General features: G+C 58.3%; 58 protein-coding genes (2 of these 58 running past the window's edge). 33 read left to right on the forward strand and 25 right to left on the reverse strand.

What is annotated here, in order from left to right; translation table 11 throughout:
- Positions 1–1,041, forward strand: the 3' portion of a protein-coding gene (locus tag AC13RM_RS02890) for a PAS domain S-box protein (protein ID WP_113229244.1). It extends 69 nt beyond the left edge of the window; 1,041 of the gene's 1,110 nt are visible here — the last part of the coding sequence; its start codon lies beyond the left edge, outside the window; it ends in the stop codon at positions 1,039–1,041.
- A gap of 127 nt (positions 1,042–1,168) precedes the next feature.
- On the opposite strand, the gene AC13RM_RS02895 is transcribed toward AC13RM_RS02890, so the two are convergent.
- From AC13RM_RS02895 to AC13RM_RS02920, 6 genes are all read right to left on the reverse strand, one after another.
- The gene (locus tag AC13RM_RS02895; protein ID WP_113231906.1) at positions 1,169–1,777 is read right to left on the reverse strand and encodes a general stress protein; all 609 of its coding nucleotides are present in this window, start codon (positions 1,775–1,777) and stop codon (positions 1,169–1,171) included.
- 25 nt (positions 1,778–1,802) lie between these two features.
- Positions 1,803–2,114, reverse strand: coding sequence for a PepSY domain-containing protein (locus AC13RM_RS02900; RefSeq protein ID WP_440479426.1), 312 nt, complete (start codon positions 2,112–2,114; stop codon positions 1,803–1,805).
- A 178-nt stretch (positions 2,115–2,292) separates the two neighbouring features.
- Positions 2,293–2,547, reverse strand: coding sequence for a DUF6894 family protein (locus AC13RM_RS02905; RefSeq protein ID WP_113231908.1), 255 nt, complete (start codon positions 2,545–2,547; stop codon positions 2,293–2,295).
- A gap of 62 nt (positions 2,548–2,609) precedes the next feature.
- Entirely contained in the window at positions 2,610–3,110 is a 501-nt protein-coding gene (locus tag AC13RM_RS02910) for a YciE/YciF ferroxidase family protein (protein WP_113388654.1), read from the reverse strand.
- Positions 3,111–3,176: 66 nt separating this feature from the next.
- Positions 3,177–3,359, reverse strand: coding sequence for a hypothetical protein (locus AC13RM_RS02915; RefSeq protein ID WP_113231910.1), 183 nt, complete (start codon positions 3,357–3,359; stop codon positions 3,177–3,179).
- A gap of 85 nt (positions 3,360–3,444) precedes the next feature.
- On the reverse strand, positions 3,445–4,743 hold the full coding sequence (locus AC13RM_RS02920) for an NRAMP family divalent metal transporter (RefSeq protein ID WP_285171159.1): 1,299 nt from the start codon (positions 4,741–4,743) through the stop codon (positions 3,445–3,447).
- Positions 4,744–4,973: 230 nt separating this feature from the next.
- Between AC13RM_RS02920 and AC13RM_RS02925 the strand changes: the two genes are divergently transcribed.
- Positions 4,974–5,189: a hypothetical protein gene (locus AC13RM_RS02925; protein ID WP_374817727.1), complete on the forward strand. Its 216-nt coding sequence runs from the start codon at positions 4,974–4,976 to the stop codon at positions 5,187–5,189.
- Between the two features lie 26 nt (positions 5,190–5,215).
- On the opposite strand, the gene AC13RM_RS02930 is transcribed toward AC13RM_RS02925, so the two are convergent.
- Positions 5,216–6,079 carry an alpha/beta fold hydrolase gene (locus AC13RM_RS02930; protein WP_488554544.1) on the reverse strand — a complete coding sequence of 288 codons (864 nt, stop codon included), beginning with the start codon at positions 6,077–6,079 and terminating at the stop codon, positions 5,216–5,218.
- A 37-nt stretch (positions 6,080–6,116) separates the two neighbouring features.
- Positions 6,117–7,220, reverse strand: coding sequence for a DNA topoisomerase IB (locus AC13RM_RS02935; RefSeq protein ID WP_285171158.1), 1,104 nt, complete (start codon positions 7,218–7,220; stop codon positions 6,117–6,119).
- Positions 7,221–7,491: 271 nt separating this feature from the next.
- Here AC13RM_RS02935 and AC13RM_RS02940 point away from each other — a divergent pair, with 271 nt between their 5' ends.
- The 4 genes from AC13RM_RS02940 to AC13RM_RS02955 all read left to right on the forward strand — a co-directional run bounded on the left by AC13RM_RS02940 (position 7,492) and on the right by AC13RM_RS02955 (position 10,468).
- Positions 7,492–8,397: a hypothetical protein gene (locus tag AC13RM_RS02940; protein WP_488554545.1), complete on the forward strand. Its 906-nt coding sequence runs from the start codon at positions 7,492–7,494 to the stop codon at positions 8,395–8,397.
- An 81-nt stretch (positions 8,398–8,478) separates the two neighbouring features.
- Entirely contained in the window at positions 8,479–8,967 is a 489-nt protein-coding gene (locus AC13RM_RS02945; RefSeq protein WP_488554546.1) for a hypothetical protein, read from the forward strand.
- Between the two features lie 226 nt (positions 8,968–9,193).
- Positions 9,194–9,568 (forward strand): hypothetical protein, encoded by a 375-nt coding sequence (locus AC13RM_RS02950; RefSeq protein ID WP_440479432.1) that lies wholly within the window; start codon positions 9,194–9,196, stop codon positions 9,566–9,568.
- Between the two features lie 381 nt (positions 9,569–9,949).
- Positions 9,950–10,468, forward strand: coding sequence for a sigma-70 family RNA polymerase sigma factor (locus AC13RM_RS02955; protein ID WP_113231918.1), 519 nt, complete (start codon positions 9,950–9,952; stop codon positions 10,466–10,468).
- A 408-nt stretch (positions 10,469–10,876) separates the two neighbouring features.
- Here AC13RM_RS02955 and AC13RM_RS02960 read toward each other — a convergent pair whose 3' ends face one another.
- Genes AC13RM_RS02960 through groES form a run of 3 tightly spaced genes read right to left on the reverse strand, consistent with a single transcriptional unit; the run spans position 10,877 to position 13,168 of the window.
- On the reverse strand, positions 10,877–11,116 hold the full coding sequence (locus AC13RM_RS02960) for a hypothetical protein (protein WP_374817739.1): 240 nt from the start codon (positions 11,114–11,116) through the stop codon (positions 10,877–10,879).
- A gap of 54 nt (positions 11,117–11,170) precedes the next feature.
- The gene (gene groL, locus AC13RM_RS02965; RefSeq protein WP_285171154.1) at positions 11,171–12,799 is read right to left on the reverse strand and encodes a chaperonin GroEL; all 1,629 of its coding nucleotides are present in this window, start codon (positions 12,797–12,799) and stop codon (positions 11,171–11,173) included.
- A 54-nt stretch (positions 12,800–12,853) separates the two neighbouring features.
- On the reverse strand, positions 12,854–13,168 hold the full coding sequence (gene groES, locus AC13RM_RS02970) for a co-chaperone GroES (RefSeq protein WP_285171153.1): 315 nt from the start codon (positions 13,166–13,168) through the stop codon (positions 12,854–12,856).
- 278 nt (positions 13,169–13,446) lie between these two features.
- Between groES and AC13RM_RS02975 the strand changes: the two genes are divergently transcribed.
- A complete protein-coding gene (locus tag AC13RM_RS02975; protein ID WP_113233058.1) occupies positions 13,447–13,719 on the forward strand; it encodes an usg protein in 273 nt (90 codons plus the stop codon).
- A 166-nt stretch (positions 13,720–13,885) separates the two neighbouring features.
- Here the strand turns inward: AC13RM_RS02975 and AC13RM_RS02980 are convergent, their stop codons facing one another.
- From AC13RM_RS02980 to AC13RM_RS02995, 4 genes are all read right to left on the reverse strand, one after another.
- Positions 13,886–14,677: an amino acid ABC transporter ATP-binding protein gene (locus AC13RM_RS02980; protein ID WP_112335937.1), complete on the reverse strand. Its 792-nt coding sequence runs from the start codon at positions 14,675–14,677 to the stop codon at positions 13,886–13,888.
- Positions 14,674–15,342 (reverse strand): amino acid ABC transporter permease, encoded by a 669-nt coding sequence (locus tag AC13RM_RS02985; protein WP_374817742.1) that lies wholly within the window; start codon positions 15,340–15,342, stop codon positions 14,674–14,676. The genes AC13RM_RS02980 and AC13RM_RS02985 overlap by 4 nt, the downstream gene beginning before the upstream one ends.
- The gene (locus tag AC13RM_RS02990) at positions 15,339–15,980 is read right to left on the reverse strand and encodes an amino acid ABC transporter permease (RefSeq protein WP_374817744.1); all 642 of its coding nucleotides are present in this window, start codon (positions 15,978–15,980) and stop codon (positions 15,339–15,341) included. Before AC13RM_RS02990 ends, AC13RM_RS02985 begins: the two co-directional genes overlap by 4 nt.
- 97 nt (positions 15,981–16,077) lie before the next feature.
- Positions 16,078–16,905, reverse strand: a complete 828-nt coding sequence (locus AC13RM_RS02995; protein WP_374817746.1) for a transporter substrate-binding domain-containing protein — start codon at positions 16,903–16,905, stop codon at positions 16,078–16,080.
- A gap of 230 nt (positions 16,906–17,135) precedes the next feature.
- Between AC13RM_RS02995 and hutC the strand changes: the two genes are divergently transcribed.
- The 4 genes from hutC to AC13RM_RS03015 all read left to right on the forward strand — a co-directional run bounded on the left by hutC (position 17,136) and on the right by AC13RM_RS03015 (position 20,817).
- Positions 17,136–17,879, forward strand: a complete 744-nt coding sequence (gene hutC / locus AC13RM_RS03000) for a histidine utilization transcriptional repressor HutC (protein ID WP_374817748.1) — start codon at positions 17,136–17,138, stop codon at positions 17,877–17,879.
- Positions 17,876–18,817 carry a LysR family transcriptional regulator gene (locus tag AC13RM_RS03005; protein ID WP_374817749.1) on the forward strand — a complete coding sequence of 314 codons (942 nt, stop codon included), beginning with the start codon at positions 17,876–17,878 and terminating at the stop codon, positions 18,815–18,817. Before hutC ends, AC13RM_RS03005 begins: the two co-directional genes overlap by 4 nt.
- Positions 18,818–18,940: 123 nt before the next feature.
- On the forward strand, positions 18,941–20,281 hold the full coding sequence (locus AC13RM_RS03010) for an LLM class flavin-dependent oxidoreductase (protein WP_488554547.1): 1,341 nt from the start codon (positions 18,941–18,943) through the stop codon (positions 20,279–20,281).
- A gap of 11 nt (positions 20,282–20,292) precedes the next feature.
- Positions 20,293–20,817, forward strand: coding sequence for a flavin reductase family protein (locus tag AC13RM_RS03015; RefSeq protein ID WP_374817754.1), 525 nt, complete (start codon positions 20,293–20,295; stop codon positions 20,815–20,817).
- Here AC13RM_RS03015 and AC13RM_RS03020 read toward each other — a convergent pair.
- Positions 20,809–21,972, reverse strand: a complete 1,164-nt coding sequence (locus AC13RM_RS03020) for an aminotransferase (protein ID WP_374817756.1) — start codon at positions 21,970–21,972, stop codon at positions 20,809–20,811. The genes AC13RM_RS03015 and AC13RM_RS03020 overlap by 9 nt on opposite strands.
- A 96-nt stretch (positions 21,973–22,068) precedes the next feature.
- Between AC13RM_RS03020 and speB the strand changes: the two genes are divergently transcribed.
- The 10 genes from speB (at position 22,069) to AC13RM_RS03070 (ending at position 31,856) form a co-directional block, all read left to right on the forward strand.
- Entirely contained in the window at positions 22,069–23,124 is a 1,056-nt protein-coding gene (speB, locus tag AC13RM_RS03025) for an agmatinase (protein ID WP_374817758.1), read from the forward strand.
- Positions 23,125–23,372: 248 nt separating this feature from the next.
- Complete coding sequence (locus AC13RM_RS03030; RefSeq protein WP_113233132.1) at positions 23,373–23,987, forward strand: cupin domain-containing protein; 615 nt, start codon at positions 23,373–23,375, stop codon at positions 23,985–23,987.
- 121 nt (positions 23,988–24,108) lie between these two features.
- Complete coding sequence (locus tag AC13RM_RS03035) at positions 24,109–25,050, forward strand: ABC transporter substrate-binding protein (RefSeq protein WP_374817761.1); 942 nt, start codon at positions 24,109–24,111, stop codon at positions 25,048–25,050.
- Positions 25,051–25,139: 89 nt separating this feature from the next.
- Positions 25,140–25,937, forward strand: a complete 798-nt coding sequence (locus AC13RM_RS03040; RefSeq protein WP_374817763.1) for an ATP-binding cassette domain-containing protein — start codon at positions 25,140–25,142, stop codon at positions 25,935–25,937.
- Positions 25,938–25,939: 2 nt separating this feature from the next.
- Positions 25,940–26,947 (forward strand): ABC transporter permease, encoded by a 1,008-nt coding sequence (locus AC13RM_RS03045; protein WP_374817960.1) that lies wholly within the window; start codon positions 25,940–25,942, stop codon positions 26,945–26,947.
- Between the two features lie 5 nt (positions 26,948–26,952).
- A complete protein-coding gene (locus AC13RM_RS03050) occupies positions 26,953–28,041 on the forward strand; it encodes a phosphotriesterase family protein (protein ID WP_285171179.1) in 1,089 nt (362 codons plus the stop codon).
- Between the two features lie 26 nt (positions 28,042–28,067).
- Positions 28,068–28,838 carry a glutamine amidotransferase gene (locus AC13RM_RS03055; RefSeq protein ID WP_374817765.1) on the forward strand — a complete coding sequence of 257 codons (771 nt, stop codon included), beginning with the start codon at positions 28,068–28,070 and terminating at the stop codon, positions 28,836–28,838.
- A 5-nt stretch (positions 28,839–28,843) separates the two neighbouring features.
- Positions 28,844–29,758, forward strand: a complete 915-nt coding sequence (locus AC13RM_RS03060; RefSeq protein WP_374817767.1) for a ribokinase — start codon at positions 28,844–28,846, stop codon at positions 29,756–29,758.
- Complete coding sequence (locus AC13RM_RS03065; protein ID WP_374817769.1) at positions 29,755–30,597, forward strand: BtpA/SgcQ family protein; 843 nt, start codon at positions 29,755–29,757, stop codon at positions 30,595–30,597. The genes AC13RM_RS03060 and AC13RM_RS03065 overlap by 4 nt, the downstream gene beginning before the upstream one ends.
- Positions 30,594–31,856, forward strand: coding sequence for a Zn-dependent hydrolase (locus AC13RM_RS03070; RefSeq protein ID WP_374817771.1), 1,263 nt, complete (start codon positions 30,594–30,596; stop codon positions 31,854–31,856). The genes AC13RM_RS03065 and AC13RM_RS03070 overlap by 4 nt, the downstream gene beginning before the upstream one ends.
- A 60-nt stretch (positions 31,857–31,916) precedes the next feature.
- On the opposite strand, the gene AC13RM_RS03075 is transcribed toward AC13RM_RS03070, so the two are convergent.
- Entirely contained in the window at positions 31,917–32,720 is an 804-nt protein-coding gene (locus tag AC13RM_RS03075) for an oxidoreductase (protein WP_285171138.1), read from the reverse strand.
- A gap of 153 nt (positions 32,721–32,873) precedes the next feature.
- On the opposite strand from AC13RM_RS03075, the gene AC13RM_RS03080 reads away from it, so the two are divergent.
- The gene (locus AC13RM_RS03080) at positions 32,874–33,410 is read left to right on the forward strand and encodes a TetR/AcrR family transcriptional regulator (RefSeq protein ID WP_488554659.1); all 537 of its coding nucleotides are present in this window, start codon (positions 32,874–32,876) and stop codon (positions 33,408–33,410) included.
- Between the two features lie 140 nt (positions 33,411–33,550).
- Entirely contained in the window at positions 33,551–34,552 is a 1,002-nt protein-coding gene (locus tag AC13RM_RS03085; RefSeq protein WP_285171136.1) for an NADP-dependent oxidoreductase, read from the forward strand.
- A 198-nt stretch (positions 34,553–34,750) separates the two neighbouring features.
- On the opposite strand, the gene AC13RM_RS03090 is transcribed toward AC13RM_RS03085, so the two are convergent.
- The 6 genes from AC13RM_RS03090 to AC13RM_RS03115 all read right to left on the reverse strand — a co-directional run bounded on the left by AC13RM_RS03090 (position 34,751) and on the right by AC13RM_RS03115 (position 42,663).
- Positions 34,751–36,718 (reverse strand): glycoside hydrolase family 3 protein, encoded by a 1,968-nt coding sequence (locus tag AC13RM_RS03090; RefSeq protein ID WP_285171135.1) that lies wholly within the window; start codon positions 36,716–36,718, stop codon positions 34,751–34,753.
- Between the two features lie 134 nt (positions 36,719–36,852).
- The gene (locus tag AC13RM_RS03095; RefSeq protein WP_374817774.1) at positions 36,853–37,701 is read right to left on the reverse strand and encodes a fumarylacetoacetate hydrolase family protein; all 849 of its coding nucleotides are present in this window, start codon (positions 37,699–37,701) and stop codon (positions 36,853–36,855) included.
- 43 nt (positions 37,702–37,744) lie between these two features.
- Entirely contained in the window at positions 37,745–39,055 is a 1,311-nt protein-coding gene (locus tag AC13RM_RS03100; RefSeq protein WP_374817776.1) for an MFS transporter, read from the reverse strand.
- A 48-nt stretch (positions 39,056–39,103) separates the two neighbouring features.
- The gene (locus AC13RM_RS03105) at positions 39,104–40,681 is read right to left on the reverse strand and encodes a bifunctional 3-(3-hydroxy-phenyl)propionate/3-hydroxycinnamic acid hydroxylase (RefSeq protein ID WP_374817778.1); all 1,578 of its coding nucleotides are present in this window, start codon (positions 40,679–40,681) and stop codon (positions 39,104–39,106) included.
- A 32-nt stretch (positions 40,682–40,713) separates the two neighbouring features.
- Complete coding sequence (locus AC13RM_RS03110; protein ID WP_374817780.1) at positions 40,714–41,607, reverse strand: VOC family protein; 894 nt, start codon at positions 41,605–41,607, stop codon at positions 40,714–40,716.
- A 3-nt stretch (positions 41,608–41,610) separates the two neighbouring features.
- Complete coding sequence (locus AC13RM_RS03115) at positions 41,611–42,663, reverse strand: amidohydrolase family protein (RefSeq protein WP_374817782.1); 1,053 nt, start codon at positions 42,661–42,663, stop codon at positions 41,611–41,613.
- Positions 42,664–42,787: 124 nt separating this feature from the next.
- Between AC13RM_RS03115 and AC13RM_RS03120 the strand changes: the two genes are divergently transcribed.
- Both AC13RM_RS03120 and AC13RM_RS03125 read left to right on the forward strand, forming a co-directional pair.
- On the forward strand, positions 42,788–43,504 hold the full coding sequence (locus AC13RM_RS03120) for a GntR family transcriptional regulator (RefSeq protein WP_374817784.1): 717 nt from the start codon (positions 42,788–42,790) through the stop codon (positions 43,502–43,504).
- A 428-nt stretch (positions 43,505–43,932) separates the two neighbouring features.
- Positions 43,933–45,210 (forward strand): MgtC/SapB family protein, encoded by a 1,278-nt coding sequence (locus AC13RM_RS03125; RefSeq protein ID WP_374817786.1) that lies wholly within the window; start codon positions 43,933–43,935, stop codon positions 45,208–45,210.
- A 348-nt stretch (positions 45,211–45,558) separates the two neighbouring features.
- Here AC13RM_RS03125 and AC13RM_RS03130 read toward each other — a convergent pair whose 3' ends face one another.
- Positions 45,559–46,698 carry an HlyD family secretion protein gene (locus AC13RM_RS03130; protein ID WP_488554548.1) on the reverse strand — a complete coding sequence of 380 codons (1,140 nt, stop codon included), beginning with the start codon at positions 46,696–46,698 and terminating at the stop codon, positions 45,559–45,561.
- Positions 46,695–47,000 carry a DUF3302 domain-containing protein gene (locus AC13RM_RS03135; RefSeq protein ID WP_374817790.1) on the reverse strand — a complete coding sequence of 102 codons (306 nt, stop codon included), beginning with the start codon at positions 46,998–47,000 and terminating at the stop codon, positions 46,695–46,697. Before AC13RM_RS03135 ends, AC13RM_RS03130 begins: the two co-directional genes overlap by 4 nt.
- Positions 47,001–47,345: 345 nt before the next feature.
- Here AC13RM_RS03135 and AC13RM_RS03140 point away from each other — a divergent pair, with 345 nt between their 5' ends.
- The 8 genes from AC13RM_RS03140 to AC13RM_RS03175 form a co-directional block, all read left to right on the forward strand.
- Positions 47,346–48,557 (forward strand): alpha/beta hydrolase, encoded by a 1,212-nt coding sequence (locus tag AC13RM_RS03140; RefSeq protein ID WP_488554660.1) that lies wholly within the window; start codon positions 47,346–47,348, stop codon positions 48,555–48,557.
- 189 nt (positions 48,558–48,746) lie between these two features.
- The gene (locus AC13RM_RS03145) at positions 48,747–50,390 is read left to right on the forward strand and encodes an arylsulfatase (protein WP_488554549.1); all 1,644 of its coding nucleotides are present in this window, start codon (positions 48,747–48,749) and stop codon (positions 50,388–50,390) included.
- Positions 50,391–50,458: 68 nt separating this feature from the next.
- Entirely contained in the window at positions 50,459–51,436 is a 978-nt protein-coding gene (locus AC13RM_RS03150) for an AAA family ATPase (protein ID WP_488554550.1), read from the forward strand.
- Positions 51,433–52,392, forward strand: a complete 960-nt coding sequence (locus AC13RM_RS03155; protein WP_488554551.1) for a DUF58 domain-containing protein — start codon at positions 51,433–51,435, stop codon at positions 52,390–52,392. The genes AC13RM_RS03150 and AC13RM_RS03155 overlap by 4 nt, the downstream gene beginning before the upstream one ends.
- Entirely contained in the window at positions 52,392–52,916 is a 525-nt protein-coding gene (locus AC13RM_RS03160; RefSeq protein ID WP_488554552.1) for a DUF4381 domain-containing protein, read from the forward strand. The genes AC13RM_RS03155 and AC13RM_RS03160 overlap by 1 nt, the downstream gene beginning before the upstream one ends.
- Positions 52,903–53,892 carry a vWA domain-containing protein gene (locus tag AC13RM_RS03165; protein WP_488554553.1) on the forward strand — a complete coding sequence of 330 codons (990 nt, stop codon included), beginning with the start codon at positions 52,903–52,905 and terminating at the stop codon, positions 53,890–53,892. Before AC13RM_RS03160 ends, AC13RM_RS03165 begins: the two co-directional genes overlap by 14 nt.
- A complete protein-coding gene (locus AC13RM_RS03170) occupies positions 53,889–55,436 on the forward strand; it encodes a vWA domain-containing protein (protein ID WP_488554554.1) in 1,548 nt (515 codons plus the stop codon). The genes AC13RM_RS03165 and AC13RM_RS03170 overlap by 4 nt, the downstream gene beginning before the upstream one ends.
- Before the next feature lie 44 nt (positions 55,437–55,480).
- On the forward strand, positions 55,481–56,217 hold the 5' portion of the coding sequence (locus AC13RM_RS03175; RefSeq protein ID WP_488554661.1) for a BatD family protein. The gene runs 517 nt beyond the window's last position; 737 of the gene's 1,254 nt are visible here — the first part of the coding sequence; its start codon is at positions 55,481–55,483; the stop codon falls past the right edge of the window.

The following is a 56,217-nucleotide window of genomic DNA, read 5'->3' on the forward strand; positions in this document are numbered from 1 at the left end:
CATGCAGCTCTCGATATTGAGGCTCCGCAGGGCGGTAGCGATACCCCCTCAGCTCAAGCTCTGCTTGCTGCCATCGTCGAAAGTTCGGATGACGCGATCGTCAGTAAATCCCTCGACGGCTTCATTACCAGTTGGAACAGGGGTGCCGAGCGGCTTTTCGGCTTCAGCGCAGAAGAGGCAGTCGGACAGCATATCACCATCATCATTCCGGCAGATCGCCGGCATGAGGAAAACACGATCATCGCCAGCATCCGCGAGGGAAAGCGAATAGAGCACTATGAGACCGTCCGTCGCCACAAGGATGGAAGTCTGCTCGACATTTCCTTAACGGTTTCGCCGGTTCGCGACAGTAACGGCGCTATTATCGGTGCCTCGAAAATTGCGCGCGGCATTTCCGAACGCAAGCATGCGGCGGAACGCCAGATGCTGTTGCTGCGGGAAATGAACCACCGCATCAAGAATATCTTCGCCATCATGAGCGCGGTAATCGGGGTAAGCGAACGCTCGGCAACGACGGTCAAGGAGCTGACGAGCGACATCCGAGCAAGGATAAATACCTTGGCAATCGCCTATGAACTGACGCTGCCGGATATCGACCTCACCGCCGTTCAGTTTCGCGAGACGTCGCTATTTACGCTCGTCAAAGCCCTTTTCGCCGCCCACCAAGGCGCCGGCATCGAACGGGTTTCCATTCACGGCCAGGACGTGGCGATACGCGGGACGGTGCTGACGTCGCTGGCACTTCTGCTCCACGAATTCTCGACGAACGCAGTGAAATACGGCGCGCTCTCCACGCCGGAAGGCCGTATTGAGATCGACGTGCGTTACGATCCGGATTTTGTGTTGACCTGGACCGAAATAGGCGGTCCATCGATCAGCCAACCCGAGGGATCGGGAGGCTTCGGCTCCCAGCTCGAGCGGGCGACGATTGGATCCCTTCAAGGTTCGATCCGCCGTGATTGGGATCCGGCGGGATTGAAGATTATGCTGCGAATTCCCGCCGATATTCTTCCCTGGGCGATACCGCCGCAAGAGGCTTGAGCCGGCCATTCTGTTGGTCAGCTTCCTAGAGCGGTTCAGCTTTTCACGGAATCTCCGAACCGCTCCATCTCTTTGTTTTCTCGCAATTCCGGACGGACAACCGCTACACACTTTTCCTGGAATTGCTCTAGATGCGGTGCGCGCGATTGCGCTCGCGCTCGGCCAGGATCTGTTCCGACGTGTAAGGAGCTGCGGCTTCGTCGAAGCGGGTCCATCCTTGCTCCACATAGCTCGCGCGCCGTTGTGCAATGTCGACCGGCCGAGACGCGGCAAGGATCGATTGAGCCTGCGGTACAAGACTGTCTTCGACATGAGCAGCGACCAGAGATCCGCCACGGCGAATACCCTCTGCATAGAAATGGGCATCCTCTTCGGGAATCCCTTCCTTGATCATCGCGCCAACAATTCCCCCGACAGCTCCGCCGGCCACAGCGCCCGCTACTGCACCCGCAGCGGTCGCAGCAAGCCAACCGGCGGCAACGACCGGCCCCACCCCGGGGATGGCGATCATGCCGAGCCCGGCAAGCAAGCCCCCGGCTCCACCCGCAACGGCACCAATACCAGCACCGGTACCGGCGCCTTCCGCGCCATAGCTGCCTTGTCCTTCCACATCGACGCCATCAGCCTTGTTGGTGATGATGCTGATCTCATCAGAAGCGACACCGGCATCCTCCAAGGCCTTTACGGCGGTGCGGGCATTATCGTAGCTGTCATAAAGTCCAGTAACCGTTTGCATTGGATGCTCCTCGCTTTGTTGTCGATTATTTTGCCATTGTCACGTTGCCCTGGAAATCCAGGGAGACGGCGACAGGCTTGCCATCCTTGTCGGCGCTTGCACGCCAGACGCCTTGGTCATCGAGCTTCAGATCGCGAATATTCTTGTATCCGGCGTTTTCGAGGCGGGATTTCGCCTGCTTCTCACTGAAGCTGTTCTTGCCGGCGATCGGAGCTCCAGGGTTGCGCTGAGTGTTGACGGCGGGCGTTGTCTGCGATGTGGTTGGTTTTTCACTTTGCGCAAACGATCCTGTCGCGAAAGCCATCGCGACAAAGGTGATGCTGATAAGCTTGTTCATGTTTAGACCTTTCGTTGCTGACGGGGCGAACCCTACAAAGGGCCGATTGTTCCCATAAATTCAGCAGGAGATGGATTTCTGGCAAAGAGCGACAGCGATTGCTTCCTCGCGATGCGTGCCCAGGTGCTGAAATGATCTGATCGCAACGATCGGGGACGGGCGACTCACCCGGATACAGTCAGGTTCCATCATCCTTGAGAGCAAGGTACGTGATCTCCATTGTCAGAGTGAGCCGCACCACCGAAATCCTGTCGCTCCTGGCGATTTCAACAGCAAGGTATTCACCATTCTTGTTCGGAATACCGTCCAAGGCCATCTCCGCCAATATTCGCTTCGCCTCATCAACCGCTGATATGAGATCCGGGAGATCTTGCCCCTCGTCATCATCGAGCACAGTCTCGCGATCTTTCGTTGCAAAATAAAAGGTTGTCATGTTCGACCTGTGGCGGTGCGCTGCCGGGGCAACGCACCGGAGAAGAAGTGCCGGCTGCAGTCCTATGCCGCCTTTTTGGCTTTTGCATTGGCCGCTGTTTCTGCCAGCTTCGTCAACTTCTGATCCGTCGCCTTTTCCTCCGCGAGCGTCTGCTGGAGAAGAGGTACCGCGTCCTTCAGGCCGAGCTGCTTGGCCCATTCAATGAGTGTGCCGTAGCGCGCGATCTCGTAATGCTCGACGGCCTGCGCCGAAGAGATCAGACCTGCATCGAGTGCCGGAGTTCCCTTGAACTCTTCGATGATTTCGTCAGCCTCTGCGATGATGCCCTGGATCGCTTCGCAGGTCTTGCCGCGCGCGGGCTTTCCAAGGAGCTCGAATACCTGTTCCAGTCGTTCGACGTGACCTTGGGTCTCATCGCGATGGTGGAGAAAGCCGTCCTTGCCTTCCTGCGCCTGCGCTGCGCGTGCCATCTTCGGCAAGGCTTTGAGGATTTGCTTTTCCGCGTAATAGATGTCTTTCAGCGTTTCCAGAAACAGATCGTTGAGTGTCTTTTCGGATGCCATGGGTGTCCTCCATCGAATAAGGATTAAAAGGAAGTCCGCCTATGCAGACCTCCTTCGCGAACTCTATCAGGAGTTCTTGTGGCTTTGCTGGCCGGCCTTCACATGCTGTTCGTGGCTGCCGCCACGGGTGCCCCCGGACTGCTCGTTATGAGACGAAGCCTGCTTCGTGTTGGTATTCTTGTTGGTGTTCTTGTGGCTCTGCTGGCCGGCTTTGACGTGCTGATCGTGGGACCCACCTTGGGAAGCCATGATGTTTCTCCTCTTGTTTGATTGCGAGACCTTCATGGATCTCGCAGTCTTAACAGGCTTGGGACATGTTGGTTCCCGGCAGTGATCAAAAAAACGCGGTTACCGCCATTCCTATAACGGCTGCGAACATCGCGAGGCACGAGGTCCAGCCGACAGCACTCAGGCCTCTGCCGATGACGAACTGTTGCATGACATCGCGATTGGAGGCGATCAGCATGAGGATCACCATGACGGGAACGGCTACCACGCCGTTGATCACAGCACTCCAGAACAAGGCTTTCATCGGGGCGATGGGGGTGAAGTTCAAGAGCATGCCGACAATGGTCGCCAGGCCCACGGTCGTATAGAACGCCTTGGCCTCGCTCGGCTCGCGAGATAGCCCGACCTTCCAGCGAGCCGCCTCGCCGACGGCATAGGCAGCCGAACCTGCGAGAACGGGCACCGCCAAAAGACCGGTTCCGATAATGCCTGTTGCAAAGATGATCTTGGCAAAAGGTCCGGCCAATGGCTCGATCGCTTTCGCCGCATCGACAGAACTCTCGATATTTGTTGAGCCCGCTTTGTTAAGCGTCGCGGCGGTCGTCGTGATGATCGCGAGCGCGACGATATTGGAAGCGGCCATGCCGATGACAGTATCCAATGTGATCCGTGTATTTGCCTTCTCCGCCTCCCGCGGATGGTCGACGAGAGGTTGTTCACGCGGCTTCTCCTTGAGGTCTTCGGCTTCTTGGGAAGCCTGCCAGAAGAAAAGATAGGGACTGATGGTGGTCCCGAAGATCGCGACGATCATCGACCAGTAATTTGGATCGGCTTTGAAGGTCGGCATCAGGAGACCGCGGCTAAAGGTCGACCAATCGACATGGACCACAAAGAGGGTCGCAATGTATGACAAGAGCGCGAGGCTCAACCATTTCAGGACGGCTACGTATCGTTTGTATTTGAGAAGGAGCTGCAGAAGGATGCAGATCACGCCGAAAGCCGCGACATAAACCAGTGAATTGCCATTCAGCAGCAAATGTGCCGCATCTCCCATTGCACCGAGATCGGCACCGAGATTGATAACGTTAGCAACCAGGAGCGGAACAGTGACACTGACGCCGACCCAGCGCGGATAACATTTCGCCATGCTGCCCGCCAAACCTCGGCCCGTGGTTCGGCCGATACGGGCACTGATCATCTGCACCGCCACCATCAGCGGATAGGTGAACACCAGCGTCCAACTCGCGAGGTAGCCGAACTGAGCTCCCGCCTGTGAGTAAGTCGCGATCCCGCTCGGATCATCGTCCGAGGCACCGGTGACCAGACCTGGTCCCAGAATTTCCAATAGACGTGGTTTTGAAGGTTCGACGACAGAGCTCTTGTCGTCCATCTGATAGCCGCTCATGACTGCCTCCCTGCAGAACCGGGACAGACGCATCTTGTCGGTCGCGGTGCGAACAAACCGCGCTTATCGGCGATTTGTTCCGCAACATGCAGCCCGGGCTAAAGCAATCAGTTCCAAAGGCTTGGGGCGATACGATCAATTCCTGCTATTCTTCGCAATATCTTGTCCGCGCGGGAACCTTCCGCATCCTGATCCATTTGATCTGCGACGCTATTGAGGAGACCGCGCATATGGAGAAACAAAGGCGCTTCGAGCGACGCCGACCAGTCAGAGGCGCAGCATATACGCTCGCCGATTTTCAGAAAAAGTATGCTTTGGACGACCGCATCGCCGAAGATCTCTTCATCCGCTTCGGTCCATCGTCAATAGAGCTCGATCTGCTGATGGCCGCAAAGCGACATACGCCCACGCTGAACGAGCTGACGGAAGACATGCCGCAACAATAGGCAAGAACCGGGCGGAAAACCTTACGTCAAGGCGCCTCGAGGAAGTGAAGCAGCGCGTGTGCCAGATCGAGGGGGTTCTCTTCTGCTACGTGATGCCCGCTCTCGATACCATGCCCCGAAACCTTGGTTGCCCACGATTGCCAGATCTTTCTCGGATCGCCAAAGAAATACTCGAGATCATCATGTGTCGACCACAGGCATAACAACGGACATGTAATTTTTTTCCCGGCTTTGCGATCCTGCCATTCGTCTTCGCGATCGACTGTCAAGCCAGCCCTATAATCTTCGACCATTCCATGGACGACGGCCGGATCATGGATCGCCGCCATGAGATCCTGATAGGCTTCCTGTCCCATGAACTCAGGTGTGATCGCCTTGTACCAGCTTCTTGGATCGGCATTGATCGCCTGTTCTGGTTTGCCTGGTTGGGCGAAGAAGAACCAGTGATACCAATCGCGCGCGAACCGCCAATCCATCCGTTCGAGATGTTCGATAATGGGAATACTGTCGATCACGACGAGTCTCGTGATGATCTCGGGATAATCCATGGCGAGCCTGAAAGCGACGTAGCTTCCACGATCATGGCCCGCGACGGCAAAGCTGCGATGACCCAATAGCTGCATCAAGCTGACGCAATCGAGCGCCTTTGCCCGCTTTGCCGAGTGTCGGCTATCTTCAGTGTCAGGTGGTTGAAAGGATTTCCCGAACCCGCGGAGATCGGGACAGACGATGGTGAAATGCGGAGACAGCAAATCCGCCACCTTGCCCCAGGTCATGTGCGTTCGCGGATGCCCGTGGAGTAGAAGCAGGGGCGGCCCATTGCCTCCGTACCGAACCCGTAGACTGCCCGGTCCAACATCAATGGTCTCAACTGCCATGCCGTCAAACAATTCTCGCCTCCCTTGCCCGGTCCACCGATCAGATCGTTCAAGAGGATGCAGACCCCTCTTTAAGGCTGACATCCCTCGCCCCGCGTCTTTGAAGCCACCGCAATACGCGGATCTCCTCCATGTCCATCCACTTTAAAAGCCGCTCACTACGTGTTTGAATCCTAAGAACATCACCGAGGCGCTCGTTCCTGAAATCCTCGAAGACCGCGGGATGAATATAGGATGTCTTGCAAACGGCGCGCGTGTTGACGAGCATCGCTGCAACGGCATCGACGACCTGATTAAGCTGGCGCGTGATCGCGCTTTCCGACGATCCGACCGTGAGAGGGGCCAAGGCCGAGACTGCCATACAGGTCGCTCCCCAGGTCCTGAATTGGCGCGAGCTGAAATCACTTCCCGCCGTTTCCCTGATATACGCATTGACATCTTGGGACGAAATCTGGCGACAGCCTCCCTCATCGCAGACATACTGAAAAAGTTGCTGACCTGGCAGTTCCTGCAAACGTCGAACGACGTTGGCGATCCGCCGGTCGCTATGGGCCAGATTCCATTCTTTGCCTGATTTACCCTTGAAGCGGAATTTGACCGTTCCCCCCTCCACCTGGACATGACGGCTCTTCAGCGTCGTCACCCCATAGGATCGGTTCTCCTCGGCATATGCGGTGTTGCCCACGCGAATATAGAGGTTATCGAGTATCCAGATCACTGTCGCCAAAGCCTTTTCCATCGTCAACCCGCGCGAGCGCAGATCGGCGTCGACGCGCTGGCGAATCTCAGGAAGGGTGTTGGCAAAATCGGCGAGGCGATCGAACTTGGTGCGGGCACGCTCGGACTGCCATTCCGGATGATAGCGATACTGTTTGCGGCCTCGGGCATCGAAACCGACGGCCTGAAGATGGGACAACGGATTGGTTGAGATCACGACATTCGTGTAGGCGGGCGGAATAGCCAAGGCATTCAGGCGAGCGATCTCATCTCGATCCCTAATCCTTATTCCGTTTGGAAGATAATAGAGAAATCCGTTCCTTCCGGGCTTCCTGCTGATACCGTCTTCGAGATTGCCGATGTAGATCAGTCCGGAATGAAGCTTAGCTTCGGCGGCAGCGGCAGCGGCTTCGACTTTGGCGACTATCTGATTCATGTGCCGATAACTCCCGTCCGGCGTCGCGGTTCCCAGGCCGCCTTATGTCGTGACGGGAAAGAACCGCGCATTATCAGCATCGACCCCAGAGAAAGTCCGCCTAACTGGCGAACGATCATCTGGAACAAACAATGTCGATCGCCGTTGCAATAGGCGTGAGTTTCACGTCTGGAGGATATTCAACATGGGTCGAGGTATTCTGCTCTGGCTTCTCGGCATTCCCCTGCCAATCGTCATTCTTCTCGTTCTCTTCACGCGATAGGAGGCGCAGATGTCCTCTATCGAAGAAGTGCCCGCGGGGACAGTCCCGGTCGAGTCGTCCAAGCCGGCCATTGTCTGGGCCCCGATCATCGGCGGCGCACTCGCCGCGACCGGCATTGCTCTTATCCTTCTTCTCCTCGGATCCGGGGTTGGCTTGACGATGGTGTCACCGTGGTCCGGCCAAAGCAGCTCGGCGACGACCGTCGGTATCACCGCCGCCATCTGGCTGATAGTGGTTCAATGGCTGTCGTCCGCGATCGGCGGTTACCTCACGGGGAGGCTGCGCACGAAATGGGTGGAGGTCCACTCGGATGAGGTCTTTTTCCGCGACACGGCGCATGGATTTCTGAGTTGGGCGCTCGCAACAGTGTTCGTGGCTGGATTTCTAGCGTCTTCGCTGACATCGCTGGCGGGCGCGTCAGTCGATGCCGCGGGCAGGGTCGCGCAAACCGCCGCGGATGTCAGTGCCTCCGCTGCATCAGCGACGAAGACGGATGCGACAGCTTACTTTACCGACGCCCTGCTTCGGCCCGCAAAGGTTTCAGACCGCGCCCAATCCGACGATCGGGCAGCAGCGGCAGAAATCTCACGCATCCTCCTGCAAGGTGCGGCCAGCGGAGAAATTCCCGATAGCGATAAGTCCTATATGGCCGCTATTGTTTCGGCACGCACCGGTCTTTCTGAGAGCGATGCACGCAACCGCGTCGATACGGTCCTTAAACAGATCGATGACGCGAAGTCAGCGGCGAAAGAAGCGGCTGATAAGGCGAGAAAGGCGGGCGCGACGACCGCGCTGGTCGGTTCTCTTTCGCTGCTGGTCGGCGCTTTCATCGCCTCCGCAGCTTCAGCCCTCGGGGGCCGGCAGCGTGACGAAGAAGAGGACCTGGTCGTTGCGACCCGCAGGCCGGGCCTCTGAAGCAAATGGTAAGTGCCCACTTACGTAGTGGACTAGGTTCATTATGGTCAGATAAGTCGATTGCCAAGAACGGAGCCAGAGATGCCCAAACGGAACGATTCTCCTGCAGTTCAATCCCTCTCGAACGAACGCGAGGAGCAGCAGAAGCAAGCAACGAAAAACGAACTCGAAAAGGGCCTCGAGGACACATTCCCGGCGTCCGATCCCGTTTCCGCGACCCATACAGCAGTCTTACCGAAGCATGCCCCCTCAGAAGCGGTCGAAAAAGGCAGGGCGCGGCATCATGTTGATGCATTTGAAGACAGGCTTCCTATCACTTCGGACGGGCAGGTCACGACAGGCGACGCGGTCAGCGACAAAGGTGCCGCCAAAACCGAGGTTCGTGCGCTTTATCGAGCAGCACGCCAAGCGAGCCGAACTGATCCGGCGACGACTGCGCCCGACCCTTCCGTCTCTTTGCCGGATGGCGCCGGCCTCCTAAGCGAAGTCAAGCATAGGATTCGCGAGCGACCGCTCGCGACGATAGTTGCGGCCGCGGTGATAGGGTTTGCGTGCGGCATGACACGTTAGCCGATTTTATCATCAACAACTCGACACCGGGACACCGGCGGATTGAGGATGACGCACAATAATTGAAGTGCCTCAGGTGAATTGGTCCGGCTGGAAGAAGTACCATTGATGTCGCCCAGGTGATTAAGGGTCTACTCGGCCCTATCACCGGCACTCCGGTATTCATTGATATTGGGCAAGGGCTGTTGCGGTAGCAGAGTCTGATTTGCCACAAGGAGAGTACCAGATGAATCAGAATGACAGCCTCGAAGATACAGCTAAACTCGAAACCCATTACGACGCGGAGATCGGTTCTCGCGAAAAGCTCCAGCTGCAATTGCTGGAGCTACGAACTGAAATTGCAATCGTGCGAATTCGACTGCTGACGATCAGATATCGAGCAAGGAATGTCGCCTCCAGTGGAATCCGATGGGTTGATGCCTCTGCACATGACCAACTTGGAGCGTATCCCTGGCTGAAGTTATCCGCAGCATCCTTGGCGGCCTTTGTGACCGGACGCGTCCTTCGGCGGCTACCTCTCAGCTTGATGATGATCGCTACAAGACCGCTTCTTGCGACAGCCGTTGGGGCTGCTTCGAGGCACATTCGCCAAGCGGGCTAGCATCTACATTACCGATCGTATCATTTCACTTCTGGATGATGAATCGACAATTATGAAGTGAGCCTATTGCGATAGCGATCAATCAGAGTCGAACATATCTAGCGAAAATAATTTCGCTGATCGACCGCCAAGAACAAGTCAATACCGAAGCAATTCCCGCCCCTCTTCTTGCAGCGATTAGAGAAAATGATCGCCGTATATTTGGGAAAGCGGCGCATTGACATCACACGCAGCTAAGCAAAGATGCAAAATTGTGATCGGGAAAGGCAAGCTACCTATACATATTCGAACATAGTTCTGTCCGCTTGCGTACGGAAGAATATGAAAGGGGAACAAGCTGCACGAGTAAGCATTGCAGATTTATCCAGGAGGATAAATCAAATGCTCATAACCGCGTGTTCTACATTGCAGGACGAAGTCGTCGCCCTGCTGCCAGCGTTGCGCAACTTTGCCCGGCGGTTCGTTTTTAGCGAAACCGATGTCGACGATCTCACGCAGGAGACGGTCGGCAAAATGCTTGCCCATCTCGACAGCTTCACTCCGGGAACCAGGCTCAGGAGCTGGGCATTCACCATTATGCGAAACACTTACATGACGGAATACAAGCGCCAAAAACGGGTCCAGCTCCGTTCGAATGATGATGGGCTTTTCGAAATTCCGGTCGCAGGCCGCCAGCAGCTCTGCATTTATACGGCTGACGTACGCTCTGCCTTAACTCGCCTTCCCCCATATCAACGAGACGCACTTCTTATGATTGTCGACGGTTTATCATATGACGATGCGGCGAGACTTTCCGGATGCGAGATCGGGACCATTAAAAGCCGCGTCTCACGGGCACGCGCGACATTGGTTAAAATGCTCGGCGAGAATTCGATAGGTGGTGCTGCTTCGATCCACTAAGATCCTTCGTGACCTGCGCGTGAATGGAGCTTGGTTCACTTCTGCAAATGCGCCGAGGTAACCGCAGCTGTGGATTGGTCGCTTATTGTGATATTGTCGGTTTCCTTTCTCATATCTGGCTCCTTCGATGTCTGATCGCTGAATTCTTGCCATGTTAGGGAGCTTCAGCTTGGTCCCACGCCTCGATGGGCACGCACCCTTCAGCACGAGAATTGCCTTCGAGCTCAGAGAGAGCCGCCGCACGCAAGGCTGACGGTTCCTGCATGGCTCCGCTATAATATCTTGCGACCGTCGCCATGATCTGAGCAACCGCAGTCGGATCACGTGAGACTCCTTTGCCACGCGCTATCGATTTGACGACGTCCATGCAGATCCGCAGATCTTCCCGCGAAAGAGAGAGATGGCTGTTCATTCTTCTGCTATCCCTGGAAAAGTGCCGCGTGCACCCTGCACCAATATCTTCAGCTGCTGCGGATTCCTGACACCCTGGCGATATAGTTCTATTACTATAGTAGCGATCCGCTCGCTTTCTTCCGATTGGCGCGGGATATCCGCCGCTGCCCGGATCTCATCAAAAACGCGCTGGCAAAGGTCCAAGTCGCGCGAATCGAGCGGCGCATCTGATCTCTTGATGATCGTCTGAACCATTCATGATCTCCATTGTGGAGCCCGCTCCATTGGAGGATGGAGCGGGCTTGCCCCTTAGAAGTCCATTCCTGCGCCGGCGGGCAATGCGGGAGCTGCCTCCTTCTTCGGCTTTTCAGCAATCATGGCTTCCGTCGTCACCAGCAAGCCAGCGACCGAAGCTGCATCCTGAAGTGCGGTGCGCACGACCTTGGCGGGATCGATGACGCCTTGGGCATAGAGATCGCCATATTCATTCGTCTGCGCATTCCAGCCATAGGAGAATTCGGTCTTCTCACGCAACTTGCCGACGATGATCGAACCTTCGGCGCCAGCATTCTCTGCTATTTGGCGAACCGGAGCCTCGATTGCCCGGCGAACAATATCGACGCCGACGCGCTGGTCGTCGTTTTCAGTCTTGAGACCGTCAAGCGCCTTGACGGCTCTCAGCAGAGCAACGCCGCCGCCCGGCAGGATACCTTCCTCGACTGCGGCACGAGTCGCATGCAGCGCATCATCGACGCGGTCCTTCTTTTCCTTCACTTCGACTTCCGTCGAGCCGCCAACGCGGATCACAGCAACGCCGCCAGCGAGCTTTGCAAGGCGTTCCTGCAGCTTCTCGCGGTCGTAGTCAGAGGTGGTTTCTTCGATCTGAGCCTTGATCTGGGCAACACGGCCTTCGATGTCCGATTTCGAGGCGACGCCATCGATGATGGTCGTATTCTCCTTCTCGATCGCGACCTTCTTGGCCCGGCCGAGCATGTCGAGGGTGACGTTCTCGAGCTTGATGCCGAGGTCTTCGGAGATGACGGTGCCGCCCGTCAGGATGGCGATGTCTTCCAGCATGGCCTTGCGGCGGTCACCGAAGCCCGGAGCCTTGACGGCAGCGATCTTGAGACCGCCACGCAGCTTGTTGACAACGAGGGTCGCAAGAGCTTCGCCTTCGACGTCTTCAGCAATGATGAGGAGCGGTTTGCCGGATTGGACGACGGCTTCCAGGATCGGAAGTAGCGGCTGCAGGTTCGAGAGCTTCTTTTCGTGGATGAGGATATAGGGATCCTCGAACTCGACCCGCATCTTCTCGGCGTTGGTGACGAAATACGGGCTGAGATAGCCGCGGTCGAACTGCATGCCTTCGACGACTTCGAGTTCGGTTTCAGCGGTCTTGGCTTCTTCAACCGTGATGACGCCTTCGTTGCCGACTTTCTGCATGGCTTCGGCAAGATAACGGCCGATTTCGGCATCGCCGTTAGCCGAAATGGTGCCAACCTGGGCGATCTCGGCATTGTTGGAGATCTTGCGGGCGTTGGTCTTCAGTTCGGCGACGACAGCGTCGACGCCCAGGTCGATGCCGCGCTTCAGATCCATCGGGTTCATGCCGGAGGCGACCGCCTTGGCGCCTTCCTTGACAATCGCTTGAGCGAGAACGGTCGCGGTCGTGGTGCCATCGCCGGCAAGATCGTTGGTCTTGGAGGCGACTTCGCGCAGCATTTGGGCGCCCATGTTCTCGAACTTGTCCTCCAGTTCGATTTCCTTGGCAACGGAAACGCCGTCCTTGGTGATGCGCGGAGCGCCGAAGGACTTGTCGATGACGACGTTACGCCCCTTCGGGCCGAGCGTGACCTTCACGGCATTGGCGAGCACATCGACCCCTCGCAGCATGCGTTCACGGGCATCGGTGTGAAACTTGACTTCTTTCGCAGCCATTTCTTTAACTCCTCAATAGGCAGCTATCAGACTGATGGTTCATGGCGTGGAGGCTCAGGCAGCCTGTTTCTGCTCGGCCTGGGCTTCGATGATGCACATGACATCGCTTTCCTTCATGATGAGCAGATCTTCGCCGTTGATCTTGATCTCGGTGCCGGACCATTTTCCGAACAGGATGCGATCGCCAGCCTTGACGTCGAGGGTCTGCACCTGGCCGGCGTCGTTGCGCGCGCCGGGACCGACGGCGATAACCTCGCCTTCCTGCGGCTTTTCCTTGGCGGTGTCGGGAATGATGATGCCGCCTTTGGTCTTTTCCTCGGAATCGACGCGGCGGACGAGAATGCGATCATGAAGCGGTCGGAACGACATGTTTTCCTCCGTTGAGCAAAAAAGATGACGTTGATCCCCTCACCGGGCCGGATGACCAGTCCGGGCGGGTGCAAAACCTCGTTCGAGCTTTTTGCGCGAAATGATCTGGTTTTCGGATTTTTCGATTTCAAGAGGGATAGAAGAAAAAATTAGCACTCATTTTGAGTGGCTGCTAACACACTGGAAAGGAACAAGAAAATGGCATTCTGCGTTGAAAATCCGTTGATGGCCGCAAAAATTTGCGCCACCATCCGACTGTCACGAAACGGAGATGAAGCATGCGATTTTCATCGGAACTGGAAGGTCAACTGAACGGCTATGGGCTGACCACAGCGCATATCCTCTATCACATTCCCGATTTCGAATCCGTCCTGCAGACCTACGTCTGGCAGGATTACGATCTGGCGCCCGATTTTCCCGAAATGCACCGGTTCCTCGATTTCTGGCAAAGCAATCTTGACGGGCCGCTGCATTCCGTCCGCTATAGCCATCGGCGTCTGATCGGTCCAAATGAATGGCGTCGCGTGGAAGGCGAGTTCAAGCTCCATTAAGACCTGAACCGAAATTTTCCTTCCCAGGTCGTCGACAAACAAGGCTTGATGAGCTCGGTCATTCGCCTTTGCCTGTTCGGAGTGAGGCCAACGGGGAAGGAAAATCAAACACGTCCACTGGCGCGATTGCCTCGCATTGGCTCCAGCAGACGTGTTTGACGCAATGTCAGAGCAACATCGACGCACCACGATCGAGATAGGTATCGAGGAATTGCTCTAGACGAGGATTTCTCGGTTTCTTGAAGACCTCTTGCGGCGGTCCGCTGAACAGCACCTTGCCGTGATCGAGAAAGATGATCTGCTGGCCGACGGTCGCGGCGAAACCTATTTCGTGCGAAACGACGACCATCGTCATGCCCTCGGCCGCCAGGTCGCGCATGACGTTCAAGACCTCGCCGGTCAGTTCCGGATCGAGCGAAGAGGTCGGCTCATCGAACAGCATGATCTTCGGCTTCAATGCCAAAGCGCGGGCGATCGCAACGCGTTGCTGCTGCCCGCCGGAAAGCTGCGAGGGATAATGCCCCGCCCTCGCCTCGAGCCCGACCTTGACGAGTTGCACCATGGCCGCATCCTCGGCCTGCTTTCGGCTCATCTTATGAACCGTCTTCAATGCCTCGCTGACATTGCCCAGCGCCGTCATATGCGGCCAAAGATTGAACTGCTGGAACACCATGCCGATCTGCGCGCGGATCGAACGATTGGTCGCCGCCGAGATACGTTCACGGCGCCCTTGAGAATCCTCGGCGAAACCAAGGACCTCGCCGTTGATGGAGATCGTCCCCCGTGTTGCCTCTTCAAGAAAAGCCATGCATCGCAAAAGCGTGCTTTTGCCCGAGCCGGATGGACCGATGAGGCAGGAGACTTGCCCCGGCTCGATAGCAAGATCGATGCCATGAAGGACCGTCGTCTCTCCGAACGTCTTGACGAGATTCCTGACTTCTATAGCGGGGACGCTCATGCGTTGAAAAACCTGAATCTGGAAAGTTTCGTTTCGGCAAGGTTGCCAAGCCAGCCGGTGACTTCGACGAGCACCCAGTAGAACAGCGCCAGCGCAGACAGCGCCTCGACGAAGGCATATTGCTGCGATCCGATCGCGCTGAGCGTCGCCGTCAATTCCGGCACGGTGATGATGGAGAGAACCGCCGTCTCCTTCATCAGGATGACGGTCATGTTCACGCAGGGCGGCAGCACCAGCATCGTCATCTCGGGCAAGAGGATGCGTCTGATGATCTGCCCGCGCGTCAAGCCGACGCATTCGCCAGCTTCGATATGTCCTTTCGGCACGGCCCGAAATCCGGAACGGAAGATTTCGCTGAAATAGGCCGCGCCATAAATCGAAATGCCGATCAGACCGGCAGGTACGGGATCAAGCTCGAGGCCGACGAAAGGGCCGCCATAATAGACGAGAAAGATCTGGATGAGAAACGGCGTGCCGCGCAATACGGCCACGACGGCCCCCAGTATCTTGTCGATCACCATGCCGCCATACTGTCGGGCGACCGCCATCAGGAAGCCTATGACGGCCGCAGCAATGGTGCCGAGAATCCAGATCATGATCGTCACGCCAGCGCCGCTGAGGATGGCGGGCCACTGCCCGATCAGGACGTTGATGTCGAAGGTCATCGCGGCACTCCGGGCAATCTGCTTTCGATCAGGCCGCCGGCAAGCGCCACCACCCAGTTGATCACGAGATAGATGAGGCCAGCCGAGGCGAAGATCTGCAGCGGCAGAAAGGTGCTGCCGGCAAGATCCTGGGCCATCCGGGTCAGTTCGACGATGCCGACAACGGAAACCAGCGACGATGCCTTCAGAATAAGGATCGCCTCATTGACGAGAGCTGGAAAGGTCAGGCGCAGCGCAATTGGAACCTTGATGCGGCGGAAGATCTGGCGCGGCGTCAGGCCAACCATTTCCGCCGACTCCACAAGGCCGACAGGCACGCTGGCAAAGCCGCCGCGCAGATTCTCTGCCTGGTAGGCAGCCGTGCAGAGCGACAAGCCGATGATGGCGGCAACGATGCTCGGCACGTTGAGGCCGACGGCCGGAAGCAGATTGTAGATCAGCAGCAACTGCACCAGCAGCGGCACGCCGCGAAAAAAGCTGATGAAAAACTGGGCAGGTCGCACGAAAAGGCTACGCCCCGTCAGCAACATTCCCGAAATCAGGATCGCAATTGCAAAACCGATAAAGATCGACACAAAGCTGATCGTCACCGTGTAGATGGATGCCTGCACAAGCAATCCAAAGAGCTCGATGGACATTGTTGAGTGTTCGCCCGCGTGGTGACCAGGAAGCTGAGATCTCGGCAGTCAGCCGTGCCCGACAACAAAGCGGGCACGGCCTATTTCCGGGGGCTGATCAGAATGCCGGGTCCTTGACGGCGTCAGGCGTATCGAAGCTTGCGCCGAACCATTTCTTCTGCAGCGTCGCCATGCGGCCGTCGGCCTTGATCTTCAGCATGGCTGCGTCGATAGCGTCCATCAGCGGTGCGTGATCGGCATCCTTCAAGCCGATGAAGCCAAAATAGGACTTCTTGCCGAAGGGCGGCAGCACGACTTCGAACGTGCCTTCACGCTGTTTGGCAACGAATGCAATATTCGGCAGCGAGTTGGCAACGCCGGCGACACGGCCAGCTGCGAGATCAGCATAGGATTCCGTAAAGGCCGGATATTCGCGGATATCGGCTTTCGTCGGAAGGGTGTCAGAAAACTCCTTCAGCTGATCGAGCTGCGCGGTTGCCTTGCCGACGCCGATCTTCTTGCCGGCGATGTCTTCCGGCTTGTTGATCGTCTTGTCACCGGCCTTTTTCAGGATCGCAATGGTCGCTTCGGCCAGGGGTGGCGTGAAGCGATAGCGCTCCATGCGTTTCTTGGTGATGGTCGCCGGGCCGGCAACGACGTCGAATTTTCCAGCTTCAAGCGCCGGGAAAACACCGTCCCATGGAAGCGTGACCCATTCGATCTTCACGCCCAGTTCCTTGCCGATCTCGTCGAAGAGGTCGACGTTCAAGCCGACATGCTTGCCTGCATCGATGAAATCGAACGGGGCGAAGGCCGTCTCCGTGCCGACCTTCAGGGTGCCGGCGGCCTTGACGGCGGCAAGCGTGTCAGCCGCATGGGCCGAGATCGTTGCGCCAAACAAAAGTGCGGCGCCGACCAACCCCTTCAGAAGCGAATTTTTCGTCATGTCTTTCTCTCCAGTTTTGTACCCTTCCTTGGAAGGTTCAGGTTCCCCAAAGCATTGTCCCGTCAGGCCGATTTCTATGACCTTTTTTGTCTATACAAATAGATACAGCCTCGCCTACACTGTCAAACACAAAACATAACGAACGCAAGAATTATGCCGTATGATGCCCGAACGATCTGGCAGACGCGGTTTTCACGGACACTGAATTCATTGCCGGAGCAAGGCGAGCGTTGGTCCCAATTCATCAGAAAATTCTGAAGGATATCGAAAGTAGGATCGTGAGCGGCATCTGGCCGCCGGGGCACCGAATACCCGTCGAACATGAGCTGCTGAAAGAGTATCAATGCTCGCGGATGACCGTGAACAAGGCGCTTTCGACCCTGGCTGAACGCGGCATGATCATACGTCGCCGCAAGCTCGGTTCCTTCGTCGCTTCGCGGCAGATCGACCGTACGGTCATGGATATCCAAGATATTTCCACGGAAGCGGAGTTGGCGGGACACGAACATAGCCACACGATGCTGATGCGAAAAGTCGAGAGGCTCGATTCTGCCACCGCGCTGCGGCTTGGCGAAGGCATGGGGGCGGAAATCCTGCGGCTTCACTGCCTGCATGCGGTCGACGGCAAGGCGAATGCGCTGGAGCGGCGCATCATCATGCTGGACCTGGTACCATCGGCAAGAACCGAGAGTTTCGCAACGGTCCCTCCCGGCAAATGGTTGCTGGACATGGTGCCCTGGTCAAAGGCCCGGCACGTCATTCGTGCCGTTTCGGCTGATGCCACGACGGCGCGCCTGCTTGAAACCGAGCGCGGTGAAGCCTGCCTGACGCTCATCCGTCAGACATGGCAGAGCAGCCGTACGGTCACCTATGTCGAGTTCATCCATCCCGGCGACCGGTTCCAGTTTGCCGGTGACTTCCATCCCAATGAAAGCAGGACCATCGATCAACTGCCGCAAGGAATCGCCTCTTGAACGAGAAACGGATCAGCAGGGCGGTTCCGCTCAAGGGCTTGCAGGCCTTCGAAGCCGTCGGCCGTTGCGGCGGCGTGAACGCCGCAGCGTTAGAGCTGAATGTTTCGCCCGGAGCGATCAGTCAGCAGATCCGCAAGATCGAGAGCTTTCTCGGTGTCACCTTGCTCGAGCGCAATGGTCGCACAGTGGAGCTCACCCAATGGGGACGGCTCTATCATCAGGAAATATCGAAAGGATTCGAGCAATTCGCTGTTGCTGAACAGGTCCTGGAACGGGCACGCAACGAGAATGCACTTGTGCTCAGTGCCCTGTCTTCCGTCGTCAACAAATGGATCGGGCGCCGGATCTTCGACTGGCAGGCCCTGCATCCAAACGCGCATGTCAGGATCGTCGGTCGCGACAAGGAACCGCGCATGGGCTTCGACGACATCGATTTCCGCATCAGCTACGGATCGGATGTATTGCAGCATGAACATTATACGGAGCTGTTCCGCGATTGGGTGGTTCCCGCCTGCTCGCCGGCCTTGATTAAGGGCAAGGCGCCTTCCGCAGCACACCTTCTTCAATATCCGCTCCTGCATGTCGAATGGGAGCGGCACTTCACGCCCTATCCAAGCTGGCTTGAATTCGCCGTGAAGACGGGCGCGACACTCAAGGAAACAGCCGCCGGCCTCTCCTTCACGCTCTCGAGCAGCGCAATCGATGCCGCCGTCAACAAGCGCGGCGTCGTTCTCGCGCAGATGTCGATGATTGCCGATGAGCTGGAGGCGCAAACGCTTGTCATTCCCGTCGACATGCGCATTGCCTTGCGCGAAAGCTACTTTCTCGCCTGGGACAGGGCCGCCCTGGAAAAACCGCATGGACGTCAATTCCGCGATTGGCTCGTCACCATTTCCCGCCAGCAGGGCCTGATATCGGCGCCCGGATCAACATTTTAGAAAAACTAAAACGGAACTCAGCTGCACGATATTGATGAAATTTTGCTCTTGGCGATAATTTACGCATTCGCCTCCAAAAGGAGGGCGTGGCCGACATAGTGGCCGACATAAAGGAAGAATACGATGGCGCGGACCGGCAAGATGAAGCTTGGAACTTTCGTCTATACGTTCGGCTTCCATCCGGCCTCCTGGCTGCATCCGGCAAGCGATGTCAACGGCGCCAACGACTTCGCTCATCTGCTCGATGTCGCCAAACGATCCGAGGCGGCCAAATTCGATTTCATGTTCATGGCGGATTCTCCGGCAGCCGCCGTCGGCGATCCGAATGCGCTTGCCCGCATTCCAACCAAGATGAACCGCTTCGAGCCCCTGTCGCTGCTCTCGGCCCTGGCGGTCACGACCAACGATCTCGGTCTCGTAGCAACGGTCTCGACAAGTTACTATGAACCCTACAATGTAGCCCGTCTGTTTGCCTCGATCGACCATCTGAGCAAGGGCCGCGCCTGCTGGAATGTCGTCACGTCAGACCATGACGAAACGGGCTACAATTTCAATCGCGAAGGGCTCGATCCGCACGCGCTGCGCTACGAGCGTGGCAACGAATTCGTCGACGTCGTCTTCGGCCTTTGGGACAGCTTTGAGGAAGGCGCACTCCTTCTCGATCGCGAATCCGGCGTCTACTATGACAAGGACAAGCACCACACGCTCAACCACAAGGGCAAGCACTTCCAGGTTCGCGGCCCCCTCAATATAGCCCGAACACCGCAGGGCCGTCCCGTCATCGCCCAGGCGGGCGGTTCCGAACCCGGAATGGACATGGCGGCACGCACGGCCGAGATCGTCTTCAGCCTCGCATCGAATATCGAGCGGAACCGGTCCTTCTACGACAATGTCAAAAGCCGGATGGCTACCTATGGCCGCGAGAGAGACGATCTGAAAATCATGCCGGGCATCGTCATCAATGTCGGTGAAACCGAGGCCGAGGCAAAGGCCAAGGTAGACTATCTGATCGACAAGATGCATCCCGATGTCGGGCGGTTGATGCTCTCCGAATTCCTGGAGGCGGACCTGCGTGGCGTGGCTCTCGATGAACCCTTCCCGATGGAGCGGCTGCCGGCCGCCCCGAAAGGGTCGCGTGCCCTGTTCGACGAACTGGTCGATTTCGTCAAGAGCGGCCACACGGTCGGCGAACTGATTCGGCACTATGCCGAGAAGCACACCGGAAATGGTATAACGGGCACGCCGTCCCAGATCGCCGACTACATGGAAGAGTGGTTCGAGACGCGTGCCGCCGACGGCTTTATCCTGATGTTTCCGACCTTGCCGTCCAGCCTCGACGACTTTGTGCGGCTCGTCCTGCCGGAGCTTCGCCGCCGCGGCCTGTTCCGCGAGGAATATGAAGGCAAGACATTGCGCGAAAACCTCGGCATTTCAATGCCGGCAAACCGCTTTGCCAAGAGCTGAGGGCCGGTCCGATGGGTGACGAGGCTCTGATCAGCGATGAGGAATTCAGACTATCGATGCGGCACCTGGCGGGCGCGGTCAGCGTGATAACGGTCGGAGATGGCCAAGACCGGACCGGCTTCACCGCAACGTCGGTTTCCTCATTTTCGGTGGAGCGGCCTTCCGTCATCGTCAGCGTCAACAGGACCTCTTCCTCCTGGCCGGCACTGCAGCGGTATGGCTGTTTCTGCGTCAACGTACTCGCGGCCGACCAGCAGCACGTCGCGCAATCCTTTTCAGGTATCGACGGACGCAAGGGCGCCGATCGCTACGCGGGTGCCGGGTGGTATCACCTCAGAACAGGTGCCGCCGCACTTGAAAATGCCCTGACTGTTCTCGACTGCAAGCTCGAGACCGCATTCCATCACCATTCCCATGCCATTCTGATCGGGCATATCTGCGCGATGGAAATCCGGCAGGACATTGGACCGCTACTCTATTGGCGAGGCGATTATCATGACCTTCCGGCGGCGGTTGATGAGCGTTATCTAGCGTAGACGATCCGGCAATAACCTGATCGAGGCAACATCGACATTGGCAAAGGCAAATCTAAGGTAGCGCTCCTGCCCCTCGCCGAAATATGCCCCGGGAATGCAGACCACGCCGCGTTCCCTCGCAAGTTCTTCGGCCACCTCAGACGACGATCGGCCCTCGAAAGGATGGCGAACAAAGGCGAAATAGGCGCCGATCGCCGCAATCTCCCAGCCCACCAACTCGGAAAACACTCGTCTCAAAGCATCGGCACGGCGAGCGATTTCCAGCCGGTTGCCGGCCCGCCAATCGGCAAGCGCTGGCAAAGCCGAGGCAACGGCGATCTGAGCCGAACGCGGAGCGCAGATCTGCATATTGTCCATGACCTTCGCGATCTCCGCGATGAGCCCGGGGCCCGCCATGACAGCACCGAGGCGATGACCAGGGATGCAGAAGGATTTCGAAAAGCTGTAGAGAAGAACGAGCGTATCCTCCCAACTCGGCTCCGACAGCAAGGCGTGCGGCCGGCCGTAACCTTCGGCGAGAAAATCGCGGTAGGTTTCGTCAACGACCAGCCAGGCGCCATATTTTCGGCAGAGCCTGAAAAGCGCGTGAAGCAGCTCAGGCGGATAGACTGCTCCGGTAGGATTGTTGGGTGTAACGACGGCGAGCATCTTCGCGCCGGCGGAAAGTGCGGCCTCTGCTGAACCGAGATCCGGGAGAAAACCGGCGGCTGAATCGCAGTCGACCAGCATCCGCTCGATTCCCAGCATCGATAGCGTCGTGTCATGATTGAAATAGAAGGGATTGGTGAGCGCGACCGTATCGCCGGCGCCAGCAAGCGCAATCGCCGTGCACATGAACGCCTGATTGCAGCCGGCCGTGATATGGATATTGCCGGCAGATATGTCCGCGCCGTAAACGTCTGCGACATGTGCGGCATAGGCCTGCCGCAGCAAAGGCTCGCCCTCGATCGGCCCGTATCCGGTCATCGCCTGCTGCCCAGCCGTCTCGGCAAGAAGCCGCAGCATCTCCGGATGTGCGGGATAGCCCGGCACGGCCTGCGACAAGTCGATGAGCGGCCCCTTTTGCCCTTTGTATTCGCGGCCCCAGGCAACGACGGAAGGGATGGGCGGAGGGGAGAGGCGGGCAACGAGCGAATTGGATTTTGCAGCGGTCATATCGATTTCTCTTTGATACCGATTGCTACAACGATACCAATTGTCTTCTCAACCTCTTTGTTGAGTGAGACGGACATCAAGTGGAGACGCATGCGCATGGTGTGGGACAAGATGCGGCTCGAACAGCTGCGCGCGGAATTTGCAGACAGCAAAGGCGGCGAGATATTCGACGAGAAGTTTCGCAAAGTCGCAGAGAAGATCATCTCCAAGAGCGGCACGAGACTGGCACCATATGCCGGTGTGCCGACTTTCCTCAGCGCGCCCTACATGCAGGTCGCAGCTGACGAGCCTGATTTCGGCAATCTCCAGGTCGCGATCACGGGGATACCGATGGATCTCGGCGTCACCAACCGTCCCGGCTCCCGCTTCGGACCGCGCGCACTTCGCGCCATCGAGAGAATAGGTCCTTATAACCATGTTCTGGGAACAGCGCCGGTCTTCGATCTTCGTGTCGCCGACATTGGCGACGTACCGTTTCAGAGCCGATATCGGCTTGAGCTCAGTCACGACGACATCGAAAAGCGGATCGGTCAGATCGTCGATGCCGGCGTCGTGCCGCTCTCGGTCGGGGGTGACCACTCCATTACCCATCCCATTTTGAAGGCGGTCGGCCGGAAGGAGTCGGTGGGCCTCATTCATATCGACGCGCACTGCGACACCAGCGGTGCCTTCGATCAGACGAAGTTTCATCATGGCGGACCGTTTCGCAACGCGGTGCTGGATGGCGTGCTCGATCCGACGAGGACGATCCAGCTCGGCATCCGCGGTTCGGCGGAATATCTATGGGAATTCTCCTATAAGTCGGGAATGACCGTGATCCACGCAGAAGACATCAGTGCAATGGGGATGGAAGCCGTCATTGCCAAGGCCAAATCCATCGTCGGTGACGGCCCGACCTATCTCTCCTTCGACATCGACAGCCTCGATCCGAGTTTTGCCCCCGGTACGGGCACGCCCGAGATCGGCGGATTGACGACGCGCGAAGTTCTTGAACTGATACGCGGGCTGAAAGGCATAAATCTGGTGGGTGGCGACGTCGTCGAGGTTGCTCCCCAATATGATGCGACCACCAACACCGCACATGCAGGAGCTCAAGTGCTCTTCGAGATACTGAGCCTCATGGTGTTCAGCCCGTCGATCGGCAAACGCTGAGCGTTGCGGGCCAATCAACACGAAGTCCGCGAATAATCTCTGGCAGCATCGCCGCAGGTTGACCGGAGACCGAACAATGGAATCCAGGACGACAATTAGCGTTCTCGATGAAACAAGCGCTGATGGAGAGGTCGTCCTGGCAAAGCGGCAACTCGACACGCATATCACTGGTATTCGTGATACCTAGACAGATGCGGACGCCTGGCGTTAAGCTTCGGCTTTGTAACGGCGATACCAGAACCATGAACATGATTGGATCCCCCGGGAAATCGGGAGAAGACAACGAGGAAAAGATACTGACCAATCCGGCGCGGCTTGGAGGCCGTCTGAGGCTCGCCAGGCAAACCCGGGGCTTGACTCTCAAGGCTCTCGCTCTGGCTGCGGATTGCTCCGAAAGCCTGCTGTCGAAAATTGAAAACGGCAAGGCTTCGCCCTCGTTACCGATGCTGCATAGACTTGTCGGTGTTCTGGGTACGAATATTGGCTGGATGTTCGAGGAGGCCGACGGTGAAGAGGGCATTGTCTTCCGTTCGGGAACAAGGCCTTTGATTGGACTCGACCCATTGCGCAGAGGGGAAGGCATCTCTCTCGAACGGATTATCCCCTATTCGCAAGGTCATCTGCTGCAATGCAACATCCACCACATCGAGGCCGGAGGTCAGAGTGCCGGGCCGATCCAGCATGTGGGCGAGGAGGTCGGATATGTTCTTGCCGGCGAAATCGAACTGATGGTTGGTGAACGCACTTTCCGGCTTTCCGTCGGCGACAGCTTCGTCTTCAACTCCGAACTGCCCCATTGGTATCGCAATGTCGGATCGGAGCGCGCAAGCATCTTCTGGGTGAATACGCCGGCGACTTTTTAGCGCCAACGGCTATCCTGGAGCGAACTTACGATCATCTTCAAAATCATCAATTCAAGTGACTTGACAAGAATTCAAGTTACTTGAATACTCCCCTTGCAATCCAAAAACATGGGGAACGATCATGCGTCTTAAAAAATATCTGTTCGGTTGCGCGGTCGGCGCAACAATCGCACTTGCTGGCAGTGCCGGCGCCGCGATGGCGAATACGCTGGCTCTCGTGACGATCAACCAGCAGGCTCTGTTTTTCAACCAGATCAATGACGGCGCTAAGGAGGCGGCAAAGAAGGCCGGCGCCGATCTTGTCATATTCAACGCCAACAACGTGCCGAGCGCACAGAACGATGCCATCGAGAACTACATCACCCAGAAGGTCGACGGCATCATTTTGGTCGCCATCGACGTAAACGGCGTGAAGCCGGCAATCACCGCCGCCAAGAAGGCCGGCATCCCGGTCATCGCCATCGATGCCCAGATTCCGAACGGCGACAACATCGCCTTCGTGGGTGTCGACAACACCAAGGCGGGCGAGGAGATCGGCAAATTCTATTCCGAGTACGTCAAGGACAAGCTGGGCGGCAGCGCCAAAGTCGGCGTGGTCGGCGCACTCAATTCCTTCATCCAGAACCAGCGTCTTGATGGATTCAAGGCGGCGGTGAAGGCTGGCGGCCAGAAGGTCGACTTCCTCGATACCGTGGATGGTCAGAACGTGCAGGATGTTGCGCTCAGCGCAGCGGAAAATCTCATTACCGCCAATCCCGACATGACGACGCTCTATGCGACCGGCGAGCCGGCACTCCTTGGAGCCGTTGCGGCTGTCACCAGCCAGGGCAAAACAGGTAACGTGAAGGTCTTCGGCTGGGATCTGACCAAGCAAGCGATCGAGGGTATCGATCAGGGTTGGGTGACGGCCGTTATCCAGCAGGATCCGGCCGGCGAAGGCAAGGCGGCCGTCGAAGCGCTCGTCAAGGTGAAAAAGGGCGAGAAGATCGATCCGATCATCAATGTGCCTGTCACCATCGTCACCAAGGAAAATGTCGACAAGTTCCGGGGCATGTTCAAGTAGCTCCCGCATCTCGTCACGTCGTGGCCGGTCGCATCGGCCATGACGTTGTGGCATCATGGCTGAGGCCATTTCCGCAAGGCAGCATTGATATGACAAACGCTGATACCTACCGCGTCAGGATGACCGGCATTTCCAAACGCTATGGCACGATGCAGTCGTTGGACAATGTATCGTTGACCTTGAAACCGGGCGAGGTTCTCGGCCTTGTCGGTGACAACGGTGCCGGCAAATCGACCTTGAGCAAAGTTCTTTCAGGCGCGGTGATCCCGGATTCGGGAACGATCGAGATCGACGGCAAAGCAGTTTCCTTTGCCTCGCCCGCTGACGCACGCGCCGCGCATGTCGAGATGGTCTATCAGGATCTGTCCCTTTGCGACACGGTCGATGTGGCAGGAAATCTCTTTCTCGGGCGCGAACCGAAATGGAAGCTCGCGGGCATTCCGATCCTCGACAAGAAGACGATGCATGAACGGGCGCGCCATATGCTGGAAGGGCTCGGCATCGTCATTCCGGACACGCATCTGAAAGTCGAGAATCTCTCAGGCGGCCAACGTCAGTCGATTGCGATCGGACGTGCGGCTTCGTTCAATCCGTCAGTCCTCATCATGGACGAGCCGACGGCGGCGCTTGCAGTTGCCGAAGTCGAAGCGGTGCTGGAGCTCATCCGCACGGTCAGCGCCCGCGGCGTCAGCGTTATTCTGATTACACATCGCCTGCAGGATCTCTTCCTCGTCTGCGATCGCATCCAGGTGATGTATGAGGGGCAGAACGTCGCCGAGCGCCTCATCGCCGAAACGAACATCGAAGAAGTCGTCAACCTGATCGTCGGTCGCAAGTTCTCCGCACGCTCGGCCGGCCAACATACCGAGCGAGGCGCTTCCGTATGACCATGACATCCTCTCACGCCCAAACCGCCCCCTCATCCCGTTTGCGCAAGGCACGCCTCTATGACAAGGCCATAGCCAATGGCGGCATTGTTTCGATCGCGCTGTTTTTCATCGCGGTCTGTATTTTCTTCTCCCTCTTTACAAACGTCTTTCTGACCGCGCCCAATCTCTTGAACGTCGTCAGACAATCGGCGCCTCTGTTGATCGTGGCAGCGGCCATGACCTTCGTCATCACGACAGGCGGTATCGATCTTTCGGTTGGATCCGTATTGGCCCTTGCCGCAACGCTTTCGGCTGCCTGCCTTCAGGCCGGTATCCCTTGGCCGCTGGTTGTCGTTCTGATGATGCTTCTTGGCGCGGCGACCGGATTAATCCAAGGATATTTCATCGCCTATGAGCGGATCCCCGCCTTCATCGTCACGCTGGCCGGGCTATCGGTCATCAGGGGCCTCGCACTTCTCATCACCGGCGGCTACTCGATCCCCGTCGATCCGCAAAGCCCGTTCACGGCGATTGGCCAGGCCTGGTTCTTTGGCATCCCTGCCCCCGCGATGATCGCGATCGTCGCCCTCGTCGCGGCCTATATCGCCTTCAACGAAACGCCGTTCGGGCGATACGTCACCGGCATCGGTGCCAATGCCGAGGCGGTGCGCCGTGCCGGCGTCAACACGCGGCGCGTCACCTTGTTCGTCTATGTGATATCGGGTGTTGCAGCGTCGGTTGCCGGCATCATTCTTGCCGCGCGCCTGGGATCCGGCTCCTCAAATGCCGGGCAAGGCTTCGAACTCGATGTCATTGCCGCAGTTGTCCTGGGCGGTACGAGCCTGTTCGGCGGGCGCGGTTCAGTGGTCGGAACGGTGCTCGGAGCACTGACGGTTGCGGTTATCGCGAACGGCCTGATCCTTTCGCACATGTCGCCCTTCTTCACGCCGATCGTAACCGGGGTCATCATCCTCGTGGCAATCTGGTTGAACTTCCGCCTTTTCAAAGGCGCAGCAAGGGGCCGCTGAGCATGATGGATCATCTCTTTGCCGAGGGGGCCAGAACGCGTCATGCCATTGGTGTTCACACCGGATGCGCAATGACCGTACTTGGTCCCATCCCGGTCACGGAAATGGGCGTGACGCTCATGCATGAGCACATCTTCCTTGATGGAGCGACCTCATGGAAGTGCCCTTGCCATCCAGACGAAAAGGCGATCGCTGAACGGCCGGTTGGAATAGAGATCATCGGCGAGCTGCGGATGAACCCCTATATGAACCGCGACAACGTCTCGCTGGATGATCGGGATTTGGCGCTCGCCGAACTTTCCCGCTTCCAGAAGCTTGGCGGCCATACCGTGGTCGAAACCACCAACTTCGGCATAGGGCGCGATGCCGAACAATTGGCCCGCATCGCCCGCATGTCCGGTCTGAAGATCATCATGGGGACCGGCTTCTATCTGGAGCATACGCATCCGGAGTGGCTGAAGGGCATGGATCTGGAGGAGGTCACCGCCTTCATCGTCAACGACGTCGGCGGCGGCGAGACCCAGCCTGACGTCATCGCCGGCATCATCGGCGAGGTCGGCGTCAGCAAGGACTTTACATCCGAGGAGCAAAAGTCCCTCAGGGCATCGGCGCGAGCCTCGAGGCTGACAGGCCTGCCTTTATCCATCCATTTGCCGGGATGGGAGCGCCTTGCCCATCGCGTCCTGGACGTGGTCGAAGAAGAAGGCGCGGACCTGCGTCACACTGTGCTCTGCCACATGAATCCCAGCCATAATGATCTTCAATATCAAAAGAGCCTCGCGGAACGCGGTGCCTTCCTGGAATATGACATGATCGGTATGGATTATTATTACGCCGATCAGGATGCTCAATCGCCATCGGACGAGGAGAACGCCAGGGCGATCAGGGCGATCATAGACCTGGGCTTTGCCGATCGGCTGCTTCTGTCTCAGGACGTCTTTCTCAAGATCATGCTGACCCGCTATGGCGGTTTCGGCTATGGCTATATTCTCAAGCATTTCCTGCCGCGACTGAAGCGTCACGGTGTCGATCAGCAGGCGATCGACCAAATGCTGATCACCAATCCCCAATCGGTATTTTCCGCCTCGGCCTGAAGGTCGAGTGCATTCAAGGAGCAGACATGAGCAAGAAAAAGGTTCTTCTGGCGGGTGAATCATGGGTTTCGACCGCCACCCATATCAAGGGTTTCGATCAGTTTCCGACGGTGACCTATCACACCGGTGCCGACGAATTGCTGAAGGCGTTGAAGGACAGTGCCTTTGACGTCACCTTCATGCCAGCCCATGAGGCGCAGCGCGATTTTCCGCTGACGGCCGAAGCGCTCGCGGAATATGACGCGATCGTTCTATCCGATATCGGCGCAAACACGCTGCTGTTGCATCCCGATACCTGGATTCATTCCAAAAGGACCCCGAACCGGCTGAAGCTGCTGCGCGATTACGTTACAAATGGCGGCGCGTTGCTGATGTTCGGCGGCTATTACAGCTTCCAGGGCATCAATGGCGGCGCGCGCTATCATAAAACGCCGGTGGAGGACGTGCTGCCGGTAACCTGCCTTGCCATCGATGATCGCGTTGAAGTTCCTGAGGGATTTTCGCCCGTCGTAACGGGCAATGATGCCCACCCCATTCTCAAGGGTCTCGGAAACGATTGGCCCTACCTTCTCGGTTTCAACGAGGTGAAGGTGAAGCAAGGAGCTGAAGTGCTTGCGACGGTTTCAGGCGAATATGGTTCGCAGCCACTTTTGGTAACCGGCACCTATGGCGCCGGCAGGACACTCGTCTGGACTTCGGATGTCGGCCCACACTGGCTGCCGCCCGAGTTTATCGCCTGGAGCGGCTACAAGACGCTCTTCGAGCAGATGCTGGCCTGGGCAACGCGCAAGGACTGACGCCCATGCGCCTCCATGTCGTCGGCAATGTCTGTGTCGATACGAGCTTCCGCCTGCCGCGCCTGCCGCGCCCGGGGGAAACGCTCAACGCGACCTCGATCGTCGAAGGCATAGGAGGCAAGGGTGCCAATCAAGCCGTTGCGGCGGCGCGAAGCGGGGCAGTCGTGTGCTTCTGGAGCGCACTTGGCGACGACGACATGGCCGGTGGCGTGACGGAGGTGCTGAAGAGCGACCTTGAGGTCGATCGACTGATCCGCCTGCCTCTCCCCACCGACCGTTCGACGATCCTGTTGGAAGAAGGCGGCGAAAACGCCATCGTCAGCGCCGTCGCCTGCGCGCGAGCCTTCGATCCGATCCGGCAATCGGCTTTGGCGCAGACCTGGAGCAAGGGCGATATCCTTCTGATGCAGGGCAACCTCTCCAGGGAGGTCACCGCCAGCTGTCTGGAACTTGCCGGAAGGTCGGAACTGAAGACGGTGCTCAATGCCAGTCCACTATCGGACATGACGGTCGAGGATCTTGCCGATGTGGATCTTGTCATCGTCAATCAAGGCGAAGCCTCGGCACTGACAGGCATGGAAAGCCTAGCCGCAGCAGCAAATGTGCTTTTCGGCAACGGAGTTAGAAGCGTCGTCGTGACGCTTGGAAGCCAAGGCAGCCTCATATGGGATCGGGCGGATCATGCGCCTGTTATCCTCGCGGCGCCCAAGAGTGCGGTGGTTGATACCAGCGGTGCCGGTGACTGCTTTGCGGGCGTCCTCGTCGGCCTGCTCGCACAAGGAAAATCCCTGATTGCAGCTGCAAAAGTGGCAACCGAGGCCGCCGGCATCTCGGTCGGTCGCCTTGGGACGCTCGCCTCCTACCCCTCACGGGTGGAAATTTCGGACATCATCAAGATATCAGAACTGGAAAACACATGAGTGGGACAATGAAGCCCATCGGGCAGGTAGCCGACAACGCGCTCATCGATCTTTTCGGGCGCGAAAAGGTGATCATAGGGGTCGTTCACCTGGCTCCGCTTCCCGGTGCGCCGCGCTATTCGGGCGACAAGATCGAGACCGTCTACCAGCGCGGACTTGACGATGCCCGCGCCTACCTTGCAGGCGGCTGCGATGCCGTGATCATCGAAAATCACGGCGACATTCCTTTTTCCAAGCCCGATGACATCGGCCCTGAGACCCCGGCCTATATGGCCGTCATCTCCGATCGCATCCGCCGCGAACTCGGCGGCCCGATCGGCATCAATGTTCTTGCGAATGCCGCCATTCCGGCGCTTGCGATCGCCAGTGCGGCAGGTGCGGGCTTCGTACGCGTCAATCAATGGGCAAATGCCTATGTCGCCAATGAAGGCTTCATCGAGGGCGAAGCGGCGCGCGCAATGCGCTATCGCGCTCGGCTCAATGCCCATGGCATCCGCATCTTCGCCGATGCCCATGTCAAACATGGAGCGCATGCCATCGTTGCGGACCGACCGATCGAAGAACAGGTCAAGGATCTCGTCTTCTTCGACGCGGATGCCGTTATCGCCACCGGCCAAAGGACGGGCCATGCAGCCGATCTCGACTACATCAGAATGATCAGGCAGGCAGCCGGCCTGCCGACGCTCGTCGGCAGCGGAGTGACGCCGGAGAATGGTAGCGACATTCTGTCGGTAGCCGATGGCGTGATCATTGCAAGCTCACTGAAGTATGACGGCGTCTGGTGGAACGCAGTCGATCCGCAACGGGTAAAAGACTTCGTGACAGGCATCCATCGATGAAGCCATACCCAAAAATCAATGCGCAGCGTCTGCTGCGGCGCATTTCCGACTTTGCAACGATCGGCGCGACGCCAGCGGGAGGGGTGAACCGGCAGGCGTTGAGCATCGAGGATAGGACAGCCCGGCGCCTGCTTGCTGACCTGGCCATTGCCCGCGGATTCAGCGTCCAGCAGGATGCGATAGCCAACCTTTTCATCCGACGTGAAGGATGCAATCCCTCGGCTGCGCCAGTCCTGATCGGTAGCCATCTTGACAGTCAGCCCACGGGAGGCAGGTTCGATGGCGCTCTCGGGACGCTGTCTGCCTTCGAGGTACTGGAAGCCCTGGAGGATGCAGACGTCGTCACGGAGCGATCCATCGAGGTCGTGTCGTGGACCAATGAGGAAGGTAGCCGCTTCTCCCCCGGCTGCATGGGATCGATGGCCTTTGTCGATGCGGGCGACATGGCCGGGTGGCAGGATACGCGTGGCAACGACGGAGCAAGGCTTGGCGATGAATTGGCGGCGACATTGAAGGCGCTGCCGGAAGCCAAGATGCAGCCGGTCGGCCATGCCGTATCTGCCTTCATTGAGTTGCATATCGAGCAGGGACCCGTGCTCGAGCACGCGGGCATTCCGATCGGCCTCGTCACCGGCGTACAGGGAACCAGGTGGCTTGAGGTTTCCTTCAGCGGCGAGGCAGCCCATGCTGGCACGACTCCGCTGGAATTCCGCAAAGATCCCATGGCGGCCGCTGTGGCGGCGATTGCGCAGCTGCAGCTCGTCGTCATGCCGGCCGACCCGATGGCGCGGCTGACCGTTGGTCGAATGAACGTCGAACCCAGTTCCGTCAACGTGATTCCAAGCAGGGTCACATTCACCATCGACATCCGCCATCCGCGGGAAGACGTGCTTTCCTCCATAGAAGCCCAGATCGATGCAGAATGCCGCGCGTCGGCCAAACGTCATATGGTCGATGTGCTCATCAAAAAACGCTTCGACTTGGCACCTGGAAAATTCGACACAACGATCATCGATGTGATCGACAATGCTTGCGAAAGGCTTGGCGTTTCCAACATGAAATTGGTTTCAGGCGCTTTTCACGATGCACTTTTCGTCAGCCGCGTTGCACCGACAGCGATGATCTTTGTTCCGTGCCGAGACGGCATCAGTCATAACGAGGCCGAATTCGTCACCTCGGAAAATATCGAGACAGGCGCAAAGGTGCTGCTCGAGACCGCCCTTTCTTTGGCACGACGAGCAATGGTCAACGCCCCTTAAAGGCCGCCGACGATAGCGAACCGTTAGGTCAAGATGAGCGGGGTGGGAAACCAGGGCAGATCAAGCGATGCGGAACTGTTTACGCAAGATCTTGTCGAACAGCCCAGCGCTTGCGAACCGCCGCAGCATGCTCACCATACGCGCCGCATTGCCCGCAGTATATCGCCGGCGCGGGGCGTCATCGTTGGCTGCCTTGAGGATGACTTTGACGATCACTTCCGGCAGGTCGGCCTTGGGCATCACATCCCGCAGCAGTGCCGAGACAGCCTCGCGCGCTTGATCGTATTCGGGTTTCCGCTGGTCGGGCTTCATACCGTTCTGATCGAAAACGGTCCGGACATATGCCGGTTCGATGATGGAAACGCGGATATTGAAGGCGCGAACCTCGTGATCGAGCGATTCCGAGTAGCCCTCGACCGCATGCTTGGCAGCGGAGTAATGTGCCGAATACGGCGCAGGGATAACGCCGAGGATGGAGCCTATATTGAGAATTCGGCCGCCGCCCTGGCGCCGCATCACGGGCAGAACGGCGTTCGTCATCCTCATGACGCCGAAAAAATTGACATCGAAAAGGGCCTGCGACTGCGCGATTGAGGATTCCTCTGCGCCGCCGAACATGCCTACACCGGCATTGTTGACGAGGAGGTCGATCTTGCCCGCCCGCGACACGACGTCGGCGACCAATGCCGAGACAGACGCCTCGTCGGTCACGTCGCACGCCAGCATCGTGACCCCCTTGGGACCGTCATTGGGGATTTTCCGGCTCGTTCCAAAGACCTTGAAACCGGCGCTGGCAAGTCCTTCGGCGGTGGCATAGCCGATACCGGAGGATGCCCCGGTCACGATCGCAGTTCTTATGGCCATACGTTTTCCTTCCGGTGGAAGTCTCGGACTACACGTCAGAGACCATTTGCATTACGACCATTTATTGATATTATGGTCGTAATGCAATAGGAATTCGGAACAAGCTTCATGCGATATGAAAAAGGCCGGAAAGACACCTCGCGCCGCAGAATCATGGATGTTGCTATCGAGCACTTCCGCACGGATGGAATTGCGGGCTCGGGTCTTGCGGCGATCATGAAAGATGCGGGCCTGACGAACGGGGCCTTCTATCCGCATTTTCCCTCGAAAACCGATCTTGTTCGGGAGACTATTTCGGACGCGCTAGCTAGGCAGTCCGAATGGCTGCGGGAGGTGCTGGACGAAGGAGGGATCGAACGCCTGATCGACATCTATCTTTCGCCCGAACACCGTGACAATCCTGGACAGGGCTGCGCCTCGGCGGCGCTGCTGCCGGAGCTCGCGCGGCAGCCGGAAGAGACCCGCGGCATGTATGCCAAACAGTCCCACACCCTTGTGCTGCAGCTTGCAGATGCACTTCCGACAGATATCGAAGCGAAGGAAGATGTGGCCTGCGCGATCTTTGCGACCCTGATCGGGACGCTCCAATTGGCGCGCGCAGTCGACAAAGAGACGTCGGATCGCATCCTGCAGAGTGCCAGGAATTCGATACGCGCCTTGGCAAACCTGCACACTCACCGGCTTTCATAGCCTGAATGAACAGCAGCGCGCTTGGTGCACGTTCGAGTGACGTTACACGCGGCGCCCTTGCCTCGGCGACACCTAAGTCTGTGCAGATCGCACGGAAAAGCAATCCTTGCCAGGCAAGGAAAATAGATCGGAGATCACCAGTGAAAGCCTATGTCGTCGATAAATACAAGAAGAAGGGCGCGCTACGCCTCGCCGAGTGGCAAGATCCGGGGGTTCAGAACGCCGACATCCTCGTGCGCGTCCATGCCACATCCGTCAATCCGCTCGATTCCAAGGTCAGGGATGGCGAGTTCAAGATTTTCCTGCCGTACCGTCCACCCTTCGTCCTTGGTCACGACGTCGCTGGGACCGTCGTCAAGGTCGGCCCGGCCGTAAGCCGCTTCAAGGTCGGCGACGAGATCTATGCCCGCCCGAGGGACCTCCGTGTCGGCACGTTTGCGGAGTTCATCGCCATCCATGAGGACGATGCCGCGCTCAAGCCCCGGACGCTAACGATGGAAGACGCATCGTCCATGCCACTCGTCGCGCTGACGGCGTGGCAGGCCCTGGTTGATGTCGCAAAGGTGAAACCGGGCCAGAAGGTCTTCATCCAGGCGGGCTCGGGCGGCGTCGGCACAATCGCGATCCAACTTGCCAAGCATCTGGGCGCGACGGTCGCTACGACGTCGAGTGCGAAGAATGCCGCTCTGGTTAAAAGTCTCGGTGCAGACGTTGTGATCGATTACAAGACTCAGGACTTCGAGAAGGTTCTCTCGGGCTACGACGTCGTCCTGAACAGCCAGGATCCGAAGACTCTTCTGAAATCCCTGAATGTCCTGAAGCCGGGCGGCCATCTCGTCTCGATTTCAGGCCCGCCAGACCCGGCGTTTGCTGCCACTCTCGGGATGAGCGCCCTTCTGAAGCTCGTCGTGCGGATGCTGAGTCGGAGCGTGCGCAAGAAGGCAAAGAGCCTCGGCGTTCACTATTCCTTCCTATTCATGCGCGCTGACGGTCGGCAATTGGAGCAGATCGCCACGTTGGTTGATAGCGGCGCGATTCGCCCCGTTGTGGACAAGGTATTTCCCTTCAGCCAGACGCCCGAGGCACTTGCCTATGTCGAAACGGGCCGTTCGAAAGGCAAGGTCGTGATCAAGGTGCAGTAGCAGCTTTTCTATTGGAGCAGTGAGACAGTAATCCTGCAGCGCGCACTTCGACCACACCGCTGCAGGTTTCATGTGATGGTCACGCCAACCACATAGCTGGCTCAACCTCGCTCGGGCAGAAAGGACGGCGTATGGAAGCTGCCCTCGCGTTTATGGCATCGGACCATTCAAGCGGCGCTGGCGAGTAATTTGAGCGCATCAGTATCGCAAATGGTAGCCGATCGGAAAGAGAGGTTTACGGGTGTCGTGCGGCACATCCGATTTCTGCGCGCGTACGTCGTCCATCGATGAAGGAAGTTCCAAAGGCAGCTTGCCTTCGGCTTTTTGCCTGCCTTGGATCGCATCAAATAACGCCGCGTCGCTTGCGCCGAAATTGGCGAGGATGGCGCCGGCCCGGTCGAGGAGACCGGTCAGGATCGCCGGCCGCGCCAGATAGACCGTGACGATGGTCGGGACCTCCTTGGCGGCACTCTTGAAGGCCTCGAAGTCGGCATTGCCGTCCTTGAAATCGAGATCGCCCTCCTGGTGACGAGAACCGAAGAAATAATTCATGTGCGGCTGCTGATAGGGTGCATTCAGTCGCACCAGCGCGAAATCAGCTTCACGGGCTGTGGCAACCACCGTAAAGCCGCGGGCAACCGCTACTTTCGGATCGACGCCGTAAAGGAACACTTTCTTGCCACTCTGGACCGGCAAAAGCTTAGCTTTATTGTCGAGCAGTACCATTGCCCTGGCCTGCGCGGCGTTCGCCTCTGCCGCAAATGCTGGATTGCCGACGATCGCGCGCGCCTTTTCGGGATCGACATAGGGGTTCTCGAACAGGCCCTGCTCGAACTTCTGGATCAATATCCGGGTTGCGGATTGATCGATGCGCTCTTTGCTGATCTTTCCCTCCTTCACCGCTTCAACCAGAAGGTCCGAGGACGTCACTCCGCCGAACTGATCGATACCGGCATTGACGGCTTTTGCGAACCGGTCGACGCGGCTCATATCCTCCACGCCCCAAGGCATGCCAAAGGTTTCCTCGTTGAGGGTGGGCTTCACACCTGGCTTTTCTCCATCCAGACACGCCCCCTTGCAGTCGTTGGTGATGAGCCAATCACTGAGGATGACACCGTTGAAGCCATATTTTCCGCGCAGGAGGTCGGTTAGAAGCTGCTTGCTGTATCCGGCCCCGACCGCTTCCAGCGGCTTGCCGTCAAGGATCACGCCGTCCAGGATCGAGTATGTCGGCATCACGCCCCCGACCTTTGCTTTGAAGGCTCCCTCAAAAGGAATGAGGTGCTCGGCAAAATTGTTGTCGGGAAAGGTCGCGTGGCGACCATAGGCGTTGTGGCTGTCGTAACCGTCCTTTGCCGCGCCATAACCGACCCAATGCTTGGCGACCGCGATCACGCTGTCTTTGTTGATGCCGTTCTCGCCGTTCTGGAACCCGGCGACATAGGCTTCCGCCATGGATTTGGAAAGTTGCGCATCCTCCCCGAACGTGCCGTTGATGCGTGGCCAGCGAGGATCGCTGGCAAGATCGACCTGGGGAGACAATGCCTCCTGAATGCCGACGGCGCGATATTCCTGGCGGGCAACGTCGCCAAACCGCCGCATGAGCGCGGCGTCGCCGATCGCCGCGAACCCGAGGGTTTCAGGCCACTTCGAGAAACCCCCAGCCGCAACGCTCGCACCCAGCACGAACTGAAAGTGATTGCGCGGATCGGTGCTGATCGTCGCCGGAATACCGAGCCGCCCAGCCTCCGCGATCTCTTGGAGCTTGTTGTTTTCTTCAGCTAGGGCAGCAGGATCGCCGGCCAGCCTTGTGATGAAAGTGACGACCTTGCGCTTCTCGATCATGTCCGTGGCACGGCCAAGATCATATTCGGTCCCAACCCCCATGCCGGAGCCGGGGCCTACGGATGGCGCCGTGCCATGCATCATGAGCCCGGCCTTTTCCTCCAGTGTCATCTGCTTGACAAGATCGGCGGCCCGCTCGGCAGCCGGCAGGCGCCAGTCCTCGTAGGCATCGAGTTTGCCGTTGCGATTGAGATCCTTGAAGGAAAGTCCGTCAACGGTCAGCGTCCTGGCGACGCGAGCCGAAAGCAATGGCTGCTCCTGCGACAAAGCTGTCGAAGCGACCAGCGATACGACCGCACATAGGGCAATGAACTGTTTCATGGCATCCCTTCCGAAAGAATTTCAGTCGATCCCGGCAAAGTGAAGGGCGCAGACTTGCGCCGCCTCGTGTGCTTGGCGGACCCTGTCGGCTCGCCGATCCCCATCAATTCGCAGATGCGAATTGTAAGCATAACCTAACCTAATTCATCGACGATCGGGTTGCTGAGAATACCGAGCCCATCGATTTCCACCTCCACGACATCGCCCGGCTTCATCCACAGCGGCGGCTGCCGCTTGGCGCCAACCCCGCCTGGTGTGCCGCTGACAATAACGTCGCCCGGCTCCAACCGCGTGAAGCTGGAGCAATATTCGATCTGCCGGGCGATATCGAAGATCATCTGGCCGAAGGTGGCGTCCTGCACGACTGCCCCATTGAGACGCGTCTGAATGCGAAGATCGGGCAGAGGACCGAGCTCCTCCGGCGTCATCATCCAAGGCCCGAAGGCGCCGGTGTCAGGAAAGTTCTTGCCCGGCGTGAACTGATGCGTATGACGCTGGAAATCACGCACGCTGCCGTCATTGTAGCAGGCATAGCCGGCAACGTATCCCATGGCCTCGTCGCGGGTGATGTAACGGCCTGATTTGCCGATGATGACCGCCAACTCGCCTTCGAAATCGAGTTCCACCGACACTTTCGGGCGCACGATCGGGGCGAGATGGCCGGTCTGGCTATTGGCATAGCGGGCAAAGATCGTCGGATTTTCCACCTCCGCACGCCCCGTCTCCTTGCGATGCATTTCGTAGTTCAGGCCGACACAGAGGATCTTGTCGGGATTGGGGATTACCGGCAACCATTCGATTTCACCGAGCGGCGTGGCGGCAGCGGAGGCGGCTGCTTCGGCAACGCCGGCAAGACCGGCTGCCACAGCCGATTTGAGATCGGCATAGCGCGCTGCGAGAGCCGCGCCGGCATCGAGGAAGCGATCGTCCTCGACAACGCCCCAGGTCGGACGGCCGGCGATCTTGACGGTGGACAGTCTCATGGTTCTTGCTCCTTTAGGGGGTCGGACTGGGTGGCGGGCGCTTTCACACCCGCTGCATTTGATCGGCGAAGCGCGTTATCCTGCCGAAGCGTTCAATGGTGCGATCCGGAAAGATCAGCGCGAAGGCGGAAATTGCGCCGATGATGAGGATTGCGGCTGTGAACAGCATGGCGTTTGCATAACCGGCCGCGACATGATCGGGTCCGGCTGCCTGCACGATCATGCCGGTGACGGCATTGGATGCGAGTGCGGACACCGCATTTGCCGAATAGATCACGACGATCAGCCGGCCGCGCTGGACGGCGGGCGCGACGCTACCGAGCGTGATCGGGCCGTAGATCGTCGTAAGACTCGGAGCGGCAAAGGCGATCGCGATCAGCGCCAGTTGCAACGGACCGCTGACATGAACCGAGGCAATCAACGCCAATCCACTGACGAGAAGCGCATAGCCCGAAGCGCTGCCGAGCGCGGCGCGTTTGCTGACGCCCTTCTGAAGCATGCGCTGCGCAATCCATGAACCGACCAGCAACAGCGGCGACTGGAAGATATAGACGGCCGAAATGATCGAGCCGGTTTCAGACTGCGAATAGCCGAGACCTTGCTGCAGGAAGGGTGGCAGCCACGTGGCCGACATGCCGACGATCCAGTAGGACATGGTCGACATGATGATGACGCCGATCACGGTCGGGTCGAGCCAAAGCTTGCGGGCTGGAATCGGGGTCTCTCCCACCACGGCACGGGCCTTTTCATTTTCTGCAACCGCATGCGGCCCCTCGCCGCCGATCAGTAGCCAGGCGATGATCCAGGCGATGCCGATCAGCCCGCAGAAAAGGAAGCCCGAGCGCCAGCCGTAGTGGACGATGACATAGGTGAGGATCGGCCCGCCGGCGAGCAGGCCGACACTGATGCCCTGCAACACGACGGCGCTCGGGACGCTGCGCTTTTGCGGGCTGAACCAGTTATGGCAGGCATGCAATGCTGTCGGCAGTCCGGGTCCCTCGCCGAGGCCGAGCAGGATGCGGCAGGCGACCAGAACGGTGACCGAACTGGTGAAATAGATCGGAATCTGCGCGATCGACCAGATTGCCGCGAGAATAACGAGGATCCATTTGACGGGGACGCGACCGATCACGAAAAGGCCGACGAGAACGCCAGAAATGGAGAACAGCAGAAAGAAGCTGCTGCCGATCAACCCGAACTGCTGTGGCGAAATACCGAGGTCTTTCATGATCGACACGGCAGAGAGGCCGAAGACCAGCTTGTCGAAGAAGTTCAGCGTCTGGAACAGAAAAAGCAGAATAAGGACGGCAAGAGGTTGCCATTTATTGGTTGTATCGGCGGTTGACTCGGACATGTGTTCCTCCCAGAACCTCAATGTAAACTGCAATTGCAGACGCGGAACTCAAGCAAGGCGAGTGCGCAGGTCCGCGATCTGCTGGCGAAGCGCCTCAACGTTGCGGGCAGCACCAAAAACATAATGATCAGGACGTACGAGCGCGGCGACCGCGCCGTGCCGCTCGAACCAGGCCGAGAGCACGCCATCCTTCTCTCGGAGTGCCGACAGATCGATTGCGTCTGCATCTCCGGGCACAACGGCTTTCACCACGATCCCGTCGATCTCTTCGGCAAGCGCTTCTCCCTCGGCCATCCCGATCCGGCGGCCGTCGAGCACAAGCCGCCATTCCGGTCCCGTAAAGGCATCCATCAAGCGCGGAACGGGGTCTTCGACGATTGTCGGCTGCGGGAACAACAATCCTCGCGCCGGCGTGCCTTCTTCGGCGATCAGCCCATCCTCGATGGGCGGGACGATTTCCTGCCGGGTGATGGTAAGAGGCCGACCGCCGCCCTCGGCAAGTATGCGGGCATCACGCGCCGCGGCGGCATGCGGATCGCGTTCGCAAATCGTCTGGCCGATCGCCTTGATCTTGCCGGTCAGCGTCTGCACATGCCGCTTGCGTTCCACCGTGTAGGTGTCCAGCAGCGCCTCGGGCGACCGCCCCTTCAGGATGCGGTCGAGCCGCCAGACGAGATTGGAAACGTCGCGCAGGCCCTGGCACATGCCCTGTCCGATAAAGGGCGGCTGCTGATGCGCGGCATCGCCGGCGATCAGCACCCTGCCCCGCCGCCATACGTCGGCAACGAGTGCATGAAAACGGTAGGCGGCGGCACGCCACAGCTCGCCGTCTTCGGGCATCAGCCAGGGCGACAGCAATCGCCAGACATTGTCGGGCTTTTCCATCTCGCGCGGATCTTCGCCCGGCAGAAGCATGATCTCCCACCGGCGATGGTTCTTCGGCCCCATGATGTAGCTGGTCGGACGCGCCGGATTGCAGAACTGGGCCGAAGTCTGCGGCAGCTTGCCCAGCGCGGTTTCGTGTACCTGCACATCGACTACGAGCCACGGCTCGTCGAAGACGAGATCCTCGAGCTTCATTCCCGACAGCTCACGCACGCGGCTTGAGGCACCGTCGCAGCCGATCACATATTTTGCTGCGATCCTCTGGCTCTTGCCGGACGAATCCCGAAGTGTCACGACCACTTCATTCGCCCGTGGATCGAGATCGACCATGTCCGTGCCAAGTTCTATCGTCACGCAATCGAAGCTCTCGGCATGCCGCCTCAGCACGGCCTCGACCGGAGGCTGGGTGAACACCATGCTCGGGGTATAGCCGAGAGGATAAGGCTCAGGCACCATGTCGATACGACGGATGAGCTGCCCCTCTGCGCCGAAGTGCTGGGAGGCCGTGAACGGTGCGATATGGGGAAGCACCTCGTCGGCAATGCCCATATTGTCGAAATGGCGCAGGATTTCGTGGTCGAGCGCGATAGCGCGCGGCTTGTCGTAGATACCGGTCAACCGATCGACAACGAGGGTGGAATGGCCTCGCGCCCCGAGCATGCCGGCGGCGACTGCCCCTGCCGGACCGAAGCCGACCACCAGCACGTCATAGCGGTTCAAAATATCACTTTCGTTCGTCACAGGCATGCCTCTGCAAATGTCTACTGGGCGCGTCAGGCGCGAGAAAATCCGATGGAAATCTGCGCCTTCTTGCAGGCGTCGCTTTTTGGAGGCGCAATGCCCCAATGATCGGTCCGGCCGGGCGGCCAGACCCATTCCTCCGGCCCTCTGAAGCGATAGCTGTCGTCCACCTGTAGGACTTCAGTGGTGTATTCGATCACCACGCCTTGCGGATCGACGAAATAGGCAAAGACATTGTCGCCCGGTCCATGCCGGCCGACACCCCAACCGATCGGATAGCCGTGATCGACGACGCGGCCGGAGCCTCTCATGAGGGATTCGAGATCGGGCATCAGGAAGGCGACATGGTTCAGCCCATTGACCGGCGCCTCGGCCAGCACGACTGCATGATGGTCGTCATTGCAGCGCAGGAAGGCCATGAGTTTCGATCGGTCCGTCAGACGGAAACCGAGGACATCGCGATAGAAGTCCGAAAGCGCCTCGATCTCGGCGCTGTTGATATTCACGTGAGCAAGACGCTGCGGCCGGTTGGCAACGACGATACCCTGCTTGCGGCGGTCGCCATACACAAATTCCAGCACCGAGCCTTGCGGCTCACGGATGACGAAACGTTCGCCGCCAGCCGGACCATCGGCGGGTCCGATGTCGCGCAAGACAGTACAGCCTGCAGCAATCGTCTTTGCGAAAAGCGACGCCAGCACTTCAGCCGTGCCGACGCGAAAACTGATCTTGCGCAATTCCGAGCGGCCGCTTTGCTTTAATTCCAGCACATGAAAATCATCGCCCGTTGCCGCCAGGAAAATCTTGTCCTCCGCTTCGGCGACGACATCCAGGCCCCAGATGCGGGTATAAAAATCGACAGACGTCGCAAGATCGGGCGTCCCCAGTTCCACGCTGCGCAAAGCGATGACAGGAAATTCAGTCATGGATCAAACCTCGTCCAAACCCAGGAAAGCCCGCGCGTTGGCAAATGTCAGGCGCTCGCGCAACTTTGCGTCCGCGAACGCTTCCTCGATGCGAGCGACGGGCTCTTTCTCCCGAAAATTGAAAGGATAGTCGGTTCCAAGCAGCACGCGCTCCTCCCCGAACACGGCGACCAGGCGGTGCAGCATGTCCGCATCGAAGACCAGCGAATCCACATAGAGATGTCGCGCCTGCACTGCGGGGCTCTCTTGCATAATCTCGTTGAGCGCCGGGAAGGCTGAATAACCCCGTTCCAGCCGCGGCAGCAGCGAGGCAAATGTGCCGCCGCCATGACTGAAGGCGATCCGCAGTTTTGGGAATTTCTGAAGTAGCCCGCCAGTGATCACGGATGCGGCTGCCAGACCGACATCGGTCGGATATCCGAGCACCTGCTGAAGCGGAGCCGGCCCGAGCAACCGCTCCATGCCCGTCGGGCGCACCGCATGCACGAAGACCGCCGCATCAAGCTTCTCCGCCTCCGCAAAAAAGGAATGAAAACGAGGATCGCCGATCGGCACGCCATTGATATTGCTGCCGATCTCGACGCCGCGAAAACCGAATTCGCCGACAATGCGGTGCAGTTCAAGGTTGGCAAGATCAACATCCTGAAGCGGAAGCCCGCCAAGGCCGACAAAGCGCCCCTCGTCTTCGGCAACGATCGCGGCAATCGCGTCGTTGACATATCGGATAAGATCGCAAGCTGCGTTCGTTTCGATCCAGTAACCGAAAAGTTCCGGCATAGGCGACAGAGCCTGAACCCGGATGCCGGTCCTATCCATCTCTTCCAGCCGACGTTCGGCGACCCAGCAGGCATCGCTGACCGTACGATAGGGTTTGTCATCGATGACGACGGTCGAATGGCAGGCATCAGCGGTCACCATCGATGGCCAGCCGCGAACCGCTATACCGTTAGCCTGAGCCGGAAAGCGGGCAGGCACTACATGACAATGGACATCGATGCCACGGCAGGTGCAGCCACTCATAAAGGTGCCGCGCACCCCTTTTTCCGCTCCGCTCATTGAATCCTCCCTCGTCAACGTCCGTCATAATATACAAACTTTTCCTCGTAAAGATAAAATTTATAAATTTTTCTCTGCCGATCCATCGTGTATATAAAAAGCGATTTGCAAGCCAGAGAACGCCATGAACGTCAACCTGCTGAAAAAAGGGGCGGAAAGCCCCGCCACATTGGCAACCAGCATCTATGAGCGCCTGAAGGCCGACATCCTCTCAACGCGCCTGGAGCCCGGCCGGAAGCTGCAGCTGCGCTTCCTGATTGAGCACTATGATGCGGGCCAGACGCCTTTGCGCGAGGCGCTGAACCGATTGACGACAGAAGATCTCGTCATTGGAAAGGAGCAGCGCGGCTTCTTCGTCAAACCGATCAGTCTGGACGAATTGCACGAGCTGACGAAAACACGTTGCTGGGTGGAGACGCTGGCGCTGCGTGAATCCATGGCGAATGCGACGCCCGACTGGGAAGAGGCACTTTTAGTCGCCCATCACCGATTGGAGCGTACCCCACGCTCGCTCAATGCGGAGCGGTTCGAGGATAATCCGGAATGGGAAAGGCTTCATCGCGCTTTCCATGCCCTGCTGATCGAAGGCTGTGGGTCAAAACCCTTGATAGGCTTTTGCGAGCAGCTTGCCGATAGGCTCTACCGCTATCGAGCGCTTTCCATCCGTAAAGCCTTTCGCGTGCGCAAGGTCGGTGACGAACATGCAGCGATTCTGAAAGCCGTGCTCGATCGGGATACCCCAGAAGCCGAACGCCTGCTGCAGCTTCATTATGAAAAAACGGCCGACATCATCCGAGCTGATCTCGGCGCGACAAATAACGACGCTGCCGCTACACGTTAGGTGCCTGACGCGGAAATGGAAGTATTGGATATTTAACGGTCTCACACTGGGAAGACGCCGCCGCTCGGCTGTTCAACGCTCTTGAAGGGAACCGATATGAACCTGGGAGCCTAGATCCAGCCGTCCCGAACGGGTTCGGGTCGCGGGGCGATTCGCTCTGCTGTAAAGCGTACAGCCATTTACGCAACAATGGCGCAAAACTGAAAGTTTTTGGCAACAACCCTAAGTAATGGTGAGTGCAAATGCTCGCTACAGGATTAAAATGTCCCTTCGCAGGCTCGCGGATTTTGGCTAAAGATTGACAAGATCATGCTCGCATCGCTTGCAATCACGGCCAGCTCAGTCGAGCGAAGCTGGTTGGCTGCAGCATCCATTGTTGTCACCATCAGCGCCACAAAGCATGCGGCACGGCTCCGAAAGGAATTGGGATGGAGAGCATAGAACCTTTCGAACGACTTGGTCTGGCGCTCGCTATTGGGGCAATCGTCGGTGTCGAACGCCACTGGCGAGAACGTGACGAAGGCGCGGGAAAGCGAACCGCCGGGATCCGCACCTTCATGATCGCGGGCATGCTCGGCGGCCTTTCAGGAGTCATCGAACAGGCGCTTTCCGAGCCGCCGGCACGAGGCGGCCTGGTCGTCGTTGCCATGTTCGCGATCTTTAGTGTGATCTTCGCCCTTTATCAGTTTCGGGAGTCGATCGCCGAGGGAAATTTCAGTGTTACCACTGTCGTCACGGCCATGACCACGTTTGCTCTGGGAGCCCTGGCAGTATTGGGTGACACGCGATTGGCAGCAGCCGGCGGCGTGGCGCTGGTGGCAATTCTGGCCAGCCGAGAGATATTGCATCGGTTTGTTCGCGCCCTGAGCTGGAATGAATTGCGATCGGCGGTGGTTTTTCTTGCCATGACTGTTATTGTTCTACCTATCCTGCCGACTGCCCCGCTCGGCCCGTCCGGCGGAATTTCCCCTTCTCGGACTTGGCAGTTGGTAGTCCTTCTCGCGGGGATCTCCTTCGTGGGTTACGTAGCCGTCAAAACGCTTGGGCAAGTTCGCGGCGAACTCGTCTCGGGCGCAGTCAACGGCTTGGTGTCGTCAACCGCGATTGCCGTCACGAATGCCCGCCTCAGCGCGGCAGGGCATTCGGCCGCGCTGCTGGCTGCCGGCGCCACAGCCGCAAATACCGCCTCCTATCTCAAGGTACTTCTTTATATAGCCATCCTTGCCCCCTCCATCGCCGGTCGCCTTGGAGCATCCCTGGTTGCCGGTGCCTTGGTGATGGCGGCATTTTCATTGCTGTTTGCGAGGAACAACACTGCTGAGCACGCTGAACCCGGCACACGAAATCCGTTTGAACTGCTTTCCGTTTTGAAAACTGCCCTCCTGCTTGTAGCCGTGGGTTTTCTGGCCAGGGCCGCGGCGGCCTGGTTCGGAGAATCCGGTTTGCTCGTCATCTCGACGCTCTCGGGTCTCGCAGATATTGACGCAATTACCGTTACGATCGCCGGCCTCCTTGACACAATAGGCACCGAGTTTGCTGCAATTGCTCTCGGCGCAGCCGTCATTGCCAATACAACCGCAAAGGCGGCATATGCGCTAACGTTGGGTAACCGCGCCTATAGTGGACGCTTCACCTTGGCCAGCGTCTGTGCGCTCCTAGCAGGCATCGTCGTGTTCGAAATGACACCGATGATCGGGGGCTACTGATGGAACACTTGCCGAAATAGCAGTCCGCTGGCCGGTTGTCCGCGCTGAATAAATCAAAGCCAAGTTCCAGCGCCTTCCACTCGCACCACGTACAATGATATCAAGCTGATTGCTCCTGAGTTCCTTTGCATCGAGCCCAATACCCGTATCCCTTTCCTTCTCGAAGATCATGAAATTCGGCGAACAGACGGTGAGTGTGTCGTTCGGTGCGAAATACTGGCTCGAGGGACCGAAAGATGGACCGCAATGGGGCCTGAAGGCAGGGCTTGTCTTCCTTTTTCCGCAAAAGACAAGCGGCAGCTAGACGGAATCCGCTCCAAAAGTCTTCTGCAAGCGTTCCAGCCCCTCCTAACGCTCGAAAACGAGGTAGTTCTCCCAAGCCCTGATCCTCAATAGGATCCTGCGGATGATTGCAAACTCGATCCAGTGGTCGCTATAGACTGCAACCTCTGCGGTAGCCCCGCCGGGCAGATTGAAGCGTGAGACATCCTCGACAATGTCGACAATCAGCATCACCCGACCCTCGCCGAAGGGAGGGCTTGGCGAAAGCAGCGTTCCGGAGGGCTCAAGCTGCCCTTCGGCCATATATTGCAAGACATTTTCGACCTTCCCTTTGAAGACGCGGCCGGGGATGCCGGCAAAGGAAATTTCCGCTTCATCGCCAACATTCACCCGCTGCAGCGCAACCTGATCAAAGGACGCGGCAAATATCCTGCGGTCCGTATGGATGAACGTCATAACCGGCTTTAAGGGCAATGAGACAGCCATCAGCCCAGGATGAAGGAAGACTTGCGTGGCGTAACCGTCCGTCGGTGCCCTGTAGACGCTCTGCTCCAGCTCGAATTCTGCTCTGGCAAGTTCGGCCTCGAGTTGGGCGACATTGGTGTCGACACCATCCACCTTGTTGTTGGCGACCAGTTCGGCCTGTTCGGCCTGGGCCTGTGCGGTGGCAAGCGACGCCTCCGCGGCAATGTAGGCGTTGCGCAAATCCTCGACCTGCTCGGTGGAAAACGGGGATCGTGTGGGATTTCGGTTGGCGGCCGCGTGGCGCTCATAATCGTCCTTGGCCCTATCGCGGCTGGCAGCCGCCGCGTCGGCTGCAGCCTTTGCCGCCTTTAAAGCCGCCTGCTGCTCGGCGACAGCCTGTTCTGCCGCTGCCAAAGCCGCTTTCTTGCGCTTGACGGCATATTCGAATGGACGGGGATCGAGACGAAAGAGCACGTCCCCTTTCTTAACCGGCGTATTGGCCGTAACCGGCACGTCGATGACCTGCCCGTTGACAGTGGGGCTGATCGGCGTTGCGTAAAAGTAGATACGCCCGTCGGCCGAGAAGGGATGATTGTAGCTCATGAGCACCACTATCCCACCGACGAGGAAAAAACCGGCAACAACCGCCGTCGTAACAGTCCACTTTGTCAAGGGAACGCGCAGAAACCGAAACAGCACGACGCAGATAGCAATATAGATGAGGCAGAGCAGCGTGGTCATTCGACGGGCGGCCTCCGTGCCATGAGCTGCTTTTCCAGGTCGGCGACGCGTGCCTGCAATTGCGTATGATCAGTGCCCCAGCCAAGATCAGGCCGATAGGCCATCGCCCAGATCCACAGGAAAGGCCAGATTGCATGCAGCGTGAAGAGGCTGACCCATCCAGCTGCCATGATCGCATCCTGATGAGGGTGATTTCTCGCCTTTGCGATCTCATAGGGAATATCGTGGATCGCGATCAAACCATAGACGAGCACCAAGATGACGAAGATGAGGATTGCAAGTGCGATATAATCCAGAATCATCTTTGCTCGCTCCGCCTTGGCTCCCCACTCTTCCTTTGCAACGCCACCGTTAATCGGGTAGCCGCGCCTTGCGCTCCAGCCCATAGCGGCATTGCAAGCACATCGCCGTCGAGAAAATAACGGTCACGAGGGAAGAAGCCTCCATTGCCGGATGGAAGTCGAGCAGAACTTCTCCAGGCGTGTAAGTACGCAACCGTAAATCGGAAGGGCTCCGCGTAAATTGACTGCCGTTTACAGTTGCGTACTTACACGCGCGCGCGTGATTGCTGATGGTGCCGGCAATTCAACAATGGAGCGCCCATGTATCGACACCTGGCCCCAAACAAGGTCATTCGCATGGTACGGATGTGTCGGCGCCTCACCATCGCCGCATCGCTTCTGCTTTCGGGCTGCGGCCATCCCGCTGGCGTGATGACGCCCGTTGCGCTTGGTCCTGCCACCTTGAAGACGTCGCAGGTCGACATGCTGGTGGCAACGACCCGACAACCCTCGGGCAACCCGGCAACACTATTCAATGGCGAACGCAGCCCAAAGCCCTATTTGACGGAGATCGCCGTCTCCATTCCAGCGAAGCGGGATCCCGGCACGGTCCAATGGCCAAAGCGCCTGCCACCCAATCCAAGCACGGACTTCGCCGTCACGCGTGTCAAACAGATCGACACGGTCTTGGAAGGCAGGGCATGGTTCAAGCAGCATGTCGAGGATGGTCACGCCCTGGTCTTTATCCATGGCTTCAACAACAAATACGAGGACTCGGTCTTCCGGTTGGCGCAGATCGTTCACGATTCTCGCATGAAGGCGACACCGATCCTGTTCACCTGGCCTTCGCGCGCGAGCCTGTTTGCCTACGAATATGACAAGGAGAGCACCAACTATTCCCGCACGGCACTTGAGCAGGCGCTACGGATCCTGGCGCAAGATCCGAGCGTCAAGGACATCACCATCCTTGCTCATTCGATGGGGACGTGGCTTGCCATGGAGTCCCTGCGTCAGATGGGTATTCGCGATGGTCACGTCGACCGCAAAATTCGCGATGTGATCTTGGCTTCCCCCGATATCGACATTCAGGTCTTTGCCAAACAATTCGTCGAAATGGGAAAGCCCCGGCCCAAATTTACGATCTTCGTCTCTCAGGACGACCGCGCCCTTGCCGCTTCCAGCTTGATTACCGGACGTGTCCAGCGACTGGGTGCCATTAACCCGGCGGAAGAACCTTATCGCTCACGACTGGAAAAGGCCGGGATCACGGCGATCGACCTGACGAAGGTGAAGAGCGGTGACAGCATGAATCATGGCAAATTCGCCGAAAGCCCGCAGATCGTTCAACTTATCGGCCAAAGACTGATGACGGGCCAGACACTGACGGATTCCAACGTTCCCCTCGGAGAGGGCGTTGCTGCCGTTATTGGCGGCACGGCAAGAACGGTCGGAACGGTTGCCGCTACGACGATTTCGGCGCCACTCACCGTTGTTGAGCAGCCGAGAAAGAGCCGTTCGCAAACCGACGTTGGCGCAACCTTGACCGAAGACCCGGACTCCAAGCCGCTGACGCAATAAGCTCGTCGTATTTTACGGCGACATTTACAACCGGCAACGCGCCGATTTACCGTTACGTACTTCCGTGCCCGTACATAAAGAAGAAGTCTCTCCTTGCGTCGACTGACGACGATCCAGATGTGGCGGCATCCGTCCGCCCGACGACAGGGAGACCGTAATGTTCAACGACCGGATTGCCAGGGGGTCACAATGACCTCCGTTTCCAAAAAGCTCTTTTCCGCGACGGTCGCCGTCGCGATGACCTTGACGTCGACGACGTTCCTGACGTCGGCCCATGCGCAGACGGCGCCCGCTGGCACCACGGCGTCGGCCAATTCGGCCGCCTCCGCCAGACCGAACATTCTTGTGATCTTCGGCGATGACATTGGCCAGACGAATATCAGCGCCTATTCCATGGGGCTAATGGGCTATCGCACGCCGAACATAGATCGCATCGCCCACGAGGGCATGCTTTTCACCGACTACTATGCCGAGAACTCATGCACGGCCGGTCGATCCACCTTCATAACCGGACAGGCATGCCTCAGAACGGGTCTGTGCAAGGTCGGGGCACCAGGTGCGCCGGTCGGCCTCCAGGCTTCCGACATCACCATCGCTCAGGCACTGAAGCCGCTTGGCTACGCAACCGGCCAGTTCGGCAAGAACCATCTTGGCGACAAGGATGAATATCTGCCGACCAATCATGGCTTCGATGAATTCTATGGCAACCTCTATCATCTCAATGCCGAGGAAGAACCGGAACAGCCGACATGGCCGAAGGATGACAAGGAGTTCCTGAAAGCCTATTCACCCCGCGGTGTCGTGAAGGCCTCGGCCGATGGCAAGATCGAAGATACCGGTCCTCTCACGAAGAAACGAATGGAAACAATCGACGACGAGACGACGGGCGCCGCGATCGATTTCATAAAGAAACAGGTTGAGCAGGGTAAACCCTTCTTTACCTGGATGAACACCACTCGCATGCACGCTTTCACCCATGTTCGCGCATCGATGCGTGGTCAAAGCGGCATGACTTACAATGAGTATGCCGACGGCATGGTCGAGCATGACGGTGACGTCGGAAAGCTTCTAAAGACACTTGATGATCTGAAGATCACCGACAACACAATTGTGGTCTATACGACCGACAACGGTCCTAACCAATGGTCCTGGCCGGATGCGGCAACGACACCTTTCCGAAGCGAAAAGGACACCAACTGGGAAGGTGCCTTCCGGGTGCCTGCCATGGTTCGCTGGCCGGGTCATATCAAACCAGACCAGGTTTCGAACCAGATGTTTTCCGGCCTGGATTGGTTCCCAACCCTTCTTGCCGCGGCAGGCGATGCCGACGTCAAGGACCGGCTGTTGAACGGCTGGAAGCCCGATGGCAGCAGTACGACCTTCAAGAACCATCTTGATGGCTACAATCAGCTCGACTATCTCACAGGCAAATCCGACAAGAGTGCCCGCAGCGAGTTCTTCTACTTCGATGACGACGGCAATCTCGTCGCGACGCGCTTCGACGAGTGGAAGGTTGTCTTCCATGAACAGCCCGCTCCCGGAGGGTTTGCAGTTTGGCAGACGCCTCTCACGACCTGGCGAGTTCCGAAGCTATTCAACCTCAGGATGGATCCCTACGAACGCGCCGACGTCGTCTCCGACCAGTACAATGATTGGCTCGTGCGCAGTGACTTCCTTCTCGTGAAAGCTCAGCTGAAGGCTGCCGCTTTCCTGGAAACCTTCATCAAGTATCCGCCGAGCCAGCGGGGAGCGAGCTTTAATCTGGAAGGCGTCCGCGCTCAGATCGACAAGGCCATCGATCAATCCTTCAAGGATCGCGGCATCGAAAAGTGAGAACCGATTGTGCGGGGCGCGCCAATGTGCGCCCCGCTTTTTTCCTTCCAACACGAAAAGTCAGTTTTATGGCGGCACGTGACGATATCCTTGCGCTCGGCAAGCGCATCGGCCAGTCCATCATCGGGCAGGAAGCCATGGTGGAACGCCTATTGCTCGGCCTGCTTGCCAATGGTCATCTTCTCGTCGAGGGCCTGCCGGGTCTTGCTAAGACCCGTGCAATCAAAAGCCTGGCAAAGAACCTCAATTCCGAGCTTTCGCGCGTGCAGTTCACCCCGGACCTGCTGCCCGCCGATATCACCGGTTCGGAGATTTATTTTTCCGAGGGCGGCAAAGGCGAATTCAAGTTTCAGCAGGGGCCTATCTTTGCCAATCTGATCCTCGCCGACGAGATCAACCGCGCGCCTGCGAAGGTTCAGTCTGCGCTTCTGGAGGCCATGGAAGAACGTCAGGTCACGGTTGGCGGCAAGAGCTACAGGCTACCCGATCTCTTCATGGTCATGGCGACACAAAATCCGATCGAACAGGAAGGCACCTATCCACTTCCGGAAGCGCAGCTGGACCGCTTTCTGATGCATGTCGAGGTCGGCTATCCTGACGAGGCTTCGGAAGCCGCGATCATGCGCCTGAACCGCGATGAGGAAAATGCCGCTCACAGCGACAACGCGGCCGTCACGACGGAACGCCTCGATCCCAATGCAATCTTCGATGCCCGCAAGGAGATCGGCATGGTCACCGTCTCCGATCCGGTCGAAAAATACATGGTCGCACTGGTCTTTGCGACACGCTATCCGGACCGCTACGACAAGGACCTGGCAAAGCTGCTGCAGGTCGGCGTAAGCCCCCGTGGCATCATCGGCCTCGACAAGGTCGCGCGGTCACGCGCCTGGCTCCAGGGCCGCAATTATGTGACCCCGGACGATGTCAAGGCCATCGTCAACGACGTGTTTCGCCATCGCCTGATCCTCTCCTATGAGGCCCACGCCTCGAGCACGGGGGCCGATCAGGTGATCGACCGCATCACGGATCTGGTGGCGGTCTCATGAGGCCCGTTAAAAGAGCCCTTGACGACGACAGGGTCCACGTCACGACCGCCAGTCTCGTCGCCCTCGAGAGCCAGGCCCGTGATTTGAGGTTCGTGCAGCGTGCCAAGAGCCATCAACAGCTCTCGGGCCGCATGCAATCCAGTCTTCGTGGGCGCGGTCTGATCTTCGAGGAGCTGCGTGAATATCTGCCCGGCGATGATATTCGCTCGATCGACTGGCGGGTGACGGCACGCACCGGAAGTCCCGTCGTCAGGGTCTATGGCGAGGAAAAGGAACGACCGGCGACCATAGTGGTCGATCAGCGCATCAACATGTTCTTCGGAAGCCGTCGATCGATGAAATCAGTCACGGCTGCGGAAGCAGCCATTCTCTGTGCCTGGCGTGTTCTTGGCTCGGGTGACCGTGTCGGGGGCCTCGTCTTCAACAATAGCGCAGTCAGCGAGGTCAAGCCGCATCGCAGCCGCAATGCGGTCATTGCGCTTGCGGACGCGATCGCCGAGCAGAATATCAGGCTTTGCGCCTCCTCGCCGGACGAGCCCTCGCGATCGAGCCTCGACGACGTTCTCACTCGGCTTTCGAGCGTCGTCCACCATGATCATCTGCTGATCATCGTCAGCGACTTTGACGGCCACGGCGACCGCACACGCGATCTGCTCGTCAGGCTTTCCAGCCGCAACGATATTATCTGTCTGCTGGTCTACGATCCGTTTCTGTTGGAGTTGCCGAAACGCGGCGAGATCGTCGTCAGTGGCGGCGAACTGCAGGCCCAGCTTGCGCTTGGCCAGAGTTCCGTGCGCAGTGCGATCGATGCGTTTGCCCGCCGGCGCGGCAGGGAGCTGCGCGCCTGGCAACGGGAACTCGGTCTGCCGATGCTACCCGTTTCGGCAGCAGAAGAAACGGCGCCGCAGCTGCGCCGTCTGCTCGAACAGGCCAATTGGCGGCAACGGAGACGATGATGGCGGAGGCAACTGCCAATCCAGACCAGATGGCAAGCGTCGCCTTGCGGTCGCTGCATGACATTTCCATGCCGCAGCCGGTTTCCTGGGTGCCGCAAACCTGGGGCTGGGCCGTCGTTCTCGTCTGCATCCTTCTCCTTCTCGTTGCCTATGGTTTTCGCGCCTTTAGACGCTACCAGCGCAATGCCTATCGGCGCGAAGCGCTGGAACGGCTAAGAGTGATTGCAGAAATTATGCAGTCCCCGGCAACGCGCCGGCGAGGCATTGACGATCTGGCCGAGCTCGTCAAGCGTACGGCGCTTGCCGGCTGGAGGCGCGAACAGGTTGCGTCCCTGACAGGCGCCGATTGGAATGCCTTCCTGGCATCAAGCGCGGATAATGGCGAAAGCGCTGCCCTCAAGCGGCTGTTCGACGATCTCGAATATCATGATCAGGCGCCCTTTCAGGGTTTGCCCTCTTCGGAGCTCACACAACTGGTACAGGATGCCAGATATTGGATCGAGCGGCATCATGTATCAGCTTGATCTGCCCTGGCTGCTTCTCCTTCTGCCTCTGCCGCTCATCGTGCACTGGCTTTTTCCTCCGCATCACGCCGCCTCGCCATCCGTCAGGCTGCCATTCTTTGAGGAAGTGGCGAAAGCTGCCGGCGTCACTCCCGCCCGTGGATCGGTCGCACCGAGACGATCACGATCGCAGGTCATCGTCGAAACGATTGCGTGGGGTCTGCTCATCCTTGCGCTTGCAAGACCGCAATTCGTCGAACCGCCCCTCGAGAAGCTGGAACCTCAGCGTGACATCCTTCTTGCTCTCGATCTGTCACAATCGATGGATACGCGGGATTTTCCGGGCGCCGACGGCAAGCCTGAAGCACGTGTCGATGCTGTCAGACGGACCGTATCCGATTTCATAGAAAAGCGCGGCAGTGACCGGATCGGATTGATCGCCTTCGGTGATGCCCCCTACCCGCTGGCACCCTTTACTATGGACCATTCCCTCGTGCGGACGCTGGTCGCGAGCCTGCTTCCCGGGATCGCAGGCCCGCGGACCTCCCTTGGTGATTCACTCGGGCTTGCCATTCGCATGTTCGAAAAGGTGCGCGTGCCTGAGAAAGTCCTGATCCTGTTGACGGATGGCAATGACACGGCAAGCAAAATGCCACCGTTGAAGGCGGCGGAGATCGCCAAGGCAAAGGGCATTGTCGTCCACACGATCGGCATCGGCGATCCGAAGGCGACCGGCGAGGAGAAGCTCGACATTGCGACCTTGCAACAGATCGCGGCAAAGACCGGGGGGCGCTACTTTTTCGGCAGCGATCAGCCGTCGCTTAGCACGATCTACAACGTGCTCGATGCCATCACGCCGCAAGACCAGAAGCGGCTGTCCTGGCGGCCACGTGTCGAACTGTTTCAGTGGCCGCTCGCCATGGCGTTTTCCCTCCTGTCAGGATGGTACCTGCTCACAGGGCTTATTGGTTTCACCAGGCGGAGGGTGGCGACATGATCTCCGACCTCCATTTTCTAAGGCCGTGGTGGCTGATGGCGCTGATCCTGCCCCCCGCGGTCATTTGGCTATCGTCGCAAACATTGGATATCAGGCGGCGCTGGAGCGGCCTGATTGCGCCCCATCTTCTCGACAGCTTGCTAGTCGAACCCGATCAACGCGGCAATCTGAGACCCGCCTGGTTGCTTGCGATTGTACTTGGTCTGTCAATCCTCGGTGTGGCCGGTCCGACCTGGCAGCATGAGGCGCCACCCTTCCTGGCCGATACTGCGGCTCTGGTCATTGCCGTCGACCTTTCGCCGACCATGGACGCCATCGATATAAGCCCAAGCCGGATCGAGCGGGCGAAACTGAAAATCCACGATATTCTCGCGACACGGCAGGGCGCCCGCAGCGGCGTGGTCGCCTACGCGGGGACAGCGCATCTTGTCGTTCCACTGACCGACGACAATGAATTGATCGAGACCTATACGGATGCGCTTGCGACGCGCATTATGCCCAAGCCCGGCAAAGATACGTCCGCTGCCCTCCATCTAGCCGACAGTTTGATGAAGGCGGAGGGCACGCCGGGCACCATCCTGCTATTGACGGACGGGATCGAGGAGGCCGCGGAAGCAGCCGCCAATCAGCTCGATAGCAATCTGCTGGTACTGGGATTTGGGACAGCATCCGGAGCCGCCGTGAAGCCAGCAGACAGCGATGCCTCTTCACCCGATACCGCAGAAGCGCTGCATTCCGGCCTCGACCTCGGCGCACTGCGGGACATCACCGGCAGGATGGGCGCAAAGGTCGCGACCACGACCGATGATGACGCGGACGTGCGTTGGATCGCACTGAACATACAAGCGAATTTCATACGCCAGAATACTGTGAACGGTGACCGCTGGCGCGATTTCGGCTGGTGGCTTGTGGTGCCGGCGGTGCTTGCATTTGCGCTCTCGTTTCGCCGCGGCTGGGTCGTGAAAATGGCGGCTCTGGTATTAGCTATGCGTCTGATCGCACCGATCGACGCACAGGCTGCCGGTCTTGCGGACATGTGGCTAACTTCTGATCAACAGGGGCGCCTGGCCTTTGAGCGCGGACAGTTCGAGCGGGCGGCAAGCCTGTTCAGGGATCCGAACTGGAGAGGCGTCGCCCTCTATCGGGCCGGCCGCTATCAACAGGCATCGAAAGCCTTTGCGATGTCAGACACAGCGGATGCCCAGTACAATCGGGGTAATTGCCTGGTTCATACGGGCGAATTCGATGAGGCAATTGCGGCCTATAACAAGGCTCTGGAGAAGCGAAAGCCATGGCCGGAGGCTGAGGCAAATCTGGCTGTTGCCGAGCTCTTGAAAAAGAAGCAGCAAGAGGACGACGAGGAGGCACAGGAACCGAACGAAAAACCCGACAGCATTCAGTTCGACGACAAGGGCAAGCGCGGCAAGGCAGGTGTGATCAACATGGCCGAGCAGACTTCGGAGATGTGGATCAGGAACATCGCCGTAAGCCCGGCCGATCTGATGGCGCGAAAGTTTGCCCTCGAGGATCGGGGAGCGCCATGATGAGATGGTGGCTTTGCCTATTGCTGTTGGTGCCGACCGCTGCTATGGCCGCCGAACCATTTGCTCGCGCGCGCATCGAAGATGCAAGGCCTATTGTAGCGGGTCAGCAGGTACATCTGACCGTCGAGGTCCTTGCACCGAATTATTTCACCTCGCCGCCCCAATTTCCCCTGTTCGACCTGCCGGATGCCATGGTCACCCTTCCGGAGGAGCGAGCACGCACCGCGGTGCAATCGATCGACGGCACGCAATATTCCATGATCGCCCATACCTATGTGATCGTTCCGCAGTCTCCCGGGACCTTCGATGTCCCGCCAATACGAATAGAATTCGGTTATTTTGGAGATAGCGCACCGGTCGAAGCGGTGGCAGCAACGCAGCCAGTTTCCTTTGATGTTGCAGCCGGCACGAATGGTGCGGACGGAAGTACGCCCGCCGAGTTTGCGGCCCGTGACCTTGAGATCACTGAGACGTTCGACCGCGATCCCGCTCGGTTGCAGACCGGGGATACGCTTGTGCGGACAATCTCGATTACTGCCGCCGATACCCAGTCGTTGCTAATGCCGCCTGTCGACTTCGGTTTGGTCGACGGGCTTCGCCAATATGTAAGGCAACCAGCGCTTACCGATAATGTCGCTCAGGGCAGGGGTACGGTGAGCCGCCGAACAGAAACCATCGCCTATACCTTAACAGCGGCCGGGAGCTTCGCGCTTCCAAAGATCGATTATCCCTGGTTTGACCTCGACGCCCACGAGCCAGCCGTCGCCGCGCTACCGGCGCG

The organism is Martinezella sp. CNPSo 3732 (assembly GCF_057784515.1).

Excerpts from the sequence above, each read along its gene's own strand:
- AC13RM_RS02895 (WP_113231906.1), bottom strand. The coding sequence starts at position 1,777 with ATGCAAACGGTTACTGGACTTTATGACAGCTACGATAATGCCCGCACC.
- AC13RM_RS02900 (WP_440479426.1), bottom strand. The coding sequence starts at position 2,114 with ATGAACAAGCTTATCAGCATCACCTTTGTCGCGATGGCTTTCGCGACA.
- AC13RM_RS02905 (WP_113231908.1), bottom strand. The coding sequence starts at position 2,547 with ATGACAACCTTTTATTTTGCAACGAAAGATCGCGAGACTGTGCTCGAT.
- AC13RM_RS02910 (WP_113388654.1), bottom strand. The coding sequence starts at position 3,110 with ATGGCATCCGAAAAGACACTCAACGATCTGTTTCTGGAAACGCTGAAA.
- AC13RM_RS02915 (WP_113231910.1), bottom strand. The coding sequence starts at position 3,359 with ATGGCTTCCCAAGGTGGGTCCCACGATCAGCACGTCAAAGCCGGCCAG.
- AC13RM_RS02920 (WP_285171159.1), bottom strand. The coding sequence starts at position 4,743 with ATGAGCGGCTATCAGATGGACGACAAGAGCTCTGTCGTCGAACCTTCA.
- AC13RM_RS02925 (WP_374817727.1), top strand. The coding sequence starts at position 4,974 with ATGGAGAAACAAAGGCGCTTCGAGCGACGCCGACCAGTCAGAGGCGCA.
- AC13RM_RS02935 (WP_285171158.1), bottom strand. The coding sequence starts at position 7,220 with ATGAATCAGATAGTCGCCAAAGTCGAAGCCGCTGCCGCTGCCGCCGAA.
- AC13RM_RS02940 (WP_488554545.1), top strand. The coding sequence starts at position 7,492 with ATGTCCTCTATCGAAGAAGTGCCCGCGGGGACAGTCCCGGTCGAGTCG.
- AC13RM_RS02945 (WP_488554546.1), top strand. The coding sequence starts at position 8,479 with ATGCCCAAACGGAACGATTCTCCTGCAGTTCAATCCCTCTCGAACGAA.
- AC13RM_RS02950 (WP_440479432.1), top strand. The coding sequence starts at position 9,194 with ATGAATCAGAATGACAGCCTCGAAGATACAGCTAAACTCGAAACCCAT.
- AC13RM_RS02955 (WP_113231918.1), top strand. The coding sequence starts at position 9,950 with ATGCTCATAACCGCGTGTTCTACATTGCAGGACGAAGTCGTCGCCCTG.
- AC13RM_RS02960 (WP_374817739.1), bottom strand. The coding sequence starts at position 11,116 with ATGGTTCAGACGATCATCAAGAGATCAGATGCGCCGCTCGATTCGCGC.
- groL (WP_285171154.1), bottom strand. The coding sequence starts at position 12,799 with ATGGCTGCGAAAGAAGTCAAGTTTCACACCGATGCCCGTGAACGCATG.
- groES (WP_285171153.1), bottom strand. The coding sequence starts at position 13,168 with ATGTCGTTCCGACCGCTTCATGATCGCATTCTCGTCCGCCGCGTCGAT.
- AC13RM_RS02975 (WP_113233058.1), top strand. The coding sequence starts at position 13,447 with ATGCGATTTTCATCGGAACTGGAAGGTCAACTGAACGGCTATGGGCTG.
- AC13RM_RS02980 (WP_112335937.1), bottom strand. The coding sequence starts at position 14,677 with ATGAGCGTCCCCGCTATAGAAGTCAGGAATCTCGTCAAGACGTTCGGA.
- AC13RM_RS02985 (WP_374817742.1), bottom strand. The coding sequence starts at position 15,342 with ATGACCTTCGACATCAACGTCCTGATCGGGCAGTGGCCCGCCATCCTC.
- AC13RM_RS02990 (WP_374817744.1), bottom strand. The coding sequence starts at position 15,980 with ATGTCCATCGAGCTCTTTGGATTGCTTGTGCAGGCATCCATCTACACG.
- AC13RM_RS02995 (WP_374817746.1), bottom strand. The coding sequence starts at position 16,905 with ATGACGAAAAATTCGCTTCTGAAGGGGTTGGTCGGCGCCGCACTTTTG.
- AC13RM_RS03010 (WP_488554547.1), top strand. The coding sequence starts at position 18,941 with ATGGCGCGGACCGGCAAGATGAAGCTTGGAACTTTCGTCTATACGTTC.
- AC13RM_RS03015 (WP_374817754.1), top strand. The coding sequence starts at position 20,293 with ATGGGTGACGAGGCTCTGATCAGCGATGAGGAATTCAGACTATCGATG.
- AC13RM_RS03020 (WP_374817756.1), bottom strand. The coding sequence starts at position 21,972 with ATGACCGCTGCAAAATCCAATTCGCTCGTTGCCCGCCTCTCCCCTCCG.
- speB (WP_374817758.1), top strand. The coding sequence starts at position 22,069 with ATGGTGTGGGACAAGATGCGGCTCGAACAGCTGCGCGCGGAATTTGCA.
- AC13RM_RS03030 (WP_113233132.1), top strand. The coding sequence starts at position 23,373 with ATGATTGGATCCCCCGGGAAATCGGGAGAAGACAACGAGGAAAAGATA.
- AC13RM_RS03035 (WP_374817761.1), top strand. The coding sequence starts at position 24,109 with ATGCGTCTTAAAAAATATCTGTTCGGTTGCGCGGTCGGCGCAACAATC.
- AC13RM_RS03040 (WP_374817763.1), top strand. The coding sequence starts at position 25,140 with ATGACAAACGCTGATACCTACCGCGTCAGGATGACCGGCATTTCCAAA.
- AC13RM_RS03045 (WP_374817960.1), top strand. The coding sequence starts at position 25,940 with ATGACATCCTCTCACGCCCAAACCGCCCCCTCATCCCGTTTGCGCAAG.
- AC13RM_RS03050 (WP_285171179.1), top strand. The coding sequence starts at position 26,953 with ATGGATCATCTCTTTGCCGAGGGGGCCAGAACGCGTCATGCCATTGGT.
- AC13RM_RS03055 (WP_374817765.1), top strand. The coding sequence starts at position 28,068 with ATGAGCAAGAAAAAGGTTCTTCTGGCGGGTGAATCATGGGTTTCGACC.
- AC13RM_RS03060 (WP_374817767.1), top strand. The coding sequence starts at position 28,844 with ATGCGCCTCCATGTCGTCGGCAATGTCTGTGTCGATACGAGCTTCCGC.
- AC13RM_RS03065 (WP_374817769.1), top strand. The coding sequence starts at position 29,755 with ATGAGTGGGACAATGAAGCCCATCGGGCAGGTAGCCGACAACGCGCTC.
- AC13RM_RS03070 (WP_374817771.1), top strand. The coding sequence starts at position 30,594 with ATGAAGCCATACCCAAAAATCAATGCGCAGCGTCTGCTGCGGCGCATT.
- AC13RM_RS03075 (WP_285171138.1), bottom strand. The coding sequence starts at position 32,720 with ATGGCCATAAGAACTGCGATCGTGACCGGGGCATCCTCCGGTATCGGC.
- AC13RM_RS03080 (WP_488554659.1), top strand. The coding sequence starts at position 32,874 with ATGGATGTTGCTATCGAGCACTTCCGCACGGATGGAATTGCGGGCTCG.
- AC13RM_RS03090 (WP_285171135.1), bottom strand. The coding sequence starts at position 36,718 with ATGAAACAGTTCATTGCCCTATGTGCGGTCGTATCGCTGGTCGCTTCG.
- AC13RM_RS03095 (WP_374817774.1), bottom strand. The coding sequence starts at position 37,701 with ATGAGACTGTCCACCGTCAAGATCGCCGGCCGTCCGACCTGGGGCGTT.
- AC13RM_RS03100 (WP_374817776.1), bottom strand. The coding sequence starts at position 39,055 with ATGTCCGAGTCAACCGCCGATACAACCAATAAATGGCAACCTCTTGCC.
- AC13RM_RS03110 (WP_374817780.1), bottom strand. The coding sequence starts at position 41,607 with ATGACTGAATTTCCTGTCATCGCTTTGCGCAGCGTGGAACTGGGGACG.
- AC13RM_RS03115 (WP_374817782.1), bottom strand. The coding sequence starts at position 42,663 with ATGAGCGGAGCGGAAAAAGGGGTGCGCGGCACCTTTATGAGTGGCTGC.
- AC13RM_RS03120 (WP_374817784.1), top strand. The coding sequence starts at position 42,788 with ATGAACGTCAACCTGCTGAAAAAAGGGGCGGAAAGCCCCGCCACATTG.
- AC13RM_RS03125 (WP_374817786.1), top strand. The coding sequence starts at position 43,933 with ATGGAGAGCATAGAACCTTTCGAACGACTTGGTCTGGCGCTCGCTATT.
- AC13RM_RS03130 (WP_488554548.1), bottom strand. The coding sequence starts at position 46,698 with ATGACCACGCTGCTCTGCCTCATCTATATTGCTATCTGCGTCGTGCTG.
- AC13RM_RS03135 (WP_374817790.1), bottom strand. The coding sequence starts at position 47,000 with ATGATTCTGGATTATATCGCACTTGCAATCCTCATCTTCGTCATCTTG.
- AC13RM_RS03140 (WP_488554660.1), top strand. The coding sequence starts at position 47,346 with ATGTGTCGGCGCCTCACCATCGCCGCATCGCTTCTGCTTTCGGGCTGC.
- AC13RM_RS03145 (WP_488554549.1), top strand. The coding sequence starts at position 48,747 with ATGACCTCCGTTTCCAAAAAGCTCTTTTCCGCGACGGTCGCCGTCGCG.
- AC13RM_RS03150 (WP_488554550.1), top strand. The coding sequence starts at position 50,459 with ATGGCGGCACGTGACGATATCCTTGCGCTCGGCAAGCGCATCGGCCAG.
- AC13RM_RS03155 (WP_488554551.1), top strand. The coding sequence starts at position 51,433 with ATGAGGCCCGTTAAAAGAGCCCTTGACGACGACAGGGTCCACGTCACG.
- AC13RM_RS03160 (WP_488554552.1), top strand. The coding sequence starts at position 52,392 with ATGGCGGAGGCAACTGCCAATCCAGACCAGATGGCAAGCGTCGCCTTG.
- AC13RM_RS03165 (WP_488554553.1), top strand. The coding sequence starts at position 52,903 with ATGTATCAGCTTGATCTGCCCTGGCTGCTTCTCCTTCTGCCTCTGCCG.
- AC13RM_RS03170 (WP_488554554.1), top strand. The coding sequence starts at position 53,889 with ATGATCTCCGACCTCCATTTTCTAAGGCCGTGGTGGCTGATGGCGCTG.